Here is a 57,671-nt window from a genome sequence, read left to right on the forward strand (position 1 = left end):
ACGGAGGCCTTGATCCCGCCGCCGCCGCAGTCGATCGCCAGTGTGGTCGCCACGGCTGTGAGTCTCCCTCAGCGGTGTGCCTGCCCGAGCGCGGGTCACGGTAATCCGGATGCGCCCGCCGGTAGGCTCGGTGCTCTGATGAGCGCCACGTTGATCGCCAAGGATCTCACCGCCGGCCACGGTGACCGTCTCCTCTTCGAGGACCTGAGCCTGGTCGTCGCGCCCGGCGACGTGATCGGCCTGGTCGGGGTGAACGGCGCCGGCAAGTCCACGCTGCTGCGCACGCTCGCCGGGCTCCAGCCGCGCGAGCAGGGTTCGGTGGCGTTGAGCCCGCCGGGCGCCACGGTCGGCTACCTGCCGCAGGAGCCGGAACGTCGGCCGGGTGAGACGGTCCGGGACTTCCTGGCCCGGCGTACCGGCGTGACCGCCGCGCAGGCCGCGCTGACGCCGCCACCGAGGCGCTGACCGCCGGCGCGGCCGGCGCCGACGACGCGTACGCGAATGCTCTGGAACGCTGGCTCGACCTCGGCGGCGCGGATCTGGACGAGCGGGCCGAGCAGGTCGCGGCCGAGTTGGGCCTGGACGTCGGCCTGGACCATCCGACGACCGGGCTCTCCGGCGGGCAGGCGGCCCGCGCCGGGCTGGCGTCGCTGCTGCTCAGCCGCTACGACATCTTCCTGCTCGACGAGCCCACCAACGACCTCGACCTGGCCGGGCTGGACCGGCTGGAACGCTTCGTCACCGGGCTGCGCGCCGGCACGGTGCTGGTCAGCCACGACCGTGAGTTTCTCACCCGCACGGTCAACCGGATCGTCGAGCTGGACCTGCACCAGCGGCAGGTCAACCACTACGGCGGCGGCTACGCGGCCTATCTGGAGGAACGCGCCGTGGCGCGCCGGCACGCCCGCGAGGAGTTCGAGGAGTACGCCGACACGAAGGCCGACCTGGAGGCGCGGGCCCGCACCCAGCGCGCCTGGATGGAGAAGGGCGTGAAGAACGCCCGGCGCAAGGCCACCGACAACGACAAGATCGGCCGCAAGTTCCGGACCGAGTCGACCGAGAAGCAGGCCGCGAAGGCGAAGCAGACCGCCCGCCTGATCGAGCGGCTGGAGGTGGTCGAGGAGCCGCGCAAGGAGTGGGAGCTGCGGATGGAGATCGCCGCCGCGCCCCGGGCCGGCGCCGTCGTGGCCTCGCTCCGCGGAGCCGTGGTACGCCGGGGCGGCTTCACGCTCGGCCCGGTGGACCTCCAGATCGACTGGGCGGACCGGGTGGCGATCACCGGCGCGAACGGCTCCGGCAAGAGCACGCTGCTGGCCGCGCTGCTGGGGCGGCTGCCGCTGGACGAGGGGCACGCCGCGCTCGGCCCGGGTGTGGTGGTGGGCGAGGTGGACCAGGCACGCGGGCTGTTCCTCGGCGACCAGCCGCTGCTCGACGCGTTCGCCGCCGCCGTACCCGATCTCAACCCGGCGGACGTCCGCACGCTGCTGGCCAAGTTCGGCCTGCGCGCCGACCACGTGCTGCGCCCGGCGGCGACGCTGTCCCCCGGCGAGCGGACCAGGGCCGCGTTGGCGCTGCTCCAGGGGCGCGGCGTCAACCTGCTGGTGCTCGACGAGCCGACCAACCACCTCGACCTCGCCGCGATCGAGCAGCTCGAGTCGGCGCTGGCCACCTATCCCGGCACGCTGCTGCTGGTGACCCACGACCGGCGGATGCTGGACGCAGTGAGCGTGAACCGGCGGCTGCGGGTGAGCGACGGACGGATCGCCGAGGACTGATCCGTGCCGACCGACCGACCCGGGGCCACAATGACCCCATGCTCAAGTGGGAGTACGCGCTGCTGGTCCGCCGCCGCCAGGCGGCCGCCACCGACGCCGGGTGGGAGATCGTGTTCATCTGGTACGGCCCGGACGGCTCCATGATCGACGTCACGCCGTACGGCGACACCGCGCTGGCCCACCTGAACCGGGCCGGTGACCAGGGCTGGGAGTTGGTCTCGATGAGCGAGGACCCGTCCCTGCCCGGCAACGCCGAGCTGCATCGCTACCACCTCAAACGCCCGAAGCCGGCCTCCCCCCAGCCCCGCCAACGCATGCGCCCGACCCGCCGCACCCTCTCCACCTGACCCCTCGCGCTCCCCGCCCAGCGTTGATCATGAAGTTGACGGCAGCGTGTGCCCGTCTCGTCGCCGCCAACTCCATGATCAACGACTCCACGAGTGACAGCCGGCTGCTGTGGGTGCACCTGTTGTCGCCCGGGCAACAACAGGTGCACCCACACCGGACGTCATGCGAGGCGGCACCGGCCGATGCAGGCACGGCCCGCCCGCCCGCCCGCATGAGTTGACCAAGAGCTTCGCGTCACGCACCGGCGCGTCCACCCGACAGGACCGGAAAGCCAACGGGTGGTCGGTGTCGACCAAGGAGTTTGCGTCCCAGGAGGGGCCTCGCGGGACGCAAACTCCTTGATCACTCCGGCGGCACCCGGCTGGGCATCGGCGGACCCGGGGACCTCCGGCTGGGCCCGACTGGGTCCGGCTGAGCCTGGGCTGGAGCCGGGCTGGACCCGGCTGGGCCCGGGCTGGATCCCGCGCCGGGGCAGGGATGGGGACGGGGGGTCTGTTGACCAAGGAGTTTGCGTCTGAAGCGGCGGGCGCTGGAGACGCAAACTCCTTGATCACGGAAGTGGGGGTGAGGGGGGCGGGGGCAGGGGGCGGGGGGCGGGGCGGGGCGGTGCCGGGGCGTCCGGCTGCGGGTGGGCGTGTATCTGGGTGGAATGGGGGTAACGCGCCGCCGGAGGTGGGGCATGGTGGCGATGGGGCAGGCCGCGCTCTCGGGTGAACGGCTCCGGCAGGCCGACGGCTTCCTCGCCGAGGCGTGGGCCGACCTGGCCGGGCACGACGAGCGGTTGCGCGGGACGACGGTCGAGGTGCGGTTCGACCGGGGCGTGGCGCACCTGACCGGCGAGGTCGACGATCCGGCGCAGCTCCGGCTGGTCCGCGAACTGATCGGCCGGTTGTCCGGCGTGCTCGGGGTCTGGTGCCGGGTCGGTGTCGCCGGCCGTCCGCCGGTGGTCGTCGACCTGGGCTGTGGGGCGACCAAGCAGTGGCCGGGCAACCTGGGGCTGGACATCTATCCGGCGCCGGGGGTGGACGCGGTCGCCAACCTCTCCGGCTCGTTGCCGCTACGCGACAGCTCGGTGGACGTGTTCTTCGCGGTGCACATCGTCGAGCACCTGATCGACTTCCTGCCACTGTTCGACGAGTGCCACCGGGCGCTCCGGCCCGGCGGCGTGCTGCACGTGATGAGCCCCTGGTGGCGGCACGTCAACGCGGTGGCCGATCCGACCCACGTCCGCCTGCTCGACGTGCAGACGTTCAAGGGCATCTGCGGTCAGCGCCCGCCCGGCACCCCGCGCTGGTATCCACTGCACGTCGGCTGCGACGGCGCCTCCGTCTTCGCCGACCTGACCCCACTCCCCCCGAACGCCCCCGCCCCACCCCCCTCCCACCTGGCCCGCTTCTTCGACTGACCACCCCACCCCCACCCCGCCCCACCTCGCTGATCTTGTACTTGAGGCCCTCGCGGTGGGGCAGATGTCCCGAATGCCGGGGCACGAACTGCAAGATCCCCGGGGAGGGGACGCGGGAGAGGGCGCGGGAGGGAGAGAGGGAGGGTGGGACGGTCAGGGGGCGGATTCGCGGAGGGCCAGGCGGTGCGGGGCGACCAGTTCGCGCGGGGGGGCCTCCCGGTCGGAGCCGAGTCGGCCGACGAGCAGCTCCACGGCGAGCCGGGCGATGCGCTCCTTGTCCGGGGCGACCGTGCTCAACGTGGGGACCGAGAAGCGACCGTCCTCGATGTCGTCGAAGCCGGCGATCGCGACATCCTCCGGCGCGCGCAGGCCGGCCTCGTACAACGCGCGCAGCGCGCCGAGCGCGAGTGTGTCGTTGAAGCAGAAGACGGCGTCGGGGCGTACCTCGGCGGCGAGCAGGCGCCGCATGGCGGCGGCGCCGTCCGCGCGGTGCCAGGCCGGCGCGGGCGCCACCAGGCCGTCGTCGTACTCGATGCCGGCCTCGGCCAGCGCGGTGGCGTAGCCGGCCAGGCGCAGTCGGGCGCTGGCGCCCTCAGGGGTGCGCTGGGAGCCGATGGCGGCGATCCGGCGGCGGCCGAGCCCCACCAGGTGGGCGGTGATCTCCCGGGCGGCGGCCACATTGTCGATCATGACGTGGTCGGCGGGGCCGTGGTCGACGCGCTCGCCGAGCAGCACCATGGGCAGGCCGTCGAGGCCGGCGAGGTCGTCGGCGGTGAGCGCGAGCGGGCTGAGGATCAGCCCGTCGATCATGTGGTCGCCGATCCCGCTGGCGGCCTTGCGCTCCTGCTCCGGGCCGCCGCCGGTCTGGTCGATCAGCACCGTCCAGCCGTGCTCGGCGGCGGCGGCGACCACGTGCCGGGCCAGCTCGGCGAAGTACGGGATGTCGAGCTCCGGGACGGCCAGCGCGATCACGCCGGTGCGCCCCTTGCGCAGGTTGCGGGCCGACAGGTTGGGCCGGTAGTGCAGCTCGGCGATAGCCTCCTCGACCCGGGCCCGGGTGTCGGCGCGCACGTGCTGGTAGCCGTTGACGACGTTCGAGACGGTCTTTACCGACACGCCCGCCCGCTCCGCCACGTCCTTGAGCCTGTGTCGCACTGACATTCCTCCCCGCCGAGCACTCCGGCCGCACTCTACCGCGTCACGACGACGTAACGACCTCTTTACATGGCGGCTTACAACGTTGTAGAAACCAGGGGCACGGTGACCACGGTCACCGGGGAACAGCTCCGAGGGAAAGGTGGCATACGTGCCGAACGCGCAGCTCACTGTCGACCCGGCGTTCCGGATAGGTCCGGCCGACCGCCGGATCTTCGGCTCCTTCGTCGAGCACATGGGTCGGTGCGTCTACGGCGGCATCTACGAACCGGGGCACCCCGACGCCGACCCGCGCGGCTTCCGTCGCGACGTGCTGGACCTGACCCGGGAGATGGGCGTCTCGGCGGTCCGCTATCCGGGCGGCAACTTCGTCTCCAGCTACCGCTGGGAGGACGGCGTCGGCCCGGCCGGCGACCGGCCACGCCGCCTCGACCTGGCCTGGAAGACGATCGAGACCAACGCGTTCGGGCTGAACGAGTTCATGAGCTGGGCCGCCGAGGCCGACGTCGAGCCGATGATGGCGGTCAACCTCGGCACGCGGGGCGTCGCCGAGGCCTGCGACCTGCTGGAGTACACCAACCACCCGGGCGGCACCCAACTGTCCGACCTGCGCCGCGAGCACGGTGCCGAGCAGCCGTACGGGGTGCGGCTGTGGTGCCTCGGCAACGAGATGGACGCGCCGTGGCAGGTCGGCCACAAGACCGCCGAGGAGTACGGTCGGCTGGCCGCCGAGACCGCCCGCGCGATGAAGATGATCGACCCGTCGATCAGCCTCATCGCCTGCGGTAGCTCCAACCGGGACATGGCCACGTTCGCCGGCTGGGAGGCGACCGTGCTGGAGCACACCTACGAGCACGTCGACTACATCTCCGCGCACACCTACTACGACCCCTCCGACGGGGACCGGGCCAGCATCCTCGCCTCCGCCGTCGACATGGACGCGTTCATCACCGAGGTCGTCGCCACCGCCGACCACGTCGGCGCCAAGCTGCGGCAGAAGCGCAAGCTGAAGATCTCCTTCGACGAGTGGAACGTCTGGTACCAGTCGCGCCTCCAGGCCGACCTGGACCGGCGGGGGTGGGTGGAGGCGCCCGCGCTGATCGAGGACGACTACACCGCGGACGACGCGGTGGTGGTCGGCGACCTGCTGATCACGCTGCTGCGGCACGCCGACCGGGTCGGGGTGGCCTGCCAGGCCCAGCTCGCCAACGTGATCGCCCCGATCCGCACCCGGACCGGCGGCCCCGCCTGGCGGCAGAGCATCTTCCACCCGTTCGCGCTGACCGCCCGGTACGCACGCGGCACCGTGCTGCGCACCGAGCCGGTCGGCCCGACGTACGAGACCAAGCGGTACGGCGACGTGCCGGTGCTGGACACCGTCGCCGTGCACGACGAGGAGACCGGCGAACTGGCCGTCTTCGCGGTCAACCGGGGTCCGCACGACCTCCCGCTCGACCTGGACCTGCGCGGCCTGCCCGGGCTGCGTGGGGAGGCGCACACCACGCTCGCGGCCGGGGACGACCGGGCCGCCACGAACACCGAGGCGGACCCCGATCGGGTCACCCCCCGGCAGCTCACCACCCCCACCCTCGACGGCGGCCGCTGCACCGTGGCGCTCCCCGCCACCTCCTGGAACCTGCTGCGTTTCGTACCGCAGCCGTGACCAGGCCATACTCCAATTCCGTCCCCCAAGGAGTTCCCATGATCCAGAACGAGTTGAGCCGGCGGCGCCTGCTCGGCCTCGGTGTCGGCCTCGGCGCGGCGGCCTCGCTGACCCTGGCCGGCTGCGGTGGCGGCAGCAGCAGTCCCGACCGCGCCGGCTCGGCCGGCAACGGCGGCAAGGACTACACCGGCCCCAAGGTCGACCTGAAGCTGTGGAACGGCTTCACCGGCGGCGACGGCGAGATCTTCAAGACGCTGGTCCAGCAGTTCAACAGCGAGCACCAGAACATCGCGGTCAGCGTGGTCACCTACGAGTGGGCGGACTACTACAGCAAGCTGCCCGGCGCGGTCTCCAGCGGCAGCGGGCCGGACATCGCGGTCATGCACATGGACCAGCTCGCCACGTTCGCCGCCCGCGGCACGATCAGCGAGCTGGACGACGTGGCCAAGACGCTGGAGCTGAGCGAGGGCGACTTCGCCCCCACCGTGTGGAAGGGCGGGCTGTACAACGAGAAGCGGTACGGCATCCCGCTGGACATGCACCCGCTGGGCTTCTACTACAACAAGGCGGTCATGCAGAAGGCCGGCCTGGACCCGGAGAAGCCGCCGACCACCCGGGACGAGTACACCGCCGCGCTGACCGAGCTGAAGAAGTCGGGTGTGCAGGGCTTCTGGGTCAGCCCGTTCCAATTCACCGGCGGCATGACGTTCTACAGCCTGCTGCACCAGTGGGGCGGGACGCTCTTCGACGCCGAGGTGGCCAAGGCAACCTTCAACTCCGACCCGGCAGTCGAGGCGTGCACCTGGCTGGTCGACATGATCAAGCAGGGCCACTCGCCGGCCAACGTCGGCCAGGACGCCGACTACCTGGCGTTCAAGAGCGGCAAGAACGCGTTCAACTGGAACGGCATCTGGCAGATCAACGACCTGAAGAAGAGCCCGAACGTGCAGTGGGGCGTGGCGCCGCTGCCGCAGATCGGCAGCCAGAAGGCGGCCTGGGCGAACTCGCACAACTTCACCATCGTCAAGCAGCGCTCGGCGAACGAGAACAAGGTCTCCGGCGCGAAGGTCTTCATCAACTGGCTCAGCGAGCACTCGCTGGACTGGGCGAAGGGCGGCCAGGTGCCGGCCCGCAAGGCGGTCCGGGAGAGCGCCGAGTTCAAGGCGCTCACCGAGGTCAACGCGCTCGCGCCGGAGCTGGAGTACGCGGCGTTCCCGCCGGCGACCCCGGGCCTCGGCGAGGTCATTCTGACCTTCTACAACGCCTTCAACGAGGCGGTGCTGAACAAGAAGTCGCCGAAGCAGGCGCTCGACGACGGCGTGGCCAAGGCCAACAAGCAGCTTGAGGACAACCGCAAGAAGTACGGGAACTGATCCGTCGTGGCGGACGTGATCGAGGTCGGGGCGGCGCGGAACGGCGCGCCGCCCCCGGCGGGGCGTACCCGGCGCCGGAGCGCGACGGAACGTGGCAACCGGTCGACGCCGTACCTCTTCCTCGCGCCGTACCTGGTCCTGTTCGGTGTCTTCGGTCTGGCACCGATCCTGTTCGGCGTCTGGATCAGTCTGCACCAGTGGGACCTCCAGTTGCCCAACCGGCCGTTCATCGGGCTGGACAACTACCAGGACCTGTTCTCCAGTGACTCGGCCATCTACGGGGACTGGTGGTCGAGCGTCCGGGCGACCGGCATCTTCACGCTGTTCTCGGTGCCGTTGCTGGTGGTGATCCCGCTGGGGCTGGCGCTGCTGCTCAACCGCTCGTTCCCCGGTCGCACGTTCTTCCGGGCCGCCTTCTTCGCCCCGTACGTGCTGGGCGTGGCGGTGATCGGCCTGCTCTGGCGCTTCCTGCTGGACGCCAACCTGGGCCTGGTCAACCTGCTGCTCGGCGCGGTGGGGCTGCCCTCGGACACGCCGTGGGTCACCGACGTGCCGTGGGCCTGGGTCTCCCTGGTCGGCGTGACGGTGTGGTGGACCAGCGGCTTCAACGCGGTGATCTACCTGGCCGGGCTCCAGGACATCGCGCCGGAGCTGTACGAGGCGGCGAAGGTCGACGGCGCCGGCGGGTGGGACCGGTTCCGCCACGTGACGATTCCCGGCCTACGCCCGGTCATGCTCTTCGTTCTCACCACCACGATCCTCGCCTCGGCGAACGTCTTCGGGCAGGCCCTGCTGATCACCCAGGGCGCGCCGGGCGAGCAGACCCGGACGGTGGTCTGGCGGATCGTGGACGAGGGCCTACGTGACTACGACGCCGGTCGGGCCGCCGCGATGAGCGTGTTCTTCGCGCTGATGCTGGCGGTGGTGAGCGTCGTCAACTTCCGGCTGTTCCGCTACCGGGAAGACTGAGGGGCAGACCATGTCGAAACTAGGCACGGTGGCGCGTTACGCCGCCCTGCTCCTGATCACCGCGATCTTCGTGACCCCGCTGGTGTGGATGCTGTTGACGTCGGTGAAGACGTACGACGTCGCCCAGCAGGACCCGCCGAGCTGGCTGCCGAACCCGTTCTCCACCTACGGCTACGACCAGATCCTGAACAACACCGCCAATCCGGTGCTGCGCTGGTTCCTCAACAGCATGCTGGCGGCCACCCTGCACACGCTGCTGGTGCTGGTCACCGCGTCGATGGCCGCGTTCGCGCTGGCCCGGATGCGGTTCCGCGGTCGTGGCCTGTTGTTCGCCCTGATCGTGGGCACGCTCTTCCTGCCGCCCACCTCGCTGATCATCCCGAACTTCATCATCGCCGAGCGGATCAACTGGATCGACACGCTGACCGTGGTGGTCGTGCCCGGGGCGGCGAGCGCGTTCGGGGTGTTCTTCCTGCGTCAGTTCTTCCTCTCCATCCCGGCCGAGCTGGAGGAGGCGGCGGTGCTGGACGGGGCGAACCAGTGGCAGATCTTCCGGCAGGTGCTGCTGCCGCTGTCGAAACCGGCTCTGGCCACGCTGGCGGTGTTGTCGTTCCTGACCAACTGGAACGACTTCCTCTGGCCGGTGTACGTGTTGTTCAGCCCCGAGCGGCTGACCCTGCCGGCGGGCCTGGGCCTGCTCCAGGGCGCGTACGTGACCGACTACCCGGTGATCATGGCGGGCGCGATGCTGGCCAGCGTACCGGTGCTGATCCTGTTCGTGTTCGCCCAGCGCCACGTCATCCAGGGCGTCTCCCGCTCCGGCCTGAAGGGATGACCGGCCGACCCACCAGGCGGCGGGGGGGGGGGGGGGGGGGGGCGCCCCCCCCCCCCCCCCCCCCCCCCCCCCCCCCCACCGTGCTCAGAGGGTCAGCACCACGGTGGAGATGCTGCGGGCGCCGACGTTCACGGAGACCTGGTTCCCGTTCACGCCGGCCGGCTGGCTCGCCGCGCTCGCGTTCTGCGAGGTGGCGACGTACTCCGCCTTCGACACGTTCTGCGGCGCCTGGATGACGGCGTTGTTCACCGCGCTGGTCGAGCGGTTCAGGATGACCAGCGTGACCTTGCCGTCGCCCTGGTAGGCGGTCACCTCCAGCGGGGACGCCTTCGAACTCTTCGTCAGCGCGACCCGCTGGTAGCCGGGACGGACGTACTTGGCGAACTGGGAGAACGCGTACCCGCGCTTCAACGGTGCGCCTGCCGTCGTGCCGTACGCGGCCTCGCCGTCACCGATGAACGAGTAGTAGCGCTTGCCGTACCACCAGACGTAGGCGCTCCAGTTGGACTCCATCGACTTGTGCACGGTGCGCATGATGTCGTCCAGCGTCTCGTTCCAGACCGCCGCGTTGCTGGGGTTGCCCCAGATGTTGGAGCCGCTGCCGTCGGCCTCGTGCAGGTTCCACTCGGTCATCCACACCGGCTTGTTGTACTGCTGGGCCAGCGTGTACGGCTTCAGCCGGCCGGCCGCCTCGGTGCCGTAGAGGTGCCCGCCGATGTAACCGATGTTGTTGCGGGCCGCCGCGTCGTTCAGCGTCGGGTCGGTGTAGCCGTAGTTCAGGTTCACCGCCTCGGCGACCATCAGCTTGGTGTTCTGCACCTTCGCGCCCTGCTCGCGCACGAAGGTCTGCAACTCGGTGCCGCTCCAGTCCATCGAGTCGTAGTCCGGGTGCCAGTCCGGCTCGTTCTGCACCGAGGTGACGTCGATCGTCACGCCCTGGTTGCGCATGTACTGGACGTAACTGTTGAGGTGGTTGGCGTAGTCGTCGTAGTGGTCGGTCTTCAACTTGCCGCCGTTGGTCCGGCTGTTGTTCGTCTTCCAGGCCGCCGGCGCCGTCCAGGGCGACGCCATGATCTTCACGTTCGACCCGTACGACTTCGCCGTCTTCAGCGCGCTGACCTGCGTACCCCACTCGCTCGACACCGGCGACAGGCCGGTGCGCACGATGGACAGGCCGAGTTGGTTGGGGCCCAACCCGACGAGCGTCTGGGTCTCCGCCGTCGACCACGCGCCTCCCCAGATCGACACCGCCGCGCCGAACCCGTCCACGGTCTGGTACTTCGTGGCGGTGTTCACCGTGATGTCCGCCGGCCCGTTCGGGGGCGGCGTGGACGGCGACGACGTCGGCGTCGGTGTCGGGGTGGGCGAGCTGGTCGGCGACGTGGTCGGAGCGGTGCCGCCGGTGCAGGTGACCCCGTTCAGCGCGAAGCTGGTGGGGGCCGGGTTGCTGCTGGTCCACGCGCCGTTGAAACCGAACGACGCGGTGCCGTTGGTGGGGATGGAACCGTTGTAGTCGACGTTCTTGGCGGTGACGTTCGCGCCGCTCTGGGTGACCGTGGCGCTCCACGCCTGGGTGACGGTCTGACCGGCGCCGTAGGACCAGGTGAGCGTCCAGCCCGAGACCGGGTCGCCGAGGTTGGTGATGGTCACGTTCGCGCCGAAGCCGCCCTGCCACTGCGACGCCACCGCGTAGTTCACCGCACAACCGGCCGCGGCGGCCCCGGCCGGCATCGCCACGGCGGCCGCCGCCGAGGCGAGCAGCACCGTGCCGGCCGTCACCAGCGCGGTACGGGGCAGTCTGAGTTTCCTCATCGAATCTCTCCTCGTCCGACTAGCGCTGGAGCGTCAGCAGACCCGGGCGGTACGGCAGCAGGCCGTAGTCGCCGCCGGAGTTGGTGGCCCGACCCTGGTAGAGCAGTTGCAGGTTGCACGGGTCGACGGTGAAGGTCTGGTCGGCGGTGGTGCGGATCAGTTCGCCGTGGCTGATGTCGTTGGTCCAGGTCGCGCCGCTGTTGGCCTTGCCGGCGAACGGGTTGCTCTCGGTGGCCGCGTTCGGCGTCCACGAGCCGTTCAGGCTGGTCGCGGTGAAGGACCGGAAGTAGCGGCCCTGCGCGCCGATGGCCTCGACGATCATCAGGTAGCGGGTCTGGCCCTGGAGCTTGTAGACCTGCACGGCCTCGAACAGGTTGTTCGTGCTGTCGCTCATGATCGTGGTGTAGTTCGAGCCGAAGTTGCCGGGGAAGTTCCCGATCGGCATGCTCGCCCGGTAGATCTTGCCGTTGTCACCGGCGAAGAAGAGGTACATGTTCTGGTCGTCACCGATGATGGTCTGGTCGATCGGGCCGGTGCCGGAGCCGGAGATGCTGCCGGTGAACAGCGGCTGCGCCGAGGACCACCCGTTGGGGTTGGTCGGGTTGGTGGAGGTTTTGTAGGAGAACGCCGTGCCGCCCCACTGGTAGGTCAGCACCCAGATGTTGCGCGGGGCGAAGTAGAACAGCGTCGGCGCGACGGTGCCCTGCGACATGCCGTTCTGGCTGGCCGAGGCCATCTCCGACCAGTTCGTGAACGGGCTGAAGTTCATCGAGCCCCACGACGAGCCGAAGTCGTGCGTGGTCGCGTACACCAGGTGCTTGCCCTGATACGGGGCCACGGTGAAGTCCTTCAGCGACACCCAGCCGGACTTCGGCTGCGCCAGCGCGCCGGTCGAGGACCACCGGTAGCTCGACGGCAGCGAGCAGGTGCCGCCCGGCGGCGGCGTCGTGGTGGGCGGCGGGGTGGGGGAGTTGGTCGGCGACGTGGTGGGCGACGACGTGGGCGGCGTGGTGGGGGCGGTGCCGCCGGTGCAGGTGACGCCGTTCAACGCGAAGCTGGTGGGGGCCGGGTTGCTGCTGGTCCACGCGCCGTTGAAGCCGAACGAGGTGGTGCCGTTGGTGGGGATGGAACCGTTGTAGTCGACATTTCGGGCGGTGACGTTCGCGCCGCTCTGGGTGACGGTGGCGTTCCAGGCCTGGGTGACGGTCTGGCCGGCGCCGTAGGACCAGGTCAGCGTCCAGTTGTTGACGGGGTCGCCGAGGTTGGTGATGGCGACCTCGGCGCCGAAGCCGCCGCCCCACTGCGACGACACGGTGTACTTCACCGAACAACCGGCAGCCGCCGCGCCGGCCGGCAGCGCCGCGACGACACCGGCCGAGGCCAGCAACGCGACACCGGCCGAGACCAGGCCGACATGGGCCGCTCTGGATCTGGACATGGGGCTTCCTCCTGTGGTGGTGGCGGCTCGCGCATTCGCGGGGGCGATTGTGATGTGAGCGTTAACAGCCGCGTCAGGTATGTTACGGGAGCGCTCCCATGACCTCAACGATAGAAATATGTGAATGATCCGCAGGGGTCAGGACGTGGTGCAGGGGGTGCCGTCGGCGGCGCAGGACTCCGGGGCGTCGTGCAGCGGGTCCGGGTCCCGGACGTCGAAGCGGATGGTGGTGGAGCCCTCGGGCGGCAGCTCGGGGCCGGTGAACGTGACCACGACGCCGTCCTGCGCCGCCTCCGCACCGTTGACCGAGCCCACGGTGGCCCCGTCGCCGAGCGTCACGGTCACCGTCCACTCCGATCGGGGGGCGGGTCCGGGATTGCGGAGCACCACCTCGCCCCGGTAGCCGAAGACCCGGTCGGTGACGGTCTGGTACGTCGCGGTCAGCCCGACAGCGGCCACCGACGGCGTCGGACTCGGCGTACGGCTGGGGGAGCGCGACGGCGACGGCGAGGGGGAGGCGCTGCGGCGGCTGGCGCTCGGCGTGGGCCGGGCGGCGGTGGGCCGCGGCGACGCGGCGGGCGCGGTGGTGGGCAGGACCAGCGCCGGTGACGACGGCGACGGGGCGGCCGGCGACGGCGGGGTGTCCCGGGTCGCCCACAGCGCCGCCCCGGCCGCGCCGGCGAGCAGCGTCACCGCGCCGGCGGCCAGCAGGACCCGTCGCCGGGGGCGACCGCGCTCGTCGCCGAGCAGACGGATCACCGGCAGCTCCGCGGTCAGTCCGCCCTCGGCACGGCGCAGGTCCACCTCCTGGAACGCGAGCCAGTCGAGGATGGCCGGCAGCCGCCCGGTCAGCGCCCGCTCGTGCTGCTCGGCCCGCGCGTCGGCGTCCCAGTCGCCCTCCTCCAGCACCTCGCGGACGGAGAGCCGGGTGCCGTGCCCGCTGGGGGTGAGGTCGCAGGCCAGCCGGGTGGCCCGGCCGCCCTCCCGGCACCGCACCACCAGCCGGCGGGGCGCGCGCAGCTCGACCAACTCCACCTCGGTGTCGGCGTCGTAGCCGGGCAGCGCCGCGGTCGCCAGTGTCCAGCGGTCGTCCCGCGGTGTGCTGTCGGCGAACCACTTGGCCAGCAGCGCCCGCTCGGTCAACGCCCGCCAGATCCGGGCGGGCTGGTGGAACAGGTCGACCTCGGTGGCGATCTCGATCACCCGGAGACTCTACGGCCCGCGTCGAGCGGCGGACCGGCGCGGTCGGGTCACCCGGACTCGCCGTCGTGCCACCGGGCCCGCCAGGCGGCCTCGTTCTCCTCGGCGCTGGCCCGCTCCTGGTGAACCGCCTGGCGTAGCGCCACGCGGGCGTCCGCGAAGATCACCAGCTCGACCGCGACCAGCGCCAGGCAGATCGCGGTGAGCAGGCCGAGCGCGCCGAGCGCGGACAGGTGGCGGCCGACCGGCAGCGCGACCGCCAGCACGACAAGCGTGCCGATCCGGGTCCACGAGACCGTCCGCAGCGTGCGCCACTGGAACGCCATGTTGGCGGCCAGGTAGACCATCACGCCGCTGAAGAGCAGCGGCACCGCCGGCCCGTGGCCCCGCTCCCCCGCGCCGCCCACCGGGTCGGTGACGGTCCGGACCAGTTCCTCCGCGCCGAGCGCGAACACGATCACCCCGGCGATCATGGGCAGGTAGAGATAGGCGTACGCGTCGCGCGCCATCGCCACCCGCGGGTGGCCCCGGGCGGCGTGCAACGCGATCCGGGCGGCCGGCCCGATCATGTCGAAGTGGGCCCACCAGAGCGCGGCGGTGAACAGGATGCCGAAGATCGCCGCCGGAATGGCCGGCCAGGTCACCGGCTTGCCGAGCAGGTTGCCGCCGACGCCGACCGAGATGACCGACTCACCCAGCGCGATGATCAGGATCAGGTCGTAACGTTCGGTCCAGTGCTCCGCCGAGGTGATCTTCCAGCCGTCGGTCCCGGCCAGCAGCCCGCTGCTGTACTGGATCGCCACCACGGCGATCCACAGCGCGTCGCGCAGCCACGGCCCGGTCTCCGGGTCGACCTGCGGCGGCAGCAACGCGGCCACCAGCAGCAGGCAGGTGGAGAGCAGCACCTCGGGTAGGAACAGCCACACCTTGCGCCGGGCCGCCGGTTCGTCGCGGGTGGCGTACCAGTAGAGCGACGTGTGCACGACCCGGATGACCACGTAGCTGGCCGTGACCAGGATCGGCCCGGCGATGCCCTGGCGCAGGTCGCCGAACGTCTGCGGCAGGGCCAGCGCGAACGTGAACAACGCGACCATGCCGACCACCATGAGGATCGGCACGAAGCCCTCACCCAGCCGTAGCCGGGCGGCCACCGCGCTGTGCACCACCCAGCACCACCAGAGCACGGCGAGCACCAGCAGCGCGTGCAGCAGTTCCCGTACCGTCACGTTGGCGGCGGTGGCCCGCGTGATGATGAAGAACGACACCACGAAGACGAGGTCGAAGAAGATCTCGAACTTGTCGACCCGGGCGGCCGGGGAGACCCGCGCCGGGGCCCCGAGCCCTTTGCGCCACCGGTCGCCGCCCACCGGCCGAGTGTGTCAGCCCAGCTCGGCCGCCATGGGTGATTCGGCGGGCAGTCCCTCGGCCACGGGGGTGGCGTGGGCGAGCACGTCGCGCAGCACGTCGCGCAGCGGGGCGTCCGGGTGCTCGATCCACTGCTGGGCGGCGACCCGGAGCGAGGCCAGGAACGTGGCGGCCAGCACCCGTGCCCGCAGCGGCGCGTCGGCGCCGGTGAGCCGGCGGGTGATCTCGGCGGCCAGCTCCCGCTCGATCGCCGTGTACGCGCCGACCTGGTGGGCCGCCAGGCTGGGGTGGCCGTGCAGTCGACGGCGCCGGCTCAGCCACGGCTCGGCCGGGTCGTCGTACCCCTCGTCGGCCTGGGCCAGGGCGGCCCGGGTCAGCGCGGCCCAGGGCGGCAGCTCGGTGGGCTGCGCCGCGACCAGTTCCAGCATCCGGCGCAACCGCATCGTGTCGCCGTGGAAGAGCGCCTCCTCCTTGCCGGCGAAGTAGTTGGAGAACGTGCGCCGGGAGACGTTGGCGGCGTCGGCGATGGCCTCGACGGTGACCCGGTCCGGGCCGTGCTCGACGGCCAACCGCAGGGCCGCCTCGTGCAGTGCCAGGCGGGTGGCCGCCTTCTTCCGCTCCCGCAGGCCGGTGCACTCGTCCATGCCGGCCAGCGTACGTGATCCTTTTCTCAACGGGCAAATTTGCCTGATGGGCAACATTTGTTGATGATTGCTTGAGGCAACCAAGAGGCGACCTATCCGATACACCTGGAGGACCGCGCGATGAGCGCACCCACCGCGACGGCCGAGGCCGCGCCCATGAGCCGGCGGCAGACGCTGGAGGCACTCAGCGGGCTGCTGCTCGTGCTCTTCGTGGCCATGCTGAGCAGCACCGTGGTCTCGACGGCCCTGCCGAAGATCATCGGCGCGCTCGACGGCTCGCAGACGCAGTACACCTGGGTGGTCACCGCCACCCTGCTCACCGCCACCGCGACCACCCCGATCTGGGGCAAGCTCGCCGACCTGTTCAGCAAGAAGCTGCTGATCCAGGCCGCCATCGTGGTCTTCCTGGTCGGCTCCGTGGCGGCCGGCTTCTCGCAGAGCGCCGGCCAGCTCATCGCCGCCCGGGCCTTCCAGGGCATCGGCGTCGGTGGCCTCCAGGCGCTGGTCCAGGTGGCCATCGCGGCGATGATCCCGCCGCGCGAGCGCGGGCGGTACAACGGCTACCTGGGCGGCGTCATGGCGCTGGCCACGGTCGGCGGCCCGCTGCTCGGCGGCCTCATCGTCGACACCTCCTGGCTCGGCTGGCGCTGGTGCTTCTTCGTCGGCGTGCCGGTCGCGATCATCGCGCTGTTCCTGCTCCAGATCACGCTGAACCTGCCCACCGTGCGCCGGCAGAACGTCAAGATCGACTACCTGGGCGCCGCGCTGATCGCGGCCGGCGTCAGCGTGCTGCTGATCTGGATCTCCTTCGTCGACGACTCGTTCGCCTGGCTCTCCTGGCAGACCGCCGCCATGGTCGGCGGCGCGGTGCTGCTGCTGGCGCTCGCCGTCGGGGTCGAGGCGCGGGCCGCCGAGCCGGTGGTGCCGCTGCACATCGTCCGCGAGCGCACCACCGCGCTGGCCATCCTGGGCAGCCTCGCGGTCGGCATGGCCATGTTCGGCGGCGCGGTCTTCCTCGGCCAGTACTTCCAGATCGGCCGCGGCTACAGCCCGACCGAGGCCGGCCTGCTCACCATTCCGATGATGGCCGGCGTGCTGATCTCCTCGATCGTGGCCGGCCGGATGATCACCGCCAGCGGGAAGATCAAGCCGTACATCGTGTTCGGGGCGGTCGTGCTGGTCGCCGGGTTCGCGCTGCTCGGCACCATCGACCACGAGACCTCGCTGGTCATCGTCGGGGTGGCCATGTTCGTCGTCGGCGTCGGTGTCGGCATGACCATGCAGAACCTGGTGCTCGCGGTGCAGAACACGGTGGCGCTCAAGGACATCGGCGCGGCCAGCGCCAGCGTGGCCTTCTTCCGGTCGCTCGGCGGCACCATCGGGGTCTCGGTACTCGGCGCGGTGCTGGCCCGGCGGGTCACCGACCGGATCACCCACGACCTCGCCGCGGCCGGCATCCCCACCACCGGCGGTGGCGGCAGCACGCTCAACCTCGACGCGCTGCCCGAGCCGGTACGCCAGATCGTCCGTGCCGCGTACGGGGACGCGACCGGGCACATCTTCCTCATCTCGGCCGCGATCGCGGTGGTCGGCGTCGTGGCGGCGCTCTTGCTGCGCCCGGTTACCCTGCGCTCCAGCCTCGACCTGCCGGACCCCGGCCGTGCGGTGGCGGTGGGCGCCGACGCGGTCGACGGAGCGCCCGCGTTCGACGGGGTGGACGCCGACCCGGCCGGCCGGGAGGAACACGCCCGCCGCTGAGCCGGTCACCCCAGGGCCGTCGCCGACCCGGCGGCGGCCCTGGTCCGTGCCGCCGGCCGGGCGGACCCAGGCGAAGGAGGAGCATGGACACCAGGCGAGGCGCGTCCCGGCCCGGTGGCGTGTTGCGTCGGGCGGCCCGTGAACTGACGCTCGTCGCGGTGCTCTTCCTCGCCTACAAGGCGGGCCGGCAACTGGTCGCCGGACGGGCCGGCACGGCGCTGGCCAACGGGGAGCGGATCTGGTGGCTGGAACGGCTGCTGCACCTGCCCGACGAGGCGCTCGTGCAGGCCCCGCTGCTGGCGCACGAGCTGCCGGTACGGCTGGCCAACAGCTACTACGCGTACGTGCACTTCCCGGCCACCGTGCTCTGCCTGGTCTGGCTCTACCTGCGCCGGCCGGCCCACTACCTGCGGCTGCGGCGCGCGCTCGCGGCGCTCACCGGCGCGGCGATGGTGCTGCACGTCTGCGTCCCGCTCGCGCCGCCGCGACTGACCGCGCTCACCGGCCTGATCGACACCGGCCGCCGGTACGGCCCCAGCGTCTACGGGCCGCCCGACGCCGACCAGCTCAGCAACCAGTACGCGGCCATGCCCTCGCTGCACGTGGGTTGGGCGCTGGCGGTGGCGCTGGCCCTGGTGGCGGTCACCGCCGGGCGACGGCGCTGGCTCTGGCTGGCGCACCCGCTGGTCACCATGGTCGTGGTCGTCGGCACCGGCAACCACTACTGGCTCGACGGGATAGTCGCGGTGGGGCTGCTCGGACTGATCCTGGCCGCGCTGCCCCGGCCGGCCACGGTGGACCGCCGACCCGTCCCGCCGGTGGTGGGGCCGTCCCGCCCGCACGTGGTGCCGCCGCCGCGCCGCGCCGGCCGCCGCCGGACCACGAAGGTCCCAACGGCGGCCGACGTCCGACTCCGCCCACCCGGCCGGGGCTGACCCCCGGCTCAGGGGGCGGTCCGCCGGCTCAGGGCCGGACGGTGCAGACCGTGCCGTTGAGCCGGAACACGCCGGGCGGCACGTTCGGCCCGCTGTACGCCCCGACGAACCCGACGCTGGTGCTCCCACCGCCGGCGGCCAGCCGGCGGTTGTCGGCGGTCGGGGTCACCTTGACCTCCGTGCCGGTCTGCGTCCAGGTGGCGTTCCAGCCGCTGCTCACCTGCTGCCAGCCGGTGGGCCAGGTCCAGGTCAGCGTCCAGCCGTCGACCGGGTCCGGACCGGTGTTGACCACCTCGACGGTCGCCACGTAGCCGTTGCCCCAGTCGGTGTCGTTGTGGAAGCGGACCGCGCAGCCACTGTCGGCCGGGCTGCCGGTGGCGAACGTCAGCGGCGGGGACGACCAGGAGACCCGGCCGGCGGTGTCCCGGGCCAGCACGTTGACCGTGTAGCGGGTGCCCGGTTCGAGGTTGCGCACCGTGAACGAGGTGCCGGCGGTCTCGCCGAGTTGCTCGCTGACGGCGCCGTACTGCCGGTACACCTCGTACTTCGCGATCGGCGCGGCACCCACGGCGGCGGCCGGCCAGGAGAGGGTCGCGGCGCGGTCGGTCACCGCGCCCGCGGTCGGCCGGCCCGGCGCGCCCGGCCGCCCGGCGGAGCTGCCGGCCGGTCGGAGCACGAGCGTGGTCAGCGAGTACGGCGGCAGCGTCCGGGTGGTGGCGCTGCCGGAGCGGTCGGTGGTCACGCCGCTCGCGCCGTTGGTCAGCGTGTGCACGGTCGGCGCCTCGTCCGCCGGGGTGAAGCCGGCGTAGTCGACCGCCACCGGGTACGCGGTGTCCGGGTCCTTGTTGAGCAGCAGCACCGCGAGGCTGCCGTCCGGCCGACGCGTCGCGTGCGCGCTGACCAGCGGCTGGTCGGTGCCGGCGCGGACGAACTGGTCACCGGGGCGGGCGAACGTGTTCATCATGGACAGCGCGTGGTACGGCGCGAACGGCGTGTTGAACGGCGGCTCGCAGACCTCGCCGTCGCCCGTGCAGCCGCCGCTGGAGAGCATCCCGAAGTCGCCGTAGTCGGTCTGGCCGGCGACCTCGGAGACGGTGCCGATGCCGTTGTGCACGTTCCACCACTGCACGGTGAAGACACCCTGCTCCAGCAGGCCGCTGTAGGCGTCGGCGAGGAACAGCGCGCCGGGCTGGGTGGTGCGGCCGGCGTCGACGTTCAGCTCGGTGAGGCTGATCCCGATCCGGTCGGCGTTCGCGCCGGCGTACCTGTCGATCTGCTGACGCAGCAGCCAGGTGGCGTCGGAGATCTGGTTGGTCCGGGTCAACGACTCGGCGGCGGTGCCGCCCGGGTACCAGTGCGCGTCCACGAAGTCGATCTTCGGGCCGGCGAGCGAGAGCACGGTCCGGTTCCACGGGCCCGGGTCGCTGCCGGCGGTGATGCCGTCCGGCCAGTTGCCGGGCATGGTGAGCACCGCGCCGACCTTGACGCTCGGGTCGACCGCCTTCATCGCGTCGGCGTACTCGATCACCAGCTTGGCGTACTGGGTGGCGCTCTTGTCGGCGTGGTCGTCGGCCTCCCAGGCCGAACCGTAGAGGCCGTTGCCGTAATTCTCGTTGCCGACGGTCCACCACTTGGCGCCGTAGCCCTTGGTCACGTTGGCGTACCGCACCCAGTCGGCCGCCTCGGCCGGCGTGCCGGTGCCGTAGTTGGCGATGATCATCGGTTGCGCGCCGACCCGACGGGCCGCCGCCATGAACGTGTCGAAGTCGGTGTCCGGTGCGACGTAGCCGCCGGGCGCGGTGTGCGTCTTCCAGTGGTAGATGTCGGCGTACGAGCCGCCGGGGTAGCGCAGCATCCGCACGCCGGCGGCCTTGAGCAGGTCGGACGTCTCGGTGCTGCCGAGCTTCGCGTCCCAGATGGCGTGGTTGACGCCGAGCGCGGTGTCCGGCACGGTGGCCAGCCCGGCGCGGGCGTTCACGGTCACCGCGACCGGGTCGGCGGCGGCCCCGGCAGCGGGTGGTCCGACGGTGGCGAGCGCGGTGGTGACGAGCAGCAGGCTCGCCGCGTACGCGGTCCACCGGCGGTGTGGGCGGGGCAGGGATCTCCTCATGCGGTGTCCTTCGAGAGGCGGGTTCTCCCGGATCGGTGCCGCCGTCCTCCCGGATGCCAGCCGGCGTCCGGGTGCCCAGGGACGACGATCGGCTCCGCGCGCTGATCAGAATTCCACGCGTGGCGCGCTCGGCTCAAGGCTTAATTTATAGATAGGAGTCTTTACTGTTAACAAGGTTTAATTTATGTTCGTGACATCTCCCGTCCCCCGAAGGAGTTGGACACGATGCGCCGAAGAGTCACCCTTCCGCTGCTCAGTGCCGGTGCCGTCACCGCCACCCTGGCGCTCGCCGCGCCCGCCCAGGCCCACGGCTACGTCTCCTCGCCGCCCAGCCGGCAGGCGCTCTGCGCCCAGAACCGGGTGCCCGACTGCGGCCAGATCCGGTACGAGCCGCAGAGCGTCGAGGGGCCCAAGGGCCTGAAGAGCTGCCACGCCGGCATCGCCCAGTTCGCGGTGCTCAACGACGACAGCCGCAACTGGCCGGCCACCACGGTCGGCAGCACCGCCACGTTCACCTGGGTCAACACCGCCCGGCACGCCACCGCCAACTGGGAGTACTGGATCGGCAACACCCGGGTCGCGGTGGTCGACGGCGGTGGCCGCCAACCCGACGCCACCGTGTCGCACAGCGTCAACCTGGGCGGCTTCTCCGGCCGGCAGAAGCTGCTCGCGGTCTGGAACATCGCCGACACCGCGAACGCGTTCTACGCCTGCGTGGACCTCCAGATCGGCGGCGGGGGCGGCAATCCGACCCCCACCCCGTCGCCGACCCCGTCGCCGACCCGGACCGCCACGCCGTCCCCGACGCCCGCCCCGACCGGCTCGCCGGTGCCGGGTGGCACCTGGACCGCCGGCCGCGCGTACCAGGTCGGCGACACGGTCACCTACGACGGCCGTAGCTACCGCTGTCGCCAGGCGCACACCGCGATCGCCGGCTGGGAACCCCCCAACGTCCCCGCCCTCTGGCAGCAGCTCTGACCCCCGCACCCCGCACCCCCACCCCACCCCGCTCCCGCTCGCACTTTCTCGGAAAGAGTGGCCATGCCTCGCGAAATGACCACTCTTTCCGTGCATCAGCGGGGTGGGGGGAGGGGGAGAGGGGGAGGGGGAGGGCGGTGGTCTCGATTGGAGGAATGGATGCGTCGGGGTGTGGTGGTGGTGCTGGTCGGGGTGCTCGGTGTGGGCGGGTGCGGTGGCGGGGCGGTGGCGCCCGTGGCGTCCCGGTCCGCGCCGGTCGTCGACGGGGCCACCAGCGGCATCGACGCGCTCTTCCTGGCCATGATGGTGGCGCACACCGGGCAGACGCTGGAGATCGTCGGCGTCGGCCTCGACCGGGCCACCGACCCGCGGGTGCGGACGTTGATCGCCGCGATCCGGGCCACCGAAACCGACGAGTTGGCCACCATGCGCCGCTGGCTGGGCGAGGCCGGCCCGTCGGCCGTGGCCGCCGCCACGCGGCACGACCACTCCGGGCACAGCGACGCCGCCGCCGGGCTGACCCGGCTGCGGGCCGCCCGGGCCGCCGAGGTCGACCGGGTGCTGCTCGACGTGCTCACCCGGCACCAGCGCACCGCCGCCGCGCTGGCCCACGCCCAGGTCACGGCCGGCACCAGTGCCCGGGTACGCGACCTCGCCGCCCGCATCGACCGCTCCCGCACGGCCGAGATCGCCCTGATGGCGGACCTGTCCCCGGCGTGACGCGGCCGTCGACAGTGGAGCGGCGGCACCGCGTACCGGCACCCGTGGGAGCGACCCGGGTGCCGGTGCCGCAGCCGGCAAGGTGGCACGCCGCTGTCCCGACGTCGGAACTCCGACACCTGATCCGAATCGACGCCGCGCCGTAAACATGACGTTCGTCACGGTGACGGGCCGGTCCCGGGCCGGTGGCAGGGCGTCGACGCGAGGGCGAATCCGGGCGTAGGGGTGGTTACGGTGCGACTTCTCGGCAGCGAGGGGGCGGAACCCGGGCGGCGTCCGGGATGACGGGCGGGTGTCCGGAAGCACGGCCGTTCGCCTCTTGGCAAAACCGGCCGCACGATGTCGCACTCCGTGACTAGGCTTCCGTGCCGGACGTCGCCCACCGCGCGTCCGCCCGCGTGCCCCACGGCACGCGGCATCGCCACCGCATCGAGCCGAACCGGAACCAGGAGACTGTCTGTGACCCAGCAATCCGTAGCGACATCGAACAAACTCGACGCCGCGGTGCTCAAGGTGGCCGGTGTCGTCGTGCTCGGCGCCGTCATGTCGATCCTCGACGTGACCGTCGTCAGCGTGGCCATCCCGACGTTCCAGCGCGAGTTCGACGCCTCCTACGCGCGCGTCGCGTGGACGATGACCGCCTACACCCTCGCCCTGGCCACGGTGATCCCGCTGAGCGGCTGGGCCGCGGACCGGTTCGGCACCAAACGGCTCTACATGGTGGCGCTGGCGCTGTTCACCATCGGCTCCGGGCTCTGCGCCACGGCCGACTCCATCGGCGAGCTGATCGCCTGGCGGGTGGTCCAGGGCCTCGGCGGCGGCATGCTCATGCCGCTCGGCATGACGATCATGACCCGGGCCGCGGGTCCGCACCGGATCGGCCGGTTGATGGCCGTGCTCGGCATCCCGATGCTGCTCGGCCCGATCGGTGGCCCGATCCTCGGCGGCTGGCTGATCGACACCGCGAGCTGGCACTGGATCTTCCTGATCAACGTGCCGATCGGCGTGGTCGCGCTCGTCTACGCCCAGCTCGCCCTGCCGAAGGACGCCCCCGAGCCCTCGGAGTCCTTCGACTTCCTCGGCATGCTGATGCTCTCGCCCGGCCTGGCCCTGTTCCTCTACGGCGTCTCCTCGCTGCCGGAGGCCGGCACGGTCACCGACCCCGAGGTCTGGCTGCCCATGGCGGCCGGCGCCGCGCTCGTGGTCGCGTTCGTCCGCTACTCGTTCCGGCCCCAGCACCCGCTGCTCGACCTGCGGCTGTTCCGCAACCGCAACCTGACCATCGCCGCGCTGACCCTGGTCGTCTTCATCATCGCGTTCATGGGCGCGGGCCTGCTGTTCCCGAGCTACTTCCTCCAGATCCGGGGCGAGACCACGCTCAACGCCGGCCTGCTGATGGCACCGCAGGGCATCGGCGCGATGCTCACCATGCCGATCGGCGGCATGCTCGCCGACCGGGTGCCGATCGGCCGGACGGCGCCCTTCTCGCTGGTGCTCATCGCGGCCGGGTTCTTCACCTTCACCCAGGTCGGCACCGACACGTCCTACCTGCTGCTCTGCGGCTCGCTGTTCGTGATGGGCCTCGGCATGGGCGGCACGATGATGCCGATCATGACCTCGGCGCTGAAGACCCTGAACGCTGCCGAGGTGGCCCGCGGCTCGACGCTCGTCAACATCCTCCAGCAGATCGCCGGGTCGGTGGGCGCCGCGACGATGTCGGTGATCCTCACCAGCGAGCTGAACGGCTCCCGGCCGATCCCCGGCGTGACCGACCCGGGCACCGGCGCGCCCGTCACCGAGGCCCAGCTCGCCATCGCGGTGCAGCAGCAGCCCGAGCTGGCGCAGCAGTTCCCGGTGCCGCCGTCGCTGATCGAGCGCGGGCTCGACTTCGCGGCCAACTCGTTCGCCACCACGTTCTGGGTCGCCTTCGGGCTGGCGGTGCTCACCTTCGTCCCGGCCGCCTTCCTGCCCCGTCGGCGGGAGCCGTCGCACCTGCTGGACGGCGAGTCGGGCGAGGAGCAGCGCCCGACGCCGGTGCCGATGCACTGATCCGCCCTGTCCCGTGGGGGCCGACCGCCGACGGCGGCCGGCCCCCACAGCGCTTCCGGCGGGCAAATTCCTATTCCGGTCGGCGGCCGGGCGGCGCGGACGGCGCTTCCGGCGGGCGAACCCCGATTCCCGTCGGCGCGGACGGCGCTTCCGGGGTCGCTGTCCGGCGGGCCGGGCGGCGCGGACGGGCGCTTCCCGGCGGGCGGTCCCGGATTCGCCACCGCCGGGCCGGGCAGCGCCTAGGCTCGAACGGGAGAGCCGGGGGAGAGGCGGGCGGGGTGAGCACAGGCGGCGGGGACCGGTCGGCGCGGCGGCGTACGCGGCTGCTGCTGGCGGGCCTGCTGGCCGTGGTCGGGTTGATCCTGCTGCTGCTCGGCCTCACCGTCGCCAACGGCACGGTCGCCGGGGTCGAGGTGGTGCTCGCGCTGGCGCTCCTGGTGGCCAGCTACGCCATCCAGCGGGTCGCCCGCCGGGAGACCCTCTACCGCGACGAGCGGCGGCGCTGACCGGCGCGCCGGTCCGACCCCGCTAGGCTGGCCGACGTGGATCAGGAAGACCGGATCGCGCTGTTCCTCGACTACGAGAACCTGGCGCTGGGCGTACGCGACCATCACGGCGGTCGGCCGTTCGACTTCCGTCCGATCGCCGACGCCCTGGCCGAACGCGGCCGGGTGGTGGTGCGCCGGGCGTACGCCGACTGGTCGTACTTCGACGAGGACCGGCGGATGCTGACCCGGTCGCACGTCGAGCTGATCGAGATCCCGCAGCGGATGGGCTTCTCCCGCAAGAACGCCGCCGACATCAAGATGGCCGTGGACGCGGTCGAGTTGGCCTTCGAACGGGGCTACATCTCGACGTTCGTGATCTGCACCGGGGACAGCGACTTCACCCCGCTCGTGCACAAGCTGCGGGAGCTGAACAAGCGGGTGATCGGCGTCGGGGTGGAGAAGTCGACCTCGGCGTTGCTGCCGCCGGCCTGCGACGAGTTCCTGTACTACGACCGCCTCGAAGGGGTGGACGTGCCTCCGCCCGCCGCCCGCCGCGTGCGCCCGAACCGGTCGGGCGGGCCGACGGTGGCGGAGCCTCCGCCCGAACCGGTGGTGGAGACCGCGCCGGGTGAGGAGGAGTCGCCGCGCGACGTCGACACGCTCGCCGTCCTGCTCGTGCAGACCGTCGCCGGCATGCAGGGCAGCGGCGGCGGCGAGGTGACCGCCTCCGGCCTGAAGCGCGCGCTGCTCCGCAAGGACCCCACGTTCAGCGAGTCCGACTACGGCTTCCGTACCTTCGGGGAGCTGCTGCGGCACCTGGCCGCGTCGAACGTGGTGGAGCTGGCCGCCGGCCCGGCCAAGGGCGACCCCGAGGTGTCGCTGCCCGAGCGGGGCGACCGGGAGGTCGCGTTCGGGCTGCTCCGGTCCGTCGTGGTGGACCTCGCCGACGAGGCCGGCGCGGTGGCGCTCTCCGGCCTGAAGGACCAGCTCCGGCGCGCCCGGCCGGACTTCAGCGAGAAGAAGCTGGGTTACCGCAGCTTCCTCCAGTTCTGCAAGGCGGCTGCCACCGGCGGGGTGGTGGAGCTGCGGTGGAGCCCGGACGACGGCGACTACCTGCTCACCCCGCAGCCCTCCTGAGCGCGGTCGTCGCCGTGCCGCACATCGTCCAGTTGCTGGCCTCGCCGGTGCACCGCTACGTGGGCCGGCCGGCGGACGGTCCGGCCCCGGCGCCTCCCGGTGAACTGGTCGACCAGGTGCGGCTCCGCGCCGGGCTGGGCATCGTCGGGGACCGCTACTTCGGTCGGCCGGCGCACCGTGCCGCCAGCGTCACGCTGATCGCGCAGGAGTCGCTGCCGGCCGGCGCCGATCTCACCCAACTCCGGCGCAACGTGCTGACCAGCGGCATCGCGGTGGACGAGCTGGTCGGGCGGGTGCTCACCCTGGACTCCGGCGACGGACCGGTCAGCCTGCGGGTGCACCGCGCCGCGCCGCCGTGCGCCTGGCTGGACGTGGTGGTCGCGCCCGGCACCTGGAAGGCGCTGCGCCGCCGGGGCGGTGTCCGCTGCGCCCCGCTCACCGACGGCGTCCTGCGGGTCGGCCCGGTCGCGGTTTCGGTCGCCGACTGACCGCCGGCGCTCGGGAACTTTTCCCGTCCCCCGGCCGACCAATATCGGGCCACCCCGATCGTCGCGGCCGGTGGCCAGGTGACGGAGAGGACGCCAGGGATGAACCGAGCGAGCCCCGCATCCGTACCGTCCGGCATGACCGGGCCGGGCCCGCGGACGGGCCCACGATGAGCCCGGACGCCGACGACGACCAGGTGACCCGGTGGGCGCACCGGGCCGGCCGGGGTGACCAGCAGGCCGCCGCCGCGTTCGTCCGCGCGCTCCAGGGACCGGTGTGGCGGTTCCTGGTCCACCTGGCCGGGCCGGCCGATGCCGAGGACCTCGCCCAGGAGACGTTCCTGCGCGCATTGCGCAGCCTGCCCGGATTCGCCGGCCGCTCCTCGGCCCGGACCTGGATCTTCACCATCGCCCGCCGGGTGGCCGTGGACCACGTACGGGCCGCGACCGCCCGCCCCCGGGTGGCCGCGCTGCCCGACTGGCAGACCGCCGCCGAGGCGGCCGGGGCGGTGACCGCCGGCGGGGACGACGGGGTGGCGCTGCGCGGACTCATCGCCGGGCTCGCCCCGGACCGCCGGGAGGCGTTCGTCGCCACCCAGGTGCTCGGCCTCTCCTACGCCGAGGCGGCCGAGGTGTGCGGCTGCCCGGTCGGCACCATCAGGTCGCGGGTCGCCCGCGCCCGCGAGGACCTGGTCGCCGCCTGGGCCGGGGACACCCGAGGCCGCCGCGCCCGCTGAGCCACCCGGGCGGGCCGCTCGCGGGTCAGGCGGCGCGGCGGTCGCGGGCCTGCGCGGCGTACGGGCCGGGCGGCACCAGCCGCAGCGGCGTCGGCGCGGCCGGCTCCTCGGCACGCAGCGTCCAGCGTGAGCCGGTCGACCGACCCCGTCCGGGCGGCGTGTCCCCGGGATGCCACCAGGGTCGGGACAGCACCAGCATCACCGCCCAGCCGACCAGCAGGAAACCGTGGCTGACCAGCCGGGTCATCGCCACCTGCCCGGTGATCAGGTCGTTCACCGACAGCAGCACCAGTGTGGCGACGAACGCGCTGAGCATCGGCAACAGGCCGGACGGGGTGGACCGGCGCACCGCCACGTAGAGGAAACCGGCGCCCACCGCCACGTTCCACGCCGCCGACTCGTGCCACAGGTGCTGGCCGGCGGCGTGCGCGTGGGCGACCACCGCCTCCCGGCCGATCTGTGCCAGGCCCAGCACCAACTGCACCGCGCCGAGCAGGCCGAGCGCCGCGCGGAGCCCGAGCGCCACCCGCCGGCGGCGGCTCGGCCGCGGCGGCGGCGCGGCGGCCAGCACGGACGCCACCAGATCGGGCACCTGTGGGGCGAGCTGGGTACGGGCCCGGCGGGTGACCGCCGCGGCGGAGTCGAACCAGCCCCGGCAGCCGGCGCAGCCGGCCAGGTGCGCCTCGGCCGCCTCGCGCTCCGACCGGGACGCCTCACCGTCCAACTGGGCCGACAGGATCTCCCGCCACTGCTCACACACCATGTAGGGATAGTCGTCCGGGCCGCCCGCCTGGTTCCCGGCGGGGTCCCGATCCGGCACACGACTACCGGGGGTGGGCGCGGGTATGCGGCCCGGAACGGCGTCGGGGAGGGAGCGAGGTGACACGCCCGTTCGTGAACTGGTCCGGGAGCCTCTCGTTCACCCCGGCGGAATGGGTCGAACCGGCCGACGAGGACGAGGTCGGCGCGCTGGTGCGCCGGGCCCGGGAGACCGGCACGACGATCCGGCCGGTCGGCTCGGGGCACTCGTCCAGCCCGTTGGTGCGTACCGACGGGATCCTGCTCGGCCTGAACCGGCTCGCCGGGGTGCTCTCCGACGACGGGCAACGCGCCACCGCCTGGGCCGGCACCACGCTCCGGGCGCTCGGCGAGGGGCTCTACGACGCCGGGCTCGCGATGGACAACCTGGGCGACGTCGACTACCAGTCGATCGCCGGGGCGACCGCCACCGGCACCCACGGCACCGGGCTGGGTTTCGGGAACCTGAGCACCCAGCTCACCGGCGTACGCCTGGTCACCGGCACCGGGGAGACGCTTGACGTCACCGCGGACCAGGACCCGGAGTTGCTGCCGGCCGTCGCGCTCTCCCTCGGCGCGCTCGGCGTGGTCACCCGGGTCACACTCGCCGTCCAGCCGCGCTACGACCTGCACCGGCGTTCCTGGTGCGCACACCTGGACTGGACGCTGGACCACCTCGCCGACCTCCAGCACACCAACCGCAACATGGACTTCTACTGGTACCCGCGCAGCGACCGGACGCAGATCCGGGTGATCAACCGGGTCGACGGGGCGCACCACCTGTCGACGTCCCGTACGCCGGGCGGCGAGCCCCGGCAGAGCCAGGTCGGGCCGACCCACCGCACCATTCCCCGACACCGGGAGCTGCGCTTCGAGGAGATCGAGTACATGCTGCCGTCGGAGGCGTTCCCGGCCTGCTTCGCGGAGGTCCGCCGCCGGATCCGTGACCGGCACCGGCGGGCGGCCGGCTGGCGGGTGCTGGTGCGTACCATCGCGCCGGACGACATCTGGCTCAGCAACGCCTACGGCCGGCCCACCACCACGATCGCCTGCCTCCAGAACACCTCGCTGCCGTACGAGGAGTATTTCCGGGACATGGAGGCCGTCTTCCGGCACCACGGCGGACGACCGCACTGGGGCAAGAAGCACTGGCTCGGCGCGCGGGAGCTGCGTCCCCTCTATCCCCGGTGGGACGACTTCCAGGCGGTGCGGCGTCGACTCGACCCGGACGGGGTGTTCCTAACCCCCGACCTGGCCCGACTGCTGGTGGAGCCGTGACCGGGCCGATCGGCGCCCGGGTCTGGGTGGTGCCCGGCGGACACGTGCCGTTTCCCGCGCACGGGCCGGAGCCGGCGTTCACCGGCTTCGACCAGCTCTGCGTGCTCAACGCCGGCGACGACGACGCCGAGCTGACGCTCGACTTCTACTACGAGGACGCCGAGCCGGTGGGACCCTACCGGCTGCCGGTCGCCGCCCGCCGGGTCCGTCACGTGCGGGTCAACGACCTGATCGACCCCGAGGCGGTACGGCTGGACCGCCCGTACGGCTGCGTGCTGCGGTCCCCGGTGCCGGTGGTGGTGCAGTTCCTGCGCCAGGACACCCGGCTGCCGGGCGTGCTGGCGCTGACCGGCACGATGGCGTACCCGGCGGGCGGTTCGACGGGGTGACGGCGGGTACCCCGGCGCATGCGGGCAGTCGGCGACCGGGTGCGCCGGGCCGGACGGGCCGGCGTGGAGCGGCTGCGCACGTACCTCATCGTGGCGGTGCAGGCCGGTCTGGCCGCGGCGCTGTCCTGGCTGGTCGCGCGCGAGGTGCTCGGCAACCCGGACCCGACGTTCGCGCCCGCCGCGGCGGTCGGTGTCATCGCCGCCGCGCTGGGCGGGCGAACCCGACGCACCGTCGAGCTGGTCGTCGGCGTGGTCCTCGGCATCGTCGTCGGGGACGTGCTGATCCACCTGCTGGGCACCGGGCCGTGGCAGACCGGTGTCATCGTGTTCCTGGCGGTCGGCGCCGCGGTGCTGGTGCGCGGCACCGGCGCGCTGGTCACCCAGGCCGGCGGTACGGCGGTGCTGGTCGCCACGCTCACCCCGGTCTCGCCCGACCTGGAGTTGCCCCGGACCGTCAACGCGCTGGTCGGCGGCGTGGTCGGCCTGCTGGTGGTGCTGGTGCTCGCGCCGCTGAACCCGCTGCGCACGGTACGCCGCGTCGCCGATTCGGCGCTCGACACGTTCGCCCGGGAGATGACCGCCTCGGCGGAGGCGCTGGCTGCCGGCGACGTGCGGGCCGCCGACGCGGTGCTGGCCCGGATGCGCGCCGCCGAGCCGGAACTGGCCCGGATCGACGAGGTGGTGGCCGCCGCCGACGAGGTGGTCCGGTTCTCCCCGGTGCGCCGGCGCCGGCGGCGGGCGCTGACCGCGTACCGGCGCGGCGCCGAACACCTGGACCGGGCGTTCCGCAACAGCCGCGCGCTGGTCCGTCGCGTCGGCACCGCGCTGCGCGACGACGAGCCGGTGCCGGCCGACCTGCCGGCCGCGCTGGAGCACTTCGGCGCGGCGATCCGGTTGCTGCACCGGGAGTTCCTGGCCGCCCGGGAGCCGGTCGCCGCCCGGGACCGGGTGTTGCGGGCGGTCCGTGACGCGGGCGCGGCGTGCCGGCAGGACATCGGCTTCTCCGGCACCATCGTGGTGTCGCAGCTCCGGACCGCTGCCAACGACGTGCTCCGCGCCACCGGCCTCCCACCGGACGAGGCGCGTCGCCTGGTCCGCCGGGCCGCGGCGGCCCGGTGACGCCGCCGGCCGCCCCACCGGGCTACCGGGCGTACGGGGTGGTGCGGCTGTCCGCAGTCGCTCACCGCAACCTCAGCGCCACGGCGCGCGGGCCTCCTCGAAGGACCCGTCCGGTCCGGTGCTCGTATTCGGCCCGACGACGTGGCGCCCGTTCGTCGCCCAGCTCCCCGAACGGCGGTAACCGGCCGTCGCACGGAGATCGTGACGCCGCGTACAGAATCTCGCCTGACACCCGCCGTGGGTGGAACACCATGGGTGTCTCCGACCCGGTTTGACACCCGTGGTGTTCCACCGGCCGCTTTACCGGTCACCGAAGGCGATGAGTTCGGCGAGGGGCACCGGTCTACCTCCCCGACCGAGATGACCAGACAACCGGAGCGCGGGCCATGGGACTGATCCACATCGAGCTGTTCGCCACCCTCGACCTGGTCGGGCAGTCGCCCGGCGGTCCGCAGGAGGACCCGGTGGGGTTCCCGTTCGGCGGCTGGCAGGCGCCGCTGCTGGACGAGACCACCGGCGCGCAGGTGACGGCCGCGTACCAGGGCACGGACGCGCTGCTGCTCGGCCGGCGGACGTACGACATCTTCGCCGCCTACTGGCCGCACCAGGAGGGCGGCGAGGACAACGAGATCGCCACGCTGTTCAACCGCGTCCCGAAGTACGTGGCCTCCCGGGGCCGGCCCGACCTGTCGTGGCGGGGGTCCAGGGTGCTCGGCCCGGACCTGGCATCGGCGGTACGCGAGGTGCGGGACCGGCACGAGCACGTGAAGGTGGTCGGCAGCCTGAACCTGGTGCAGACGCTGCTGCGCGAGAAGCTGTTCGACCGGATCGACCTCTGGGTGCACCCGATCGTGCTGGGCGTCGGCAAGAAGGTGTTCGACGGCGGTGCGGTGCCCACCAACGTCACGCTCCTCGAACCGCCGGTCGCCAACCTCAAGGGCACCGTCTACCTGCGCTACGGGCTGGCCGACGGCACGCCGGGCACCGGGGACATGACCGCGTCCGACCGCCACGGCTGAGACCGCCCCGGGTATCACCGCGCCCGGCGTCGCCCGGCCGGATCTCGTAGGCTCCCTCGGGTGGACAGCAGTCGAGAGCCGGTCATGGCGCACATGCTGGAGGCGGCCGAGAACGCCTCACCGGTCGAGGCGGTCGAGGCGGTCACCCGGGAACTCGGGGCGGCGCTGGGCGCCCGTAGCGTCACGTTCCTGATCGCGGACCTCAGCGGCCGGGCGCTGGTCCGGCTGGCGCACGTGCCGTTGGTCGGGGCCGGTGAGGAACGCCGGGACGGCCAGGAGGTCGCCACCGTGACGCCGTTCGACGGCGGGGCCGCCGAGCAGGCGCTGCGCACCCAGACGGTGCGGGTCGCCGCGCGGCCCGACGGGTGGGCGGTGCTGGCGCCGGTGACCGATCGTGGTGAGGCGATCGGGCTGCTCGAAATGGTCCTGCCGGACGAGCCGGCCCCGCCCGTCCTGGCGGAGATCGCCCGCACCGCGCACGTGTTGGCGTTCGTGGTGATCGCCAACCGCCGGTACACCGACCTGTTCGAGTGGGGGCAGCGCACCACCCCGTTCACGCTGTCCGGCGAGATCCAACGCCGCCTGCTGCCCGCCTCGTTCACCTGCGAGGCGAGCGGGTTCACGCTGTCCGGCTGGCTGGAGCCGGCGGCGAGCATCGGCGGGGACACGTTCGACTACAGCGTGGCCCGTGACGTGCTGCACTTCAGCGTCACCGACGCGATGGGCCACGGGGTGACCAGCGCGTTGACGGCCACGCTGGGCGTCGGCAGTCTGCGTAACAGTCGGCGTCGGGGGGCCGCCCTGGTGGAGCAGGCGGTCGCCGCGAACACCGACGTGGCCGACCACGCCACCGTGCGGGGCAGTTACCTCACCGCGGTCCTCGGCCGGCTCGACCTGCGGACCGGGGTGTGCGCGCTGCTGAACGCCGGGCACGTGCCGCCGTTGCTGGTGCGCGACGGGGAAACCCGGACGCTCGCGTCGCCCGCCAACTTTCCCCTCGGCATGTTCCCGGAGGCCGACTATCACGCCGGCGAGGTCGCGCTGGAGCCCGGCGACCGGCTGGTGGTGGTGACCGACGGGATGCGGGAGCGCCACGCGGCCCACCTGGACCTGCCGGCCATCCTGCGGTCGCTCGCCGAGCTGCACCCGCGCGAGGCCGTCCGCGCGTTGGCCGACGCGGTGCTCGAGGTCAGCGGCGGGACGCTCGCCGACGACGCCACCCTGTTCATCCTCGACTGGCACGGCGGGCACGACGAGGAGCGGCGGACCAGCGCCGGCGCCGACCAAGAGCGCGCCAGCGGCGGGTTGCCCGACTGACCTACCGACCCGTCGGGTCGCCCGTGGACGACAGCCCGGCCTCGGCCTCCGGCACGCTGTCGTAGACCCGGATCGCCCGGTCCACCGACGTGACCGCCAGCACATTTCGCACCGGGGGTCGCACCGCGGCCAGCACCAGCCGGCCGCCGGTCTCGCGCAGCGCCCGGAACACCACCACCAGCGCGCCCAGCCCGCTGGAGTCCATGAACCCGACCCCGGCCAGATCCACCACCACCTGACGGTCGCCGGTGTCCACCAGCCGTTGCAGCGCCTCGTGCAGCTGCGGCGACGTCGCCAGGTCCAGCTCGCCGCGCACCTCGACCACGGTGCAACCCTGACCGGGCCGGACCGACAGCAGCAACCCCACGAAACCCTCCCGTACGCCGATGGTCCCCTTCACCCTATTCCGCCGCCCGGCAACCGCACGCCCAGCCGCCGCCCCGGGGCGTTTCCACACCCACGGCCTGGGGTAGTGTCGGTCACCACCGGACATCCCGCCCGCGTGTGACGCCAGCAGTTCGGGGTCACGGCCGGTCGGGAAGGAGCCAGGCGATGCGAATACGCGTGACGCTGTCGCTCCCGCGTGTGCCGTCCTCCGTGACCCGCGCCCGTCAGGTGCTCGTCACCCTGCTGGGTCTCACCGACGCCACCGAGGACGCCCGCGGCAACCTGGCCCTGCTGATCACCGAGGCGTGCGCCAACGCGGTGATGCACGGTGACGCGCACAGCGCCGTCGACATCGCCATCCGCATCGACGACGACGTCTGCCGGCTGGAGGTCGGCAACCGTGGCAGCGCCCCCGACGGTGGCGTGCTCGTCGCCGGGCTTCCCGACCCGCTCACGGTCGGCGGTCGCGGGCTGCCCCTGATCGCCGCGCTCGCCGACGCGGTCGCCTTCGTCCCCGGGCCACCGGGCGAGGTGCTGATCCGCATCACCAAACGCCTGACCGCCGGAGCCGACGGATAACTCGGTGGCGGGCCGGGCGAGCCTCCGGCAGGCTGGCGCGCATGGCCTGCCGCATCAGTGAACTCGTGCTCGACTGCCGTGACCCGGAGGCGCTGGCGCGGTTCTGGTGCGAGGTCCTCGACTTCGTGGTGCTCGACCGCGAGGGCGACGGCAGCATCGAGATCGGGCCGCGCGACGGGTTCGGCGGCCCGCAGCCGACGATCATCCTCAGCCCCACGGCCGAGCCGGAGCGGGCGAAACCCCGCCTGCACATCGACGTCAACGCCACCGACCGCGACCAGGACGCCGAACTCGACCGCCTGCTGAGGCTCGGCGCCCGACCGGTCGACGTCGGCCAGACCGGCGAGGAGTCCTGGCACGTCCTCGCCGACCCCGAGGGCAACGAGTTCTGCCTGCTCAGGGCGCGTCTCGCGCCGTTGTGACTCAGAGGCCGAAGAAGTCGAGGTAGCCGTCGATCTGGTGGGTCAGCATGGGCTCACCGGGATGCGCGGGCAGGCCCCGGTCGCGAGCGGCGCGCAGCAGCGTCGTCTCCGCCGGGGTCATGATGATGTCCGCGACCACCGCCCGCGCCGGCAGCTCCGACACCGGGAACGGCGGCGGGTCGGTCGGGCGCAGCCCCACCGGCGTCGCGTTGACCGCGAGGTCGGCGTCGGCCAGTCGCGGCCGGGACGCCGCATCGACCCGGCCGGGGTACGCGGCCGACAGCCGCCCGCCGAGCGCGGCCAGCCGGGCCGGGTCGGTGTCGGCCAGGTGCAGGGCGGCCACCCCGGCGTCGAGCAGCGCCACCGCGATGGCGCTGCCCGCGCCGCCGGCGCCCACCACGCAGACCCGCCGGTCGCGCGGGTCGTGTCCGGCCGCGACCAGCCCGCGGACGAACCCGTCGCCGTCGAACGTGTCCGCCGACCAGGTGCCGTCCGGCTCGCGACGCAACGCGTTGACGCTGCCGGCCCGCCGGGCCCGGTCGGTGGCCCGGTCGGCGAGGTCGAGCAGGGCCGCCTTGTGCGGCACGGTCACCAGCATGCCGTGCAGGTTGGCCACCTGCCGCAGCCCGGCCACCACCTCCGGCAGCGCGGCGGCGGGCACGTGCACCGGCACCAGCACCGCGTCCGTGCCCCGCCGGGCCAGCACCGGGTTGAGCAGGCCGGGCGCGCGTACCTGTGCGATCGGGTCGCCGAGCAGCGCGTAGAGGCGGGTGGCACCGCCGATCGCGATCATCGCACCGGTTGCGGGCGGCGCAGCGTCCGCAGCGCGCCCGCCCAGGCCACCACCTCGTCGAGCATGGTGCCGACCGCCTCCCGCTGGTGCGGGCCGGGGCGGAAGTCGCGGAACGCCACGAAGTCGGTGTGCAGGGAGAGCGCCACCTGGGAGCGGACCACCGGCACCGACACCTGCCCGAGCACCAGCCGCAGGTGCTCGGCGGCCCGGGTGCCGCCGTGCGCCCCGTAGCCGACCAGCCCGGCCGGCTTGTGGTGCCACTCCTGGTAGAGCACGTCGATCGCGTCCTTGAGCACGCCCGGGATCGAGTGGTTGTACTCCGGGGTGACGAAGACGAACGCGTCCAGCGCGCCGACGACCGCGCCCCACCGGCGGATCGCCGGTCGGCTCGACGGCGCCATCGACGGGGGCAGCGGCTCGGCGAAGTGGGGCAGCGGATGGTCCGCCAGGTCGACGAGTTCCGCGTCGACGTCCGCCCGCGCGGCGGCGATGTCGCACACCCAGCGCGCCACCGCGTCGGCCTTGCGGCCCGGGCGGGTGCTGCCGGCGACGACCCCGATCCTGATCATTGGCTGTTCTCCCTTGGTCGAGCCCCGGTCCCGGGCGGGACCGGGACGCCCGCGAGGTCGCGGGCGAGGTGGAGCGCGCCGTGCAGCGAGGAGAGCCCGCCGAGCGCGGCGGCGACGACGCGGGGCGCGGGCCGCCCCGGACGGCCGACGGCGAGGTCTGCGACCAGCGGCACGAAACCGGGCAGGCCGGTGGCGAACCCGCCGCCGACGATCGCCAGGTCGGCGGCGAGCAGCTCGCCGAGGCTCACCACCGCGGCGGCCAGCGCGGCGCAGGCCGGCTCGATCGCCGCCACCGCCCACGGCCGGCCGTCGTCCAGCCCGGCGCGCAGCCGGTGGTGGTCGACCGGCCCGCCCCACAGCCGGGCGGCGCGGCGCAGCGTGGCCGGCCCCGACGCGAGCGCCTGAAGGCAGCCGGACCGTCCGCAGTCGCACTGGTCCCCACCCAGGTCGACCACCATGTGCCCGACCTCGGCGGACGCGCCGGCCGGGGCGTTGCGCCCGCCGAGCACGAGCCCGCCGCCGACACCGGTGCCGACTCCGAGATAGAGCACGTCGTCGCGGCCCGCGTGCCGGGCCTCGGCCAGCGCCGCCAGGTCGCCGTCGTCGGCGTACCCGGTCGGGGTGTCGGGGAACAGGCCACGCAGCGCGCCGGCCAGGTCCAGGCCGACCCAGCTCGGCCGGCCGGGCCAGGCCACGACCACGCCGGCCCGGTCGACGGTCGCCGGCATGGCCACGCCGACCGCGTCGACCGGGCCGAAGCCGGCGCGCAGCGCGGCCACCTCGGCGGCCAGCACGGCCAGGTCGGCGGCCGGGTCCGCGCCGGCCGGCCAGGTGACGATCCGTTCGTACGCGGGCCGGCCGGCCGCCTCGGCGCGCAGCGCGACCTTGGTGCCCCCGACGTCGACGCCCAGCAGCGCGGCGCCCGGCCCGCCCGTCACGCCGGCCTCAGTGCGCCAGCAGGTGCAGGAACGCCAGCGCGGCCGAGGCGAACGCGAAGAACAGCGGCACCATGATCACCTTGCCGTCGTCCTTGGCGCGCAGGTGGTAGGCCACGGCGGCGATCAGCAGCACGGTGATCGCCACCGCGGCGGCCACGCCGAGCTGCCAGAACTTCAGGCCCAGCAGCAGCCCGGCGACGCCGGCCAGCTCCAGCAGGCCGATGACGCGGGTCAGCCCGGCGGAGACGCCGAGGTGCGACATCCGCTCGCGCATCTGCGCGTTGCCGGTGAGCTTCTGCACGGCCAGCGGAATCAGGATGATGGCCAGCAGGATGGTGAGAACGATGATCGCGACGGTCACGGTGTTCCTCGGGGGTCGGGTCGCCGCGGCGGACGACCGGTACGGGTGCGACGGGGTGGACGGTCAGGGCACGGTCGCGACGAGCGCGCGGGCCGCCAACCGGTAGCCGAGCGCACCGAGGCCCACGATCACCCCCGAGGCCAGCGGGGCGAGCACCGAGTCGTGCCGGAAACTCTCCCGGGCCCACACGTTGGAGAGGTGGACCTCCAGCCACGGGTGGGGATAGTTGGCCAGCGCGTCGCGCAGGCTCCAACCGGCGATCATCAACGCGCCCGGGTTCACGATCGCACCCACCGTCTCATAACTGTCCTGGATGGTACGGATCATCTCGCCCTCGCAGTCGTGCTGCCTCGCGACGACCCGCCACCCCCGCCCGGCGACCTCCTCGCCGACCGCCCGCTCGATGTCCGCCACCGTGTCGGTGCCGTAGATCTCCGGTTCCCGTTTGCCGAGGATGCCCAGGTTCGGGCCGTTGAGCAGGAGCACCTCGGGCACGTTGCACCTCACCGGAATCGGACGACGACAGGTCATCGGAGTATCGACCCCGTCCCCGGTGCGGACCCCCGTCGGCAGGGGGCGGTTAGGGGCGGCTAGGGGCCGTTAGGGGAGGTCAGCGCCGTGTCGGCTCGGTTAGCGTCCTGCCGGGCCGTTCCAATCTGGATCAGGGAGTCAGACATCATGAGTGATCTGTCGGCGCCGGAGTTCCCCGAGTGGCCGCAGTTCGGCGACGAGGAACGGACCGGCCTCATCCGGGCCCTGGAGCAGGGCCAGTGGTGGCGTGTCGGAGGCAACGAGGTCGACACGTTCGAGGCCGAGTTCGCCGCGTACCACGGGTCGGCGCACGCGCTGGCCGTCACCAACGGCACGCACGCGCTGGAGGTGGCGCTTGAGGTCCTGGGCGTCGGACCGGGCACCGAGGTGATCGTCCCGGCCTTCACGTTCATCTCGTCGTCGCTGGCCGCGCAGCGCCTCGGCGCGGTGGCCGTGCCGGTCGACGTGGACCTGGACACCTACTGCGTCGACCCGGACGCGGTGGCCGCCGCCATCACCGACCGGACCCGGGTGGTGATGCCGGTGCACATGGCCGGGCAGTTCGCCGACATGGACGCGCTCGACAAGATCACCTCCGACGCCGGCGTCGCGGTGCTCCAGGACGCCGCGCACGCGCACGGCGCACAGTGGCAGGGCAAGCGGGTCGGTGAACTCGGCTCCGTCGCCGCGTTCAGTTTCCAGAACGGCAAGCTGATGACCGCCGGCGAGGGCGGCGCGGTGCTCTTCCCCGACGAGGAGAGCTACGAGAAGGCGTTCCTGGTGCACAGCTGCGGCCGGCCCCGCACCGACCGGGACTACCTGCACCGCACCACCGGCTCGAACTACCGGATGAACGAGTTCAGCGCCGCCGTGCTGCGCGCCCAACTGTCCCGCCTGGACGGCCAGATCGCGGTGCGCGAACAGCGCTGGCCGCTGCTGGCGAGCCTGCTCGCCGAGATCCCCGGCGTGGTGCCGCAGGGGCGCGACCCGCGCGGCGACCGCAACCCGCACTACATGGCCATGTTCCGGATCCCCGGCATCACGTCGGAACGCCGCCGGGTCGTGGTCGACGAGCTGATCGCCCGGGGCATCCCGGCGTTCGTCGCGTTCCGCGCCATCTATCGCTGCGACGGCTTCTGGCTGGCCGGCGCGCCGGACGAGACCGTCGAGCAGATCGCCGAGCGGTGCCCGAACGTCGAGCAGATCCACGCCGACTGCGTCTGGCTGCACCACCGCACGCTGCTCGGCACCGAAGAGCAGATGCACCAGATCGCCGCCGTGCTCGCCGACGTGCTGGCCGGATGACCGGGCCGCAGCCGGCCGCCGCGCCGGGGCGTACCGTCCGGGTCGCGGTGGCCGGTCTCGGCTGGGCCGGGCGGCAGATCTGGCTGCCCCGGCTCGCCGCGCACCAGCGGTTCACGGTGACCGCCGTGGTCGACCCGGACGCCGCCGCCCGGGACCGGGCCCGCGCCGCGCACGGCGTGCCCGACGCGTACGCCGACGTGGCCGACCTGCCCGCCGACGCCGCCGACCTGGTGGTGGTGGCGGTCCCCAACCACCTGCACGCCACCGTGGCGGCCCGGCTGCTGCGCCGGGGCGTACCGGTGTTCCTGGAGAAGCCGGTCTGCCTCACCTCCGCCGAGGCCGACGAGTTGGCCGACGCCGAACGCGCCGGTGGCGCGGTGCTGCTGGCCGGCAGCGCCGCCCGCTACCGCGCCGACGTCCGGGCCCTGCTGCGGGCCGTGGTCGACCTCGGGCCGGTCCGGCACGTCGACGTCGCCTGGGTACGCGCCCGGGGCGTGCCCGACGCCGGCGGCTGGTTCACCCGGCGGGACCTCTCCGGCGGCGGCGCGCTCGTCGACCTGGGCTGGCACCTGCTCGACACGGTGCTGCCGCTGCTCGGCCCGGCGCCGATCGCGCACGCGGTGGGCAGCGTCTCCGACGACTTCGTCAACGACGGCGCCGCGCAGGCCGCCTGGCGCGGCACTGCCGGGCCCGGTGGACGCGGCGACGTCGAGGACACCGCCCGCGCGTTCCTGCTCACCGCCGACGGCGCGTCCGCCGCGCTGCACGCCTGCTGGGCGTCGCACGAGGCGACGGACCGCACCACCATCTCCGTGCACGGCGCCCACGGCTCGGCGACGCTGCGCTGCACGTTCGGGTTCAGCCCGAACCGGGTCGACGCGCCGGAGCTGACCCGGACCCGTGACGGCGAGACCGTCGCGCTGCCGCTGGCCGCCGAGACCATCGGCGCCGAGTACGACCGCCAGCTCGACGCGCTGCCCGGCCTGCTCGCCGACGAGGCCAGCCGGGGCGTGGCCGCCGCCGACGCCCGCCGCACCATCGACGCCATCGAACGTGTCTACCGCTGCGCCCGGCCGACCCCGCCGGTGCCCGCGCTGGCGGGAGCGCGCGACCGGTGAGAACCACCGGGCGACCTCACCTTCGGGAGCAGCCATGAGCCAGCCGCCGTCGACCGCCGGCGCCACCGTCCTCGCCCGGCGTACGGGCCCGATCCGCGCGGTCGTGTTCGACCTCGACGGGGTCGTGGTCGACAGCTCGGCGGTGATGCGTGAGGCGTTCAGCGTCGCGTACGCCGAGGTGGTGGGCGGTGGACCGGCGCCGTTCGAGGAGTACAACAAGCACATGGGCCGGTACTTCCCGGACATCATGCGGCTGATGGGGCTGCCGCTGGAGATGGAGGCGCCGTTCGTCCGGGAGAGCTACCGGCTGGCGCACCGGGTGCCGTTGTTCCCCGGCGTCCGCGAGACGCTGGAGGCGCTGCACGAGCGCGGCGTCCGGATGGCGGTCGCCACCGGCAAGAGCGGCCCCCGTGCCCGCTCCCTGCTGGACCTGCTCGGCGTGCTCGCGCTCTTCGACCACGTGATCGGCTCGGACGAGGTGCCCCGCCCGAAGCCGGCGCCGGACATCGTGCTGCGCGCGTTGGAACTGCTCGACATGCCGCCCGGCGTGGCCATGATGGTCGGTGACGCGATCACGGACCTGACCAGCGGCCGGGACGCCGGCGTGACCACGGTGGCCACCACCTGGCACGGCGGTGACGTGACCGCGCTGCTGGCGGCCGGCCCCGACCTGGTCGCGCACAAGCCCGAAGAACTGTTGACGCACTGCCCGGCGGTGCGCTGAGGCACGACCCCGGGGCGGTGGTGAGGGTGGGCGCGGTCACCCGAGCGTCACGGTGCGTGAGGGTCACCAGGAAATGCCCGCAACGAAGCGATATACCTTCAGGTCATAATTATGCCCTGCGGTCATATTGCTCCTGAGTGATTTCCTTCCCCGACGCCGACACGCCCGAGTGCCGGGCCTCGACCCACCTACGTCGCGGATCGCCCCCGAGTCCCGTCCGCCTACATCTCGGCCAGGGCGGCGCGGACCTCGGTCTCCGGCACGTCCGCGACCAGCTCCGGGCCGGCCTGGCCGTCCAGCACGAAGGTGAGGCCGGCGGTGGACTTCTTGTCGCGACGCATGAACGCGATCAGCTCGTCCGCGTCCACCCCGGACGGCAACGCCGTGTCCAGACCGTAGCCGGCCACCACCTCGTGGTGCTCGGCAACCCGGTCGGCGTCGATCCGACCGAGCCGCCCGGCCAGCCGCCCGGCGAACACGGTGCCCACGCCGACCGCCTCGCCGTGCCGCAGCCGGAAGTCGGTGGCCCGCTCCAACGCGTGACCGAGCGTGTGACCGTAGTTGAGAATGTGCCGCAGCCCGGCGTCGCGCTCGTCGGCGGCGACCACCCGGGCCTTGAGCGCCACGCACGCGGTGATCTGCTCGGTCACCGTCCGGCCGCGCAGGTCGCCGGCGCCGATGAAGTGCGCGCGGGCGATCTCGCCGTAGCCGTTGCGCCGCTCCACCTCCGGCAGCGTGCCCAGGTAGTCGGTGTCGCAGAGCACCGCACGCGGCTGCCAGTAGACGCCGACCAGGTTCTTGCCCTCCGGCAGGTTCACCGCCGTCTTGCCGCCCACGCTGGCGTCCACCTGGGCCAGCAGCGACGTCGGCAGGTGAATGACCGCGACGCCCCGGTGGTAGAGGCCGGCGGCCAGGCCGACCACGTCGGTGGTGGTGCCGCCGCCGCAGGAGACCACCGCGTCGGCGCGGGACAACCCGAACTCGGCGAACGCCCGGCACAGCGCCTCCACGGTGGCCAGCGTCTTGTCGTGCTCGCCGTCGCGGGCCGGCACCACCCGGTGCGGCACGCCCGGGTCGGGCGTCCACTCCGGCGGCCGGGCCGAGACCACCACGACCCGGCGGGCCCCGATCCGCGCCACCTCCGCGGCCAGCCGGTGCCGCACGCCCGGGCCCACCAGCACCGGGTACGCCCGGTCGCCCAGTGCCACGTCGACCCGTTCCACGACGGTCATCCGACTCTCCCCGGTGGTGCGGCGACGATGTGCCCGGTCAGCCGCAACGCCAGCGCGGCCAGCGAGTCGACGGCCGGGTCGATGCCCCAGCGACGATGGCTGAGCTGGGCGTGCTCGGCGATCAGGAAACCGCGCGGCGCGGCCGGATGGTCCTCGGCCACCAGCTCGGTGACCCGGTCCAGGTAGCGCCGCCAGGCCGCCGAGACCGGGTCGTCGGCGAGCGGCAGGTCGGCGGCGGCCAGCACGATCTTGTCGGCGCCGGCGTGCGCCTGCGCGGCGAGGTCCCGGCGCTGCGCCCCGGTCAGCGTGCGACTGCGGTCCTGCCAGTGCAGGAACAGGAAGGCCGCCCGGTCGCCGGCCGGCAACAGCCCGCACAGGTGCCGCAGGTGCGCCACCGCGAGCGGCAGCTCCAACCCGGCCAGCCACGGTGGTTCACCGCCGAGCAGACCCAGCGCCACCTCGCTGCCGGCATGGGCGAGCGGTCCGCCCCGGGCCGGGTCGCGCACCGCGTACGCCGGTGGCACCGGCCGGGCCGACGGGCCGAGCCGGTCCCGTGCCAGGTCCAGCGCGGCGGACCCGGCGTGCAGACCCAGCCGCAGCCGGGTCGCACCGGGGGAGTCGAGCCGGTCGAAGAACCAGCATCCGTCCGGGTCGGCGGCGCGCAGCTCGGACACCAGCCCCGCCAGCACCGTGCCGACCAGCTCGGCCGCCCGCGCGTCGACGCATCCCCCGCCGGGCACGGCGAGGTCGGCGAACAACCAGGAGCGTTCCATGGCACCTCGACTGTCGGCGGTGGTACGCGGCGTCCTCGGGGCGTGCCCATCATCACCGCGCCGGCCCGCCGGAGGGCCCGCACGCGGCCGGGAACCGGGGTCCGGTTAGGGGGCGACAGGGGTAGGTCCCCGCCGGGCCGCTGGCCAGACTTGGGCCGTTACGGCGAAGGACGGATGTGCTGACATGCTTCGGAGTGACCTGGTCCAGCCGTTGCCCGAACTGCTCCGGGCCCACGCCGGCCGGCTGCCGGACCAGGTGGCGTTCCGCGACGCGGACCGGGCGGTGTCCTGGGCCGCGCTGGAGGTGGTCACCGCCCGGCTGGCCGGCCACCTGGTCGACGCGGGCGTCGGCCGGGGCGAGCGGGTCGCGTTCTGCCTGGGCAACCGGGTGGAGACGGTGGAGACCTGGCTGGCCGTGACCCGGGCCGCGGCGGTCGGCGTACCGCTGAACCCGCGCAGCACGGACGCCGAGCTGGCCCACCTGCTCGACGACTCCGGCGCGGTGCTGGTGGTCACCGACCCGCAGCACGTCGACCAGTTCCTGCGGCTGCACGCGGACCGGCCCGACCTGCGGATCTGGGTGACCGGCGACGGGCCGTACCCGGAACCGGTGACGGCCTGGCCGGCGCTCGTCGACGCGCCGCCGGCCGCCGACGCCCGCGACGACCTCGGGCTGGACGAGGTCGCCTGGATGCTCTACACCTCCGGCACCACCGGCCAACCCAAGGGCGTGCTCTCCACCCAGCGGACCTGCCTCTGGTCGGTGGCCGCCTGCTACGTGCCGGTGCCCGACCTGACCGCCGCCGACCGGGTGGTCTGGCCGCTGCCGCTGTTCCACAGCCTCTCCCACATCGGCTGCGTGCTGAGCGTGACCGCGGTCGGCGCGAGCGCCCGCCTGGTCGACGGCTTCGCCGCCGCCGACGTGCTGCGCGCGGTCGCCGAGGACGAGGCGACCGTGCTGGCCGGCGTGCCCGCCATGTACCACCACCTGGTCGACGCGGCCCGCGCCGACGGGTTCCGCGCGCCCGCGCTGCGGGTCTGCCTGGTCGGCGGCGCGATCACCACCGGGGAGCTGCGCCGCGCGTTCGAGGAGGTCTTCGACGCGCCGCTGCTCGACGCGTACGGCAGCACCGAGACGTGCGGCTCGATCGCGGTGACCCGCCCGGACGAGCCCCGGGCCGAGGGCTCCTGCGGCCGGGCCGTGGACGGCGTGCAGGTGCGCCTGGTCAGCCCGGACACCGGCCGCGACGTGCCGACCGGTGACGAGGGCGAGGTGTGGGTCCGCGGCCCGGGCGTCATGCTCGGCTACCACGGGCTGCCCGAGGCCACCGCGGCGGCGCTGCGCGACGGCTGGTACCGCACCGGGGACCTGGCCCGCCGCGACGCCGACGGGAACCTCTTCGTCACCGGCCGGCACCGGGAACTGATCATCCGGGGCGGCGAGAAGGTGCACCCGGTCGAGGTGGAGGACGTGCTGCGCGCGGTGCCCGGCGTGGCCGACGTGGCGGTCACCGGCCGCCCGCACGAGGTGCTCGGCGAGGTGCCGGTCGCGTACGTGGTGCCCGCGCCGGAGGGCTTCGCGCCGGCCGCCGCGTACGCCGCCTGCCGCGAGCGGCTCGCGTACCACAAGGTGCCGCAGGAGCTGTACGAGATCGACGCGGTGCCGCGGACCGCCTCCGGGAAGGTCACCCGGCGGCTGCTGGCGGAGACACCGGCCCGGCTGCGCGCGGTCAACGGCACCCACCACGAGGCGCTGACCCGGCTCACCTGGCGTCCGCTGGCGCCTGTCGACCGGGTACCCGGCCGGCGCTGGGCGGTCGTCGGACCGCACGCCGGGGCGGTCGCCGACGCGCTGACCGCCGAGGGCGAGGACGTCCACACCGGCGCGCACTCCACCGACACCGACGCGGACGTGTTGGTGCTGGCCGGCGTCGACCCGGCGGCGCTGCCCGGCTGGCTCGACGACGCGCGCTACGCGACCGCCCGGGTGGTGGTGCTGACCAGCGGCGCGGTGGACGCGTCCACCGCGGACACGCCCGACGACCCCGACCTGGTCCCGGCCGCCGCCGTCGCCTGGGCGCAGGCGCGCTGCCGGCAGGCGGCCCGGCCGGACCGGATCGTGCTCGTCGACGCCGATCCCGCCTCGGCGGCGTTGCTGCCGTCCGTGCTGGACGCCGGCGCCGCCCAGGTCGCGCTGCGCGCCGGCACCGCCCGGTACGCGGCCCCCGCGCCGGCCGCCGCGCCGGCCCCGGAACACGCCGCCCCGGTGCTCGACCCGGCCGCGCCGACGGTGCTGGCCGGCGCGGACACCGCCGAGCGGGCGGTGCTGGCCCGGCACCTGACCGGCGCGTACGGTGCCCGGTCGCTGCGGCTGCTGCCGGTCGACGGCCCCACCACCGACCTCTCCACCCTCGACGCCGAACCGGTCGGGGCGGTCGTGCTGCGGGTCCACGACGCCGACCTGACCGACCACGACCGGAGCGCCCGGCTGCTCGACCTGGCCGGCCGGCTGGACCGGGACACCCGGCACGCCGCCGCCACCGCGTACACCGTGCTGGTCCCCGCCGACGTGCTGCTCGGCGCGGCCGGCCGGGAACCGGCGGCGGGCGCGGTCGCCGCGCTGCACGCGCTCGTCGCCCGGCGGCACGCGGCCGGGCTGCCGGCCCGGCTGATCGGGGTGACCGGGCCGGCGTGGGCCGAGACCGCCGCGTTCGACGTCGCGCACGACGGCGACGACCTGGTGCTGGTGGCCGGCCCGGCCGAGCGGGTGGCCGCCCACCCGGCCTGGCGCGGCCCGACCCGGCCCGACGACGACGCGGACACGCTGCGCCGCCGGCTCGCGGCGCTCACCACCGCCGACGGCGACCGCCTCCTGGCCGACCTGGTCCGGGCCGCCACCGCCGAGGTCGCCGGGCTGCCCGGCGCGGGCGCGGTCCGGCCCGGCCGGGCGTTCACCGAACTCGGGTTCACCTCGGTCCGCGCGGTCGCGCTGCGCGACCGGCTGAACCGGGCCACCGGCGCGCGGCTCTCCGCCACCGCCGCGTTCGACCACCCGACACCCGCCGCGCTCACCCGGCACCTGGCCACGCTGCTGCGCGGCGCCGGCCCGACCGACACCGGCACCGGCCCCACGGCCGCCGCCGCCCGGACCGGCCCGGTCGCCGCCGACGACCCGGTGGCGATCGTCGCCATGGCCTGCCGGCTGCCCGGCGGCGTCACCGGCCCGGACGAGTTGTGGGACCTGCTCGAAGCCGGCGGCGAGGGGCTCACCGGGTTCCCCACCGACCGGGGCTGGGACCTGGCGCACCTGTTCGCCGACGACCCCGACCGGGCCGGCACCTCGTACGTGCGGGTGGGCGGGTTCCTGGCCGGCGCCGGGGACTTCGACGCCACCCTGTTCGCGATCAGCCCGCGCGAGGCGCTGGCCATGGACCCGCAGCAGCGACTGCTGCTGGAGACGTCCTGGGAGTTGTTCGAGCGCGCCGGGATCGACCCGACCGGGCTGCGCGGCAGCGCCACCGGCGTGTTCACCGGCGTGATGCACCACGACTACGCGGCCAGCGTCGGCCAGGCGCCGCCCGGCACCGAGGGCTACCTCGGCGTCGGCACCGCCGGCAGCGTGGTCTCCGGGCGGGTCGCGTACGCGCTGGGTCTGGAGGGGCCCGCGGTGACCGTGGACACCGCCTGCTCGTCGTCGCTCGTCGCGCTGCACCTGGCCGCGCAGGCGCTGCGCGCCGGGGACTGCGCGCTCGCGGTGGCCGGCGGCGTCGCGGTGATGGGCACCCCGCAGGCGTTCGTCGAGTTCAGCCGCCAACGCGGACTCGCGCCGGACGGCCGGTGCAAGGCGTTCGCCGAGGCCGCCGACGGCACCGGCTGGTCCGAGGGCGTCGCCGTGCTGCTGCTGGAGCGGCTCAGCGACGCCCGCCGCCACGGTCACCCGGTGCTGGCGCTGCTGCGCGCCAGCGCGGTCAACTCCGACGGCGCGTCGAACGGGCTCACCGCGCCGAACGGGCCGGCCCAGGAACGGGTCATCCGGCGGGCGCTGGCCACCGCCGGCCTCGAACCGGGCGACGTGGACGCGGTCGAGGCGCACGGCACCGGCACCCGGCTCGGCGACCCGATCGAGGCGCAGGCGCTGCTCGCCACGTACGGGCAGGGCCGGCCGGCGGACCGGCCGCTGCTGCTCGGCTCGCTCAAGTCGAACCTCGGGCACACCCAGGCGGCGGCCGGCGCGGCCGGCGTGATGAAGATGGTGCTCGCGCTGCGCCACGGCACGCTGCCGCGCACGCTGCACGTCGACGCGCCGACCGGCGAGGTCGACTGGTCGGCCGGCGCGGTCGAGCTGCTCACCGACGCCCGGCCGTGGCCCGACGTGGACCGACCCCGCCGCGCCGGCATCTCCTCGTTCGGCATCAGCGGCACCAACGCCCACGTCATCGTCGAGGCGGCCCCCGCCATGCCCACCCCGCCGCCGGTCACCCGGCAGCACCCGGCCGGCGTCGTGCCGTGGCTGCTCTCCGCGGCCAGCCGGGAGGGCCTGCGGGACCAGGCGGCCCGGCTGTCGACCTGGCTCGACCGCACCGAGGCCGCGCCCGCCGATCCGGCCGACGTGGCGTACGCGCTGGCCACCACGCGGGCGGCGCTGGACCACCGGGCGGCGCTGCTGGTCGGCGACCCGGCCGACGCCCGTGCCGCGCTGACGGCGCTGAGCCGCGGCGACACCGACCCGGCCGGCGTGCTCACCGGCCGCGTCTCCGACGGCCGGCTCGCCGTCCTCTTCGGCGGGCAGGGCGGGCAACGCGCCGGCATGGGCCGGGAGCTGCGCGCGGCGTACCCGGTCTACGCGGAGGCGTTCGACGCCGCCTGCGCCGAACTGGACCGGCACGTCACCGGGCAGTCGGTCGCCGACGTGGTCCTCGCCCCGGACGGCGACACGCGGGCCGCGCTGCTGCACGAGACCCGCTACACCCAGCCGGCGCTGTTCGCCGTCGAGGTGGCGCTGCACCGGCTGCTCGAATCCTGGGGCGTCCGCCCGGACCTGCTGCTCGGCCACTCGATCGGCGAGATCGCCGCCGCGCACGTGGCCGGCGTGCTCACCCTCGCCGACGCCGCCGCGCTGGTCGCCGCGCGGGGCCGGCTCATGCAGGCGTTGCCGGCCGGCGGCGCGATGGTCGCGGTGGAGGCCGACGAGACCGAGGTGCTGCCGCACCTGACCGACCGGGTCGGACTGGCCGCCGTGAACGGGCCGACCGCCGTGGTGCTCTCCGGCGACGCCGACGCGGTCGAGGCGGTCGCCGCGACGCTGCGCGCCGCCGGCCGCCGCACCAGCCGGCTGCGGGTGTCGCACGCGTTCCACTCGCCGCGCATGACGCCGATGCTGGACGCGTTCCGGGAGGTCGCCGCCGGGCTGACCTACCGCGCGCCGCAACTGCCGGTGGTGTCCACGGTGACCGGCGTGCCGGTCGACGCGGCCCGGCTCACCTCGCCCGAGCACTGGGTGGCGCACGTCCGCGACACCGTGCGCTTCGCCGACGGCGTCCGCGCCCTGCACACCGAGGGAGCCACCACGTTCCTGGAGATCGGCCCCGGCGGCGTGCTCACCGCGCTGGCCGCCGAGTGCCTCGCCGACGCCGGCGACGACCTGGCGTTCGTGCCCACGCTGCGGGCCGGCACGCCCGAACCGGCGGCGCTGCTCACCGCCGCCGCCCGGCTGCACGTGCGCGGTGTGCCGGTGGACCGGGCCGCGCTGGCCGGCCCCGGCCCGCACGCGCCCGTCGCGCTGCCCACCTACGCGTTCCGGCACCGGCACTACTGGCTGCCCGCCACCCCCGGCGCACCGACCGGCGACGCCGGGCACCCGCTGCTCGCCGCCGTGCTGCCGGTCGCCGGCACCGGCCAGGTGCTCGCCACCGGACGGTTCACCGCCACCCGGCCGGCCACCCCGGACGGCGCCGCGCCGCTGCTGCCCGCCACCGTGCTGCTCGACGCGCTCGGCCACCTCGGCGAACGACTCGACACCCCGGTCCTGGCCGAGCTGCGGATGCCGGAGCCGGCACCGCTGCCCGCCGGCCTCGCGGTCGACCTCCAGTTCGACGTCGCCGGCCCGGACGCCGCCGGCCGGCGCGCCGCCCGCTGCCACGTCCGCGCCGGCGAGCACGAGCCGTGGCGGGCGGTCGCCGACGCGGTGCTCGCCCCGGCCGACCCGCTCGCCGCGCCCGGCGTACCGGCCCCGGTCTGGCCGCCGGCCGGCGCCCGCCCGGTCGAGGCGGCGCATCCGCTGCTGCGGGCCGCCTGGACCGCCGGGGACCGGCTGCACCTCGACGTACGGCTGCCCGACGACACCGCCGACCCGGACGCCGAACGGTACGGCGTGCACCCGGACGTGCTCGACGCCGCGCTGGACCTGCTTCCGCTGGCCGGGTTCGCCCCGCCGGCCGGGCCGGGGGAGCGGATCGTGCCCACCGACTGGACCGGCGTACGCCGGCACGCCACCGGCGCGTACGCGCTGCGGGTCAGTCTCGCCCCGGCCGGCGCGGACGCGGTCACGCTCACCGCCGTCGACGACGCCGGCCGGCCGGTGCTCGACGTCGACCGGATCGCGCTGCGCGCGGTGACGCTGCCGTCCGCCGCCGCCCCGGCGCCGGAGACCGGCCCGGCCGGGCTGTACACGGTGGACTGGCTGCCCGCCCCGACCGGCCCGGTGCCCACCTGGACGCTCGCCGACGCGGTCCCGGCGACCGGGCCGCTGCCGCCGGTGCTGGTGCTGCGCCTGCCCGACGGCGACCCGGCCAGCACCGTCGCGCAGCGCGCCGACGCGATCGGCCTGGCGCTGCTCGGCGTGCTGCACCGCTGGCTGGACGACCCGCGCGCCGTCGACACCCGGCTCGCGGTGGCGGTGCGCGACGGCGACCCGGCGCACGCCCCGGCCGCCGGCCTGCTCCGGGTGGCCCGCGCCGAGCACCCCGACCGGTTCCTGCTGCTGCACCTGGACACCGTCGACGACACCACGGTCCGCGCCGCGCTGGCCGCCGCCGACGACGAACCCGAGGTCGCGGTCCGCGACGGCCGCGCGGTGCTGCCCCGGCTCCGCCCGGCCACCGAGCCCGACACCGCCGCGCGACCCGCCCTGGCCGGCGGCGCGGTGCTGCTCACCGGCGGCACCGGCGGCCTCGGCCGGCACGTCGCGGTGCACCTCGCGCAGACGTACGACGTGCGGGAGCTGGTGCTGCTCAGCCGCGCCGGCCGGCCCGCCCCCTGGACCGACGAGCTGGCGGCGACCGGCGTCGACGTCCGGGTGGTCGCCGCCGACGTGGCCGACCGGGACGCGCTCGCCGCCGTGCTGGCCCCGCTCGCCGACCGGCTGGTGGCCGTCGTGCACGCCGCCGGCGCCACCGACGACGCGCTGCTCACCGACCTCGACCCGGACCGCTGGGCCGGCGCGCTGCGGGCCAAGGTGCACGGCGCGTGGCACCTGCACGAGCTGACCGCCGGCCTCGACCTGGCCGCGTTCGTGCTGTTCTCCTCCGCCTCCGCCACGTTCGGCAGCCCCGGCCAGGGCAACTACGCCGCCGGCAACGCGTTCCTCGACGCGCTCGCCGCGCACCGCCGCGCCCACGGGCTGCCCGGCACCGCGCTCGCCTGGGGCCTGTGGGCCGAGACCGACGGGATGGCCGGCCGACTCACCGCCGCCGACCTGGCCCGGCTCGCCCGCACCGGCACCCGTCCGCTGGACGCCGCCGCCGGGCTGGCGCTGTTCGACGCCGCGCTGCGCGCCGAGCCGGCGACGCTGGTGCCGATCGGACTGGACCTGGCCGCGGTCCGCGCCACCGGGGAGGTGCCGGCGCTGCTGCGGGCGCTGCTGCCGCCGGCCCCGCGCCGGGCCGTCGTCGCCGAGCCCGGCACCGGCACCGGAACCGGCTTCGCCGACCGCCTGGCCGGCCTCGGCGAGCCGGACCGGGCCGCGCTCCTGCTCGACCTGGTCCGCGCCCGCTGCGCCACGGTCGTCGGGCATGCCGGGCCGGACCAGGTCGAGCCGCGCCGGCCGTTCAAGGAACTCGGCTTCGACTCGCTGATGGCGGTGGAGCTGAGCAACCGGCTCTCCGCCGCCACCGGCGTCCGGCTCGCCCCGCACGCCGTGTTCAACCATCCCACCCCGGAACTGCTCGCCGCGCACCTGCACGCCCGGCTGCTCGGCACCGCCGCCACCGAGGTCGCCGACGCCACCACCGTCGCGCTGGACGAGCCGGTCGCGGTCGTCGCGATGGCCTGCCGGTTCCCCGGCGGCATCGGCTCCCCGGAGGAGCTGTGGCGGCTGCTCGACGCCGGCGGCGAGGTGATCGGCGACCTGCCCACCGACCGGGGCTGGCCGCTCGCCGACCTGTACGACCCGGAGCCCGGCACGCCCGGCCGCACCTACACCCGGGCCGGTGGCTTCCTCACCGGGCTCGCCGACTTCGACGCCGCGTTCTTCGGCATCAGCCCCCGCGAGGCGCTCGCCATGGACCCGCAGCACCGGCTGCTGCTGGAGACCTCCTGGGAGGCCCTGGAACGGGCCGGCATCGACCCGGACACGCTGCGCGGCAGCCGTACCGGCGTGTTCGCCGGCACCCACGGCCAGGACTACGCCGACCGGATCACCCCCGGCGCCACCGCCGACGACGGCGAGACCGTCGCCGACGAGGGACACCTGCTCACCGGCACCGCCGCCAGCGTGCTCTCCGGGCGGGTCGCGTACGCGCTGGGGCTGGAGGGGCCGGCGGTCACCGTGGACACCGCCTGCTCCGCCTCACTGGTGGCGCTGCACCTGGCCGCGCAGGCGCTGCGGCAGGGCGACTGCGACCTGGCGCTCGCCGGAGGCGTGTCGGTGCTGTCCAGTCCGGCCGGGCTGACCGGGTTCAGCCGCCAGCGCGGCCTCGCCCCGGACGGCCGGTGCAAGGCGTTCGCCGAGGACGCCGACGGGTTCGGCATGTCCGAGGGCGTCGGCGTGCTGGTGGTGGAACGGCTCTCCGACGCCCGCCGACGCGGCCACCCGGTGCTCGCCGTGGTGCGCGGCTCGGCGGTCAACTCCGACGGCGCGTCCAACGGCCTCACCGCCCCCAACGGGCCGTCCCAGGAACGCGTGATCCGGGCCGCGCTGGCCGCCGCCGGGCTCGACCCGGCCGACGTGGACGCGGTCGAGGCGCACGGCACCGGCACGCCGCTCGGCGACCCGATCGAGGCCGAGGCGATCCTCGCCACCTACGGCCGCCGGCCCGACGGCGTCGCGCCGCTGCTGCTCGGCTCCGTGAAGTCCAACCTCGGCCACACCCAGGCCGCGGCCGGCGTCGCCGGGATGCTCAAGGTCGTCCTCGCCATGCGGCACGGCCGGTTGCCCCGCACGCTGCACGCCGAGCACCGCACCAGCCGCGTCGACTGGGCGGCCGGCGCGGTCGACCTGCTCACCGAGGCCCGGCCGTGGCCGCGTACCGACCGGCCAGCCCGCGCCGGCGTCTCATCCTTCGGCATCAGCGGCACCAACGCCCACGTGGTCATCGAGGCCGTGCCGGACGAGCCGGCCGTCGACGCCGAGCCGCCGGCCGGGCCGGCGGCGTTGCCGTGGCTGCTCTCCGCGCGTACCCCGGAGGCGCTGGCCGGGCAGGCCCGCCGAATGCGCGACCACCTCGCCGACCGACCCGACCAGCGACCGCTGGACGTGGCCTGGTCGCTGGCCACCACCCGGGCCGGCTTCGACCACCGGGCCGTGCTGGTCGGCGGCCCGGCGGAGACCACCGCCGGCCTGGACGCGCTCGCCGTCGGCGAGCCCGCCACCGACCTGGTACGCGGCGACGTCACCGCCACCGGCAAGCTGGTGTTCGTCTTCCCCGGCCAGGGCTCCCAGTGGGCCGGCATGGCGCTGGACCTGCTCGACGAGGCGCCCGTGTTCGCCGAGCGGATGGCCGCCTGCGACGCCGCGCTGCGGCCCTGGCTGGGCCACCCGCTGCGGGACCTGCTGCGCCAGGCGCCCGGCACCCCGGACTTCGAACGGGCGGACGTGGTGCAGCCGCTGCTGTTCGCGGTGATGGTGTCGTTGGCCGAGCTGTGGCGCTCGTACGGCGTGCAGCCCGCCGCCGTGGTCGGCCACTCGCAGGGCGAGATCGCCGCCGCCTGCGTGGCCGGCGTGCTGTCGCTCACCGACGCCGCCCGGCTGGTGGCGCTGCGCGCCCGCGCACTGCGCAAACTGGCCGGCGCCGGGGTGATGGCCGCCGTGCCGCTCCCGGTCGAGGTGGTCCGCGAGCGGGTCGCCCGGTACGGCGACCGGCTGGCCGTGGGCGCGGTCAACGGGCCGGCGAACGTGGTGGTCTCCGGCGAACCGGACGCGGTGGACGCGTTCGCCGCCGAGCTGGACGCCGACCGCATCCGGCTGCGCCGCCTCGCGATCGACTACGCCTCCCACTCCCCGCAGGTGGAGCGGATCCGGGCCGAGCTGGCCGAGGCGGTCGCCGGCGTCACGCCCGGACCGGCGGCGGTGCCGATCTACTCCACCACCGACCTGTGCTGGCTCGGCGGCGAGGAGATGGACGCCGACTACTGGTACCGCAACCTGCGCCAGCCGGTCGAACTGGCCGACGCGGTACGCGCGCTGACCGCCGAGGGCCACCACACGTACGTCGAGTGCAGCCCGCACCCGGTGCTCACGCCGGGCATCGAGCAGACGGTCCAGGAGCACGAGCACCCGGCGGTGGTGGTCGGCTCGGTGCAGCGCGGCCGGGGCGACCGGGCCCGGTTCCTGCTCTCCGTGGCCGCGCTGCACGTGCGCGGCGTACCCGTCGACTGGCAGCCGGTGCTGGCCGGCGGACGCCGGGTCGACCTGCCCACGTACGCGTTCGCGCACCGCCGCTACTGGCCCCGCCCGGTCACCGGCGCCGCCGACGTCGGCGCGGCCGGGCTGGCCGCCGCCGGGCATCCGCTGCTCGGCGCGTCGGTGCCAATGGCCGACGGGCGGGGGCACCTGTTCACCGGCCGGCTCGCGGTCGCCGAGCAGCCCTGGCTGGCCGACCACCGGGTCGCCGGCCGGGTGCTGGTGCCCGGCACCGGGCTGGTCGAGCTGTGCCTGCGGGCCGGCGACGAGGTCGGCTGCCCCGCCCTCGACGAGCTGGTCATCGAGGCGCCGCTGACGTTGCCCGAGGACGCGGCCACCCAGGTGCAGGTCGCGGTCGGCCCGCCCGCCGACGACGGCCGCCGCCCGGTCAGCGTGCACTCCCGGCCCGCCGCCGGCCCGCCCGACGCGCCGTGGACCCGGCACGGCAGCGGCACGCTCTCCGCCGCCGAAGCCACCCCGGCGACGCCGGCCGGGCCGCCGCCGGACGCCGACGCCGTCGACCTGACCGGCTTCTACGACCGCCTGGTCGACGAGGGATACGGCTACGGCCCGGCGTTCCAGGGCCTGCGCGCGGTCCGGACCGCCGACGACGAGGTGTACGCCGAGGTGGAGCTGCCGGCCGGCCCGCGCGCCGACGCCGACCGCTACGCGCTGCACCCGGCGCTGCTCGACGCCGCGCTGCACGCCGCGCACTTCGGTGGTCTCGCCGACGCCGGCGGCGACAAGATCCTGCTGCCGTTCGCCTGGAACGGGCTCAGCGTGCACGCCACCGGCGCCACCACGCTGCGGGTCCGGCTGCGGCGGGTCGGCCCGCACGCGTTCGCGCTGTCCGCCACCGACCCGGCCGGCGCGCCGGTCGTCGAGGCGGCGTCGCTGGCCATGCGCCCGATCTCCCGCGCCGAGCTGGGCGCCCGCGACGACGCGGTCACCGACGCGCTGTTCCACCTCACCTGGCAGCCGCTGCCGACGCCCCCCGCGCCGGCCCCGGCCCGGATCGCCGTGCTCGCCGCCCCGGACGCCGCCCCCGGCGATCCGGCCGCGCCCGTGTCGACCGTCGCCCCGGCCGGCCCGGCCGCCGGCACCGACCTGGCCGACCCGATCGGCCCGGCCGCCGGCACCGACCTGCCCGACCCGGTCGCCGTGACCGACCCGGCCGGCCCGGTCGACGTGTCCCGCCACGCCGACCTGTCCGCGCTGGCCGCCGCGATCGACGCCGGTGCCACGCCGCCGGAGGCGGTGCTCGCGCCGCTCACCGCCGGGACCGGTGCGCGCCGGGGGTCGACCGACCCGGCCGCCCCGGACCGGGCGCGACGGCTCGCCGGGGACGCGCTCGCGCTGGTGCAGCGCTGGCTGGCCGAGCCGCGCTGGGCCGAGACCCGGCTGGTGCTGCTCACCCGTGGCGCGGTCGGCGTGCACGGGCCCGGTGAGGTCGGCGACCCGGCCGCCGCCGCCGCGTGGGGCCTGGTCCGTTCCGCCCAGTCCGAGAATCCGGACCGGTTCGTGCTGCTCGACGCCGACACCGAGCCCGACGCGGCCACCCTGACCGCCGTGCTCGCCGCCGACGAGCCGCAGGTGGCGCTGCGCGACGGCGGCGCGTACGCGCCCCGGCTGGCCCGCCGCGCCGACGCGCCGACGCTCACCCCGCCCGCCGACGCGACCGCCTGGCGGCTGGACGTGCCCCGTCGGGGCAGCCTCGACCATCTCGCGCTGGTGCCCACCGACGCGGCCGACACGCCGCTCGGCGCGTACGACGTGCGGGTCCGGGTTCGTGCCGCCGGCCTGAACTTCCGCGACGTGCTCAACGCGCTCGGCCTCTACCCGGGCGATCCCGGCCCGCCCGGTGGGGAGGCCGCCGGCGTCGTCGCCGAGGTCGGCGCGGCGGTCACCGACCTGCGCCCCGGCGACCGGGTGCTCGGCGTGTTCACCGGCTGCTTCGGCCCGGTCGCGGTCACCGACCGGCGGCTGCTCGCGCCGGTGCCGGACGGCTGGACGTTCGCGCAGGCCGCGACCGTGCCGGTGGTGTTCCTCACCGCCTGGCGCGGGCTGGTCGGGCTGGGCCGGCTGCGGGCCGGGGAGTCCGTGCTGGTGCACGCCGGCGCCGGTGGCGTCGGCATGGCGGCGGTGCAGATCGCCCGCCACCTCGGCGCGGACGTCTTCGCCACCGCCAGCGAGGGCAAGTGGCCCGCGTTGCGGGAGCTGGGCGTGCCCGCCGACCACCTGGCGTCGTCCCGGACGCTCGACTTCGAGACGCGCTTCCTCGCCGCCACCGGCGGCCGGGGCGTGGACGTGGTGCTCGACTCGCTGGCCCGCGAGTTCGTCGACGCGTCGCTGCGGCTGCTGCCGCGCGGCGGCCGGTTCCTGGAGATGGGCAAGACCGACCTGCGCGACCCGGCCCGGGTCGCCGCCGACCACCCCGGCGTCGACTACCAGGCGTACGACCTGACGCGGGTCGAGCCGGACGAGATCCAGCGGATGCTCACCGAGCTGCTGGCGTTGTTCGCCACCGGCGCGTTGCGCCCGCTGCCGGTGCGCGCCTGGGACGTCCGGCAGGCCCCGGACGCGTTCCGTTACGTCAGCCAGGCCCGGCACGTCGGCAAGGTGGTGCTCACCATGCCCGAGACGTGGGACCCGGACGGCACGGTGCTGCTCGCCGGCGGCACCGGCCTGCTGGGCGGCCTGGTGGCCCGCCGCCTCGTCACCGGGCACGGCGTACGGCACCTGTTGCTGGCCAGCCGGGGCGGCCCGGACGCGCCCGGCGCGGCCGAGCTGACCGCCGAGTTGACCGTGCTCGGCGCCACCGTCACCGTGGCCGCCGCCGACGTCGCCGACCGGGACGCGGTCGCGGGCCTGCTCACCGCCGTGCCGGCGGCGCATCCGCTCACCGCCGTGGTGCACCTGGCCGGCGTGCTCGACGACGGCGTGGTCACCGCGCTCACCCCGGACCGCCTCGACACCGTGTTCCGCCCCAAGGTGGACGCCGCCCACCACCTCGACGAGCTGACCCGCGACCTCGACCTCGCCGGGTTCGTGCTGTTCTCCTCCGGGGCCGGCGTGTTCGGCGTGCCCGGCCAGGGCAACTACGCCGCCGCCAACGCCTGGCTGGACGCGCTGGCCCGGCGGCGACGCGGCGCCGGACTGCCCGCCCGCGCGTACGCCTGGGGGCTGTGGGCGCAGGCCAGCACGCTGACCGCCGGCGTGGACCGGGCCGGCACCACCCGCGACGGGCAGCTCGCGATCCCGTCCGACCTGGGCATGGCGCTGTTCGACGCCGGCCTCGCCGCGCCGGAGGAACACCTGGTGCCGACCCGCGTCGACCGGGCCGCGCTGGCCGGCCGACCGCACGTGCCGGCGCTGATGCGCGGCCTGGTCCGGGTCGACCGGCCGAAGGCCCGCGCCGCCACCACCGGCGGCGCCGACCTGGCCGGGCGGCTGCGCGCGCTCACCGGCGCGGAACAGTCCGCGCTCCTGCTCGACCTGGTCCGGGCCACCGCCGCGGCGGTGCTCGGCCACGGCAGCCCGGACGCCATCCGGGAGGGCCAGGCGTTCCACGAACTGGGCTTCGACTCGCTGACCGCGGTCGAGCTGCGCAACCGGCTCACCGAGGCGACCGGGGAACGGCTGCCGGCCACCGCCGTCTTCGACTACCCGGACCCGGCGGCGCTGGCCGGTTACCTGCGCTCCCGGCTGGTGCCCGACGGCGCGCAGGCCGCCCCGGCGGTGCTGGCCGAGCTGGAACGCCTGGAACGGGCGCTCGCCGAGACCACCGTCGAGGCGGACCTGCA

43 protein-coding genes and 1 pseudogene (2 of these 44 only partly in view) are annotated in these 57,671 nt (G+C 74.4%); 27 read left to right on the forward strand and 17 right to left on the reverse strand.

Features of this window, described 5'->3' with window-relative positions:
• Positions 1-53, reverse strand: the start of a protein-coding gene (locus ACIA6B_RS01155) for an ROK family protein (protein ID WP_396769718.1). Its footprint begins 718 nt before the window's first position; the window shows 53 of its 771 coding nt (coding positions 1-53); the start codon lies at positions 51-53; its stop codon lies beyond the left edge, outside the window.
• Positions 54-138: 85 nt separating this feature from the next.
• On the opposite strand from ACIA6B_RS01155, the pseudogene ACIA6B_RS01160 reads away from it, so the two are divergent.
• The 3 genes and pseudogenes from ACIA6B_RS01160 (at position 139) to ACIA6B_RS01170 (ending at position 3,528) form a co-directional block, all read left to right on the forward strand.
• Positions 139-1,775, forward strand: a pseudogene (locus ACIA6B_RS01160) (ABC-F family ATP-binding cassette domain-containing protein).
• Between the two features lie 38 nt (positions 1,776-1,813).
• Positions 1,814-2,122, forward strand: coding sequence for a hypothetical protein (locus ACIA6B_RS01165; protein WP_281938254.1), 309 nt, complete (start codon positions 1,814-1,816; stop codon positions 2,120-2,122).
• 680 nt (positions 2,123-2,802) lie between these two features.
• Positions 2,803-3,528 (forward strand): methyltransferase domain-containing protein, encoded by a 726-nt coding sequence (locus ACIA6B_RS01170; protein WP_396769720.1) that lies wholly within the window; start codon positions 2,803-2,805, stop codon positions 3,526-3,528.
• Between the two features lie 153 nt (positions 3,529-3,681).
• Here ACIA6B_RS01170 and ACIA6B_RS01175 read toward each other — a convergent pair whose 3' ends face one another.
• Entirely contained in the window at positions 3,682-4,683 is a 1,002-nt protein-coding gene (locus ACIA6B_RS01175) for a LacI family DNA-binding transcriptional regulator (RefSeq protein WP_396769722.1), read from the reverse strand.
• Positions 4,684-4,834: 151 nt separating this feature from the next.
• Here ACIA6B_RS01175 and ACIA6B_RS01180 point away from each other — a divergent pair, with 151 nt between their 5' ends.
• The 4 genes from ACIA6B_RS01180 to ACIA6B_RS01195 are packed head-to-tail and all read left to right on the forward strand — an operon-like array spanning position 4,835 to position 9,523.
• Complete coding sequence (locus ACIA6B_RS01180; protein ID WP_396769724.1) at positions 4,835-6,346, forward strand: alpha-N-arabinofuranosidase; 1,512 nt, start codon at positions 4,835-4,837, stop codon at positions 6,344-6,346.
• Between the two features lie 38 nt (positions 6,347-6,384).
• Positions 6,385-7,719 (forward strand): ABC transporter substrate-binding protein, encoded by a 1,335-nt coding sequence (locus ACIA6B_RS01185; protein ID WP_396769726.1) that lies wholly within the window; start codon positions 6,385-6,387, stop codon positions 7,717-7,719.
• A 6-nt stretch (positions 7,720-7,725) separates the two neighbouring features.
• Positions 7,726-8,688: a carbohydrate ABC transporter permease gene (locus ACIA6B_RS01190; protein ID WP_396769728.1), complete on the forward strand. Its 963-nt coding sequence runs from the start codon at positions 7,726-7,728 to the stop codon at positions 8,686-8,688.
• Between the two features lie 10 nt (positions 8,689-8,698).
• Positions 8,699-9,523, forward strand: coding sequence for a carbohydrate ABC transporter permease (locus ACIA6B_RS01195; protein WP_396769730.1), 825 nt, complete (start codon positions 8,699-8,701; stop codon positions 9,521-9,523).
• Between the two features lie 84 nt (positions 9,524-9,607).
• Here ACIA6B_RS01195 and ACIA6B_RS01200 read toward each other — a convergent pair whose 3' ends face one another.
• From ACIA6B_RS01200 to ACIA6B_RS01220, 5 genes are all read right to left on the reverse strand, one after another.
• Positions 9,608-11,335, reverse strand: coding sequence for a cellulose binding domain-containing protein (locus ACIA6B_RS01200; RefSeq protein ID WP_396769732.1), 1,728 nt, complete (start codon positions 11,333-11,335; stop codon positions 9,608-9,610).
• 19 nt (positions 11,336-11,354) lie between these two features.
• Positions 11,355-12,773, reverse strand: coding sequence for a non-reducing end alpha-L-arabinofuranosidase family hydrolase (locus tag ACIA6B_RS01205; RefSeq protein ID WP_396769734.1), 1,419 nt, complete (start codon positions 12,771-12,773; stop codon positions 11,355-11,357).
• A gap of 138 nt (positions 12,774-12,911) precedes the next feature.
• The gene (locus ACIA6B_RS01210) at positions 12,912-13,976 is read right to left on the reverse strand and encodes an SRPBCC domain-containing protein (RefSeq protein ID WP_396769736.1); all 1,065 of its coding nucleotides are present in this window, start codon (positions 13,974-13,976) and stop codon (positions 12,912-12,914) included.
• A 47-nt stretch (positions 13,977-14,023) separates the two neighbouring features.
• Complete coding sequence (locus tag ACIA6B_RS01215; protein WP_396769738.1) at positions 14,024-15,340, reverse strand: low temperature requirement protein A; 1,317 nt, start codon at positions 15,338-15,340, stop codon at positions 14,024-14,026.
• Between the two features lie 12 nt (positions 15,341-15,352).
• The gene (locus ACIA6B_RS01220; RefSeq protein ID WP_396769740.1) at positions 15,353-15,982 is read right to left on the reverse strand and encodes a TetR/AcrR family transcriptional regulator; all 630 of its coding nucleotides are present in this window, start codon (positions 15,980-15,982) and stop codon (positions 15,353-15,355) included.
• Positions 15,983-16,102: 120 nt separating this feature from the next.
• Here ACIA6B_RS01220 and ACIA6B_RS01225 point away from each other — a divergent pair, with 120 nt between their 5' ends.
• Together ACIA6B_RS01225 and ACIA6B_RS01230 are read left to right on the forward strand one after the other, a co-directional pair.
• Entirely contained in the window at positions 16,103-17,740 is a 1,638-nt protein-coding gene (locus ACIA6B_RS01225) for an MDR family MFS transporter (protein WP_396769742.1), read from the forward strand.
• Between the two features lie 83 nt (positions 17,741-17,823).
• A complete protein-coding gene (locus tag ACIA6B_RS01230; RefSeq protein WP_396769744.1) occupies positions 17,824-18,675 on the forward strand; it encodes a phosphatase PAP2 family protein in 852 nt (283 codons plus the stop codon).
• A gap of 28 nt (positions 18,676-18,703) precedes the next feature.
• On the opposite strand, the gene ACIA6B_RS01235 is transcribed toward ACIA6B_RS01230, so the two are convergent.
• A complete protein-coding gene (locus ACIA6B_RS01235; RefSeq protein WP_396769746.1) occupies positions 18,704-20,785 on the reverse strand; it encodes a cellulose binding domain-containing protein in 2,082 nt (693 codons plus the stop codon).
• A 225-nt stretch (positions 20,786-21,010) separates the two neighbouring features.
• On the opposite strand from ACIA6B_RS01235, the gene ACIA6B_RS01240 reads away from it, so the two are divergent.
• The 7 genes from ACIA6B_RS01240 to ACIA6B_RS01270 all read left to right on the forward strand — a co-directional run bounded on the left by ACIA6B_RS01240 (position 21,011) and on the right by ACIA6B_RS01270 (position 27,379).
• A complete protein-coding gene (locus tag ACIA6B_RS01240) occupies positions 21,011-21,763 on the forward strand; it encodes a lytic polysaccharide monooxygenase (RefSeq protein ID WP_396769748.1) in 753 nt (250 codons plus the stop codon).
• A gap of 159 nt (positions 21,764-21,922) precedes the next feature.
• Positions 21,923-22,483, forward strand: a complete 561-nt coding sequence (locus ACIA6B_RS01245; protein WP_396769750.1) for a DUF305 domain-containing protein — start codon at positions 21,923-21,925, stop codon at positions 22,481-22,483.
• Positions 22,484-22,942: 459 nt separating this feature from the next.
• The gene (locus ACIA6B_RS01250) at positions 22,943-24,532 is read left to right on the forward strand and encodes a DHA2 family efflux MFS transporter permease subunit (protein ID WP_281940879.1); all 1,590 of its coding nucleotides are present in this window, start codon (positions 22,943-22,945) and stop codon (positions 24,530-24,532) included.
• Positions 24,533-24,810: 278 nt separating this feature from the next.
• On the forward strand, positions 24,811-25,038 hold the full coding sequence (locus ACIA6B_RS01255) for a hypothetical protein (RefSeq protein ID WP_396769753.1): 228 nt from the start codon (positions 24,811-24,813) through the stop codon (positions 25,036-25,038).
• Between the two features lie 36 nt (positions 25,039-25,074).
• Complete coding sequence (locus tag ACIA6B_RS01260) at positions 25,075-26,157, forward strand: NYN domain-containing protein (RefSeq protein ID WP_396769755.1); 1,083 nt, start codon at positions 25,075-25,077, stop codon at positions 26,155-26,157.
• A 14-nt stretch (positions 26,158-26,171) separates the two neighbouring features.
• Positions 26,172-26,645: a molybdenum cofactor biosysynthesis protein gene (locus tag ACIA6B_RS01265; protein WP_396769757.1), complete on the forward strand. Its 474-nt coding sequence runs from the start codon at positions 26,172-26,174 to the stop codon at positions 26,643-26,645.
• 167 nt (positions 26,646-26,812) lie between these two features.
• On the forward strand, positions 26,813-27,379 hold the full coding sequence (locus tag ACIA6B_RS01270; protein ID WP_281940911.1) for a sigma-70 family RNA polymerase sigma factor: 567 nt from the start codon (positions 26,813-26,815) through the stop codon (positions 27,377-27,379).
• Between the two features lie 25 nt (positions 27,380-27,404).
• Here the strand turns inward: ACIA6B_RS01270 and ACIA6B_RS01275 are convergent, their stop codons facing one another.
• The gene (locus ACIA6B_RS01275) at positions 27,405-28,142 is read right to left on the reverse strand and encodes a zf-HC2 domain-containing protein (protein ID WP_396770203.1); all 738 of its coding nucleotides are present in this window, start codon (positions 28,140-28,142) and stop codon (positions 27,405-27,407) included.
• Between the two features lie 116 nt (positions 28,143-28,258).
• Here ACIA6B_RS01275 and ACIA6B_RS01280 point away from each other — a divergent pair, with 116 nt between their 5' ends.
• The 5 genes from ACIA6B_RS01280 (at position 28,259) to ACIA6B_RS01300 (ending at position 33,299) form a co-directional block, all read left to right on the forward strand.
• Positions 28,259-29,455: a D-arabinono-1,4-lactone oxidase gene (locus ACIA6B_RS01280; RefSeq protein ID WP_396769759.1), complete on the forward strand. Its 1,197-nt coding sequence runs from the start codon at positions 28,259-28,261 to the stop codon at positions 29,453-29,455.
• Complete coding sequence (locus ACIA6B_RS01285) at positions 29,452-29,844, forward strand: sensory rhodopsin transducer (RefSeq protein ID WP_396769761.1); 393 nt, start codon at positions 29,452-29,454, stop codon at positions 29,842-29,844. Before ACIA6B_RS01280 ends, ACIA6B_RS01285 begins: the two co-directional genes overlap by 4 nt.
• Before the next feature lie 18 nt (positions 29,845-29,862).
• Entirely contained in the window at positions 29,863-30,963 is a 1,101-nt protein-coding gene (locus ACIA6B_RS01290; protein WP_396769763.1) for an FUSC family protein, read from the forward strand.
• Between the two features lie 386 nt (positions 30,964-31,349).
• Entirely contained in the window at positions 31,350-31,982 is a 633-nt protein-coding gene (locus ACIA6B_RS01295) for a dihydrofolate reductase family protein (RefSeq protein ID WP_396769765.1), read from the forward strand.
• A gap of 60 nt (positions 31,983-32,042) precedes the next feature.
• Entirely contained in the window at positions 32,043-33,299 is a 1,257-nt protein-coding gene (locus ACIA6B_RS01300) for a PP2C family protein-serine/threonine phosphatase (protein WP_396769767.1), read from the forward strand.
• Position 33,300: 1 nt separating this feature from the next.
• Here ACIA6B_RS01300 and ACIA6B_RS01305 read toward each other — a convergent pair whose 3' ends face one another.
• The gene (locus ACIA6B_RS01305; protein ID WP_396769769.1) at positions 33,301-33,699 is read right to left on the reverse strand and encodes an STAS domain-containing protein; all 399 of its coding nucleotides are present in this window, start codon (positions 33,697-33,699) and stop codon (positions 33,301-33,303) included.
• 152 nt (positions 33,700-33,851) lie between these two features.
• On the opposite strand from ACIA6B_RS01305, the gene ACIA6B_RS01310 reads away from it, so the two are divergent.
• Positions 33,852-34,265, forward strand: coding sequence for an ATP-binding protein (locus tag ACIA6B_RS01310; protein ID WP_396769771.1), 414 nt, complete (start codon positions 33,852-33,854; stop codon positions 34,263-34,265).
• 41 nt (positions 34,266-34,306) lie between these two features.
• The gene (locus tag ACIA6B_RS01315; protein ID WP_396769773.1) at positions 34,307-34,687 is read left to right on the forward strand and encodes a VOC family protein; all 381 of its coding nucleotides are present in this window, start codon (positions 34,307-34,309) and stop codon (positions 34,685-34,687) included.
• A gap of 1 nt (position 34,688) precedes the next feature.
• Here the strand turns inward: ACIA6B_RS01315 and ACIA6B_RS01320 are convergent, their stop codons facing one another.
• The 5 genes from ACIA6B_RS01320 to ACIA6B_RS01340 all read right to left on the reverse strand — a co-directional run bounded on the left by ACIA6B_RS01320 (position 34,689) and on the right by ACIA6B_RS01340 (position 37,843).
• Positions 34,689-35,480, reverse strand: a complete 792-nt coding sequence (locus ACIA6B_RS01320) for a shikimate dehydrogenase family protein (RefSeq protein ID WP_396769775.1) — start codon at positions 35,478-35,480, stop codon at positions 34,689-34,691.
• The gene (locus tag ACIA6B_RS01325) at positions 35,477-36,049 is read right to left on the reverse strand and encodes an NAD(P)H-dependent oxidoreductase (RefSeq protein ID WP_357304707.1); all 573 of its coding nucleotides are present in this window, start codon (positions 36,047-36,049) and stop codon (positions 35,477-35,479) included. Before ACIA6B_RS01325 ends, ACIA6B_RS01320 begins: the two co-directional genes overlap by 4 nt.
• Positions 36,046-36,987 carry an ROK family protein gene (locus ACIA6B_RS01330; RefSeq protein ID WP_396769776.1) on the reverse strand — a complete coding sequence of 314 codons (942 nt, stop codon included), beginning with the start codon at positions 36,985-36,987 and terminating at the stop codon, positions 36,046-36,048. The genes ACIA6B_RS01325 and ACIA6B_RS01330 overlap by 4 nt, the downstream gene beginning before the upstream one ends.
• A 7-nt stretch (positions 36,988-36,994) precedes the next feature.
• A complete protein-coding gene (locus ACIA6B_RS01335; protein WP_396769778.1) occupies positions 36,995-37,348 on the reverse strand; it encodes a DoxX family protein in 354 nt (117 codons plus the stop codon).
• Positions 37,349-37,411: 63 nt separating this feature from the next.
• The gene (locus ACIA6B_RS01340) at positions 37,412-37,843 is read right to left on the reverse strand and encodes a type II 3-dehydroquinate dehydratase (protein ID WP_107161134.1); all 432 of its coding nucleotides are present in this window, start codon (positions 37,841-37,843) and stop codon (positions 37,412-37,414) included.
• A 183-nt stretch (positions 37,844-38,026) separates the two neighbouring features.
• Between ACIA6B_RS01340 and ACIA6B_RS01345 the strand changes: the two genes are divergently transcribed.
• Genes ACIA6B_RS01345 through ACIA6B_RS01355 form a run of 3 tightly spaced genes read left to right on the forward strand, consistent with a single transcriptional unit; the run spans position 38,027 to position 41,026 of the window.
• Positions 38,027-39,184: a DegT/DnrJ/EryC1/StrS family aminotransferase gene (locus tag ACIA6B_RS01345; RefSeq protein WP_396769780.1), complete on the forward strand. Its 1,158-nt coding sequence runs from the start codon at positions 38,027-38,029 to the stop codon at positions 39,182-39,184.
• Entirely contained in the window at positions 39,181-40,302 is a 1,122-nt protein-coding gene (locus ACIA6B_RS01350; RefSeq protein ID WP_396769782.1) for a Gfo/Idh/MocA family protein, read from the forward strand. The genes ACIA6B_RS01345 and ACIA6B_RS01350 overlap by 4 nt, the downstream gene beginning before the upstream one ends.
• Before the next feature lie 34 nt (positions 40,303-40,336).
• Positions 40,337-41,026, forward strand: coding sequence for an HAD-IA family hydrolase (locus ACIA6B_RS01355; protein ID WP_396769784.1), 690 nt, complete (start codon positions 40,337-40,339; stop codon positions 41,024-41,026).
• A 221-nt stretch (positions 41,027-41,247) separates the two neighbouring features.
• Here ACIA6B_RS01355 and ACIA6B_RS01360 read toward each other — a convergent pair whose 3' ends face one another.
• Positions 41,248-42,258 carry a 3-dehydroquinate synthase family protein gene (locus ACIA6B_RS01360; protein WP_396769786.1) on the reverse strand — a complete coding sequence of 337 codons (1,011 nt, stop codon included), beginning with the start codon at positions 42,256-42,258 and terminating at the stop codon, positions 41,248-41,250.
• A complete protein-coding gene (locus ACIA6B_RS01365) occupies positions 42,255-43,031 on the reverse strand; it encodes a hypothetical protein (RefSeq protein WP_396769788.1) in 777 nt (258 codons plus the stop codon). Before ACIA6B_RS01365 ends, ACIA6B_RS01360 begins: the two co-directional genes overlap by 4 nt.
• 184 nt (positions 43,032-43,215) lie before the next feature.
• On the opposite strand from ACIA6B_RS01365, the gene ACIA6B_RS01370 reads away from it, so the two are divergent.
• A protein-coding gene (locus tag ACIA6B_RS01370; RefSeq protein ID WP_396769790.1) for an SDR family NAD(P)-dependent oxidoreductase crosses the window boundary here: on the forward strand, positions 43,216-57,671 show its 5' portion. Its footprint extends 145 nt past the window's final position; 14,456 of the gene's 14,601 nt are visible here — the first part of the coding sequence; the start codon lies at positions 43,216-43,218; its stop codon lies beyond the right edge, outside the window.

Source organism: Micromonospora sp. NPDC051141, from assembly GCF_044455765.1.
Lineage (GTDB): Bacteria > Actinomycetota > Actinomycetes > Mycobacteriales > Micromonosporaceae > Micromonospora.

Coding starts and splice junctions, on each gene's coding strand:
- ACIA6B_RS01325 (WP_357304707.1), bottom strand. CDS start 36,049: ATGATCAGGATCGGGGTCGTCGCCGGCAGCACCCGCCCGGGCCGCAAG.
- ACIA6B_RS01240 (WP_396769748.1), top strand. CDS start 21,011: ATGCGCCGAAGAGTCACCCTTCCGCTGCTCAGTGCCGGTGCCGTCACC.
- ACIA6B_RS01185 (WP_396769726.1), top strand. CDS start 6,385: ATGATCCAGAACGAGTTGAGCCGGCGGCGCCTGCTCGGCCTCGGTGTC.
- ACIA6B_RS01365 (WP_396769788.1), bottom strand. CDS start 43,031: ATGGAACGCTCCTGGTTGTTCGCCGACCTCGCCGTGCCCGGCGGGGGA.
- ACIA6B_RS01170 (WP_396769720.1), top strand. CDS start 2,803: ATGGTGGCGATGGGGCAGGCCGCGCTCTCGGGTGAACGGCTCCGGCAG.
- ACIA6B_RS01350 (WP_396769782.1), top strand. CDS start 39,181: ATGACCGGGCCGCAGCCGGCCGCCGCGCCGGGGCGTACCGTCCGGGTC.
- ACIA6B_RS01230 (WP_396769744.1), top strand. CDS start 17,824: ATGGACACCAGGCGAGGCGCGTCCCGGCCCGGTGGCGTGTTGCGTCGG.
- ACIA6B_RS01195 (WP_396769730.1), top strand. CDS start 8,699: ATGTCGAAACTAGGCACGGTGGCGCGTTACGCCGCCCTGCTCCTGATC.
- ACIA6B_RS01355 (WP_396769784.1), top strand. CDS start 40,337: ATGAGCCAGCCGCCGTCGACCGCCGGCGCCACCGTCCTCGCCCGGCGT.
- ACIA6B_RS01225 (WP_396769742.1), top strand. CDS start 16,103: ATGAGCGCACCCACCGCGACGGCCGAGGCCGCGCCCATGAGCCGGCGG.
- ACIA6B_RS01235 (WP_396769746.1), bottom strand. CDS start 20,785: ATGAGGAGATCCCTGCCCCGCCCACACCGCCGGTGGACCGCGTACGCG.
- ACIA6B_RS01205 (WP_396769734.1), bottom strand. CDS start 12,773: ATGTCCAGATCCAGAGCGGCCCATGTCGGCCTGGTCTCGGCCGGTGTC.
- ACIA6B_RS01270 (WP_281940911.1), top strand. CDS start 26,813: ATGAGCCCGGACGCCGACGACGACCAGGTGACCCGGTGGGCGCACCGG.
- ACIA6B_RS01320 (WP_396769775.1), bottom strand. CDS start 35,480: ATGATCGCGATCGGCGGTGCCACCCGCCTCTACGCGCTGCTCGGCGAC.
- ACIA6B_RS01245 (WP_396769750.1), top strand. CDS start 21,923: ATGCGTCGGGGTGTGGTGGTGGTGCTGGTCGGGGTGCTCGGTGTGGGC.
- ACIA6B_RS01165 (WP_281938254.1), top strand. CDS start 1,814: ATGCTCAAGTGGGAGTACGCGCTGCTGGTCCGCCGCCGCCAGGCGGCC.
- ACIA6B_RS01345 (WP_396769780.1), top strand. CDS start 38,027: ATGAGTGATCTGTCGGCGCCGGAGTTCCCCGAGTGGCCGCAGTTCGGC.
- ACIA6B_RS01290 (WP_396769763.1), top strand. CDS start 29,863: ATGCGGGCAGTCGGCGACCGGGTGCGCCGGGCCGGACGGGCCGGCGTG.
- ACIA6B_RS01275 (WP_396770203.1), bottom strand. CDS start 28,142: ATGGTGTGTGAGCAGTGGCGGGAGATCCTGTCGGCCCAGTTGGACGGT.
- ACIA6B_RS01310 (WP_396769771.1), top strand. CDS start 33,852: ATGCGAATACGCGTGACGCTGTCGCTCCCGCGTGTGCCGTCCTCCGTG.
- ACIA6B_RS01200 (WP_396769732.1), bottom strand. CDS start 11,335: ATGAGGAAACTCAGACTGCCCCGTACCGCGCTGGTGACGGCCGGCACG.
- ACIA6B_RS01220 (WP_396769740.1), bottom strand. CDS start 15,982: ATGGACGAGTGCACCGGCCTGCGGGAGCGGAAGAAGGCGGCCACCCGC.
- ACIA6B_RS01315 (WP_396769773.1), top strand. CDS start 34,307: ATGGCCTGCCGCATCAGTGAACTCGTGCTCGACTGCCGTGACCCGGAG.
- ACIA6B_RS01360 (WP_396769786.1), bottom strand. CDS start 42,258: ATGACCGTCGTGGAACGGGTCGACGTGGCACTGGGCGACCGGGCGTAC.
- ACIA6B_RS01295 (WP_396769765.1), top strand. CDS start 31,350: ATGGGACTGATCCACATCGAGCTGTTCGCCACCCTCGACCTGGTCGGG.